41 protein-coding genes and 1 pseudogene are annotated in these 46,519 nt (G+C 72.1%); 21 read left to right on the top strand and 21 right to left on the bottom strand.

Annotated elements, in window-relative coordinates:
• Window positions 1-255 precede the first annotated feature (255 nt).
• The 10 genes from ACFV1W_RS25195 to ACFV1W_RS25240 all read left to right on the top strand — a co-directional run bounded on the left by ACFV1W_RS25195 (window position 256) and on the right by ACFV1W_RS25240 (window position 10,471).
• Window positions 256-1,152 (top strand): hypothetical protein, encoded by an 897-nt coding sequence (locus tag ACFV1W_RS25195; RefSeq protein ID WP_380419495.1) that lies wholly within the window; start codon window positions 256-258, stop codon window positions 1,150-1,152.
• Between the two features lie 135 nt (window positions 1,153-1,287).
• Window positions 1,288-1,590, top strand: coding sequence for a hypothetical protein (locus tag ACFV1W_RS25200; protein ID WP_380419496.1), 303 nt, complete (start codon window positions 1,288-1,290; stop codon window positions 1,588-1,590).
• A 220-nt stretch (window positions 1,591-1,810) separates the two neighbouring features.
• The gene (locus ACFV1W_RS25205) at window positions 1,811-2,509 is read left to right on the top strand and encodes a hypothetical protein (RefSeq protein WP_380419497.1); all 699 of its coding nucleotides are present in this window, start codon (window positions 1,811-1,813) and stop codon (window positions 2,507-2,509) included.
• A 217-nt stretch (window positions 2,510-2,726) separates the two neighbouring features.
• A complete protein-coding gene (locus ACFV1W_RS25210) occupies window positions 2,727-3,077 on the top strand; it encodes a hypothetical protein (protein ID WP_380419498.1) in 351 nt (116 codons plus the stop codon).
• Window positions 3,078-3,405: 328 nt separating this feature from the next.
• Window positions 3,406-3,570 carry a hypothetical protein gene (locus ACFV1W_RS25215; RefSeq protein WP_380419499.1) on the top strand — a complete coding sequence of 55 codons (165 nt, stop codon included), beginning with the start codon at window positions 3,406-3,408 and terminating at the stop codon, window positions 3,568-3,570.
• Between the two features lie 66 nt (window positions 3,571-3,636).
• Entirely contained in the window at window positions 3,637-5,679 is a 2,043-nt protein-coding gene (locus ACFV1W_RS25220; RefSeq protein WP_380419500.1) for a hypothetical protein, read from the top strand.
• A gap of 206 nt (window positions 5,680-5,885) precedes the next feature.
• Window positions 5,886-6,197 carry a DUF6211 family protein gene (locus ACFV1W_RS25225; protein WP_380419501.1) on the top strand — a complete coding sequence of 104 codons (312 nt, stop codon included), beginning with the start codon at window positions 5,886-5,888 and terminating at the stop codon, window positions 6,195-6,197.
• Window positions 6,185-7,078, top strand: a complete 894-nt coding sequence (locus ACFV1W_RS25230) for a hypothetical protein (protein ID WP_380419502.1) — start codon at window positions 6,185-6,187, stop codon at window positions 7,076-7,078. The genes ACFV1W_RS25225 and ACFV1W_RS25230 overlap by 13 nt, the downstream gene beginning before the upstream one ends.
• Before the next feature lie 397 nt (window positions 7,079-7,475).
• A complete protein-coding gene (locus ACFV1W_RS25235) occupies window positions 7,476-7,712 on the top strand; it encodes a hypothetical protein (RefSeq protein WP_380419503.1) in 237 nt (78 codons plus the stop codon).
• Window positions 7,713-8,026: 314 nt separating this feature from the next.
• Window positions 8,027-10,471, top strand: coding sequence for a winged helix-turn-helix domain-containing protein (locus ACFV1W_RS25240; RefSeq protein WP_380419504.1), 2,445 nt, complete (start codon window positions 8,027-8,029; stop codon window positions 10,469-10,471).
• Between the two features lie 44 nt (window positions 10,472-10,515).
• On the opposite strand, the gene ACFV1W_RS25245 is transcribed toward ACFV1W_RS25240, so the two are convergent.
• A complete protein-coding gene (locus tag ACFV1W_RS25245) occupies window positions 10,516-11,031 on the bottom strand; it encodes a DnaJ domain-containing protein (RefSeq protein WP_380419505.1) in 516 nt (171 codons plus the stop codon).
• 374 nt (window positions 11,032-11,405) lie between these two features.
• Between ACFV1W_RS25245 and ACFV1W_RS25250 the strand changes: the two genes are divergently transcribed.
• Window positions 11,406-12,887 carry a hypothetical protein gene (locus ACFV1W_RS25250; RefSeq protein ID WP_380419506.1) on the top strand — a complete coding sequence of 494 codons (1,482 nt, stop codon included), beginning with the start codon at window positions 11,406-11,408 and terminating at the stop codon, window positions 12,885-12,887.
• A gap of 1,229 nt (window positions 12,888-14,116) precedes the next feature.
• Here the strand turns inward: ACFV1W_RS25250 and ACFV1W_RS25255 are convergent.
• The 5 genes from ACFV1W_RS25255 to ACFV1W_RS25275 form a co-directional block, all read right to left on the bottom strand.
• Entirely contained in the window at window positions 14,117-15,400 is a 1,284-nt protein-coding gene (locus ACFV1W_RS25255; protein WP_380419507.1) for a hypothetical protein, read from the bottom strand.
• A 288-nt stretch (window positions 15,401-15,688) separates the two neighbouring features.
• On the bottom strand, window positions 15,689-15,898 hold the full coding sequence (locus ACFV1W_RS25260) for a hypothetical protein (RefSeq protein ID WP_380419508.1): 210 nt from the start codon (window positions 15,896-15,898) through the stop codon (window positions 15,689-15,691).
• The gene (locus ACFV1W_RS25265; RefSeq protein ID WP_380419509.1) at window positions 15,895-16,185 is read right to left on the bottom strand and encodes a hypothetical protein; all 291 of its coding nucleotides are present in this window, start codon (window positions 16,183-16,185) and stop codon (window positions 15,895-15,897) included. Before ACFV1W_RS25265 ends, ACFV1W_RS25260 begins: the two co-directional genes overlap by 4 nt.
• Window positions 16,182-16,796 (bottom strand): hypothetical protein, encoded by a 615-nt coding sequence (locus ACFV1W_RS25270; RefSeq protein WP_380419510.1) that lies wholly within the window; start codon window positions 16,794-16,796, stop codon window positions 16,182-16,184. Before ACFV1W_RS25270 ends, ACFV1W_RS25265 begins: the two co-directional genes overlap by 4 nt.
• Window positions 16,793-17,107: a hypothetical protein gene (locus ACFV1W_RS25275; protein WP_380419511.1), complete on the bottom strand. Its 315-nt coding sequence runs from the start codon at window positions 17,105-17,107 to the stop codon at window positions 16,793-16,795. Before ACFV1W_RS25275 ends, ACFV1W_RS25270 begins: the two co-directional genes overlap by 4 nt.
• Window positions 17,108-17,699: 592 nt before the next feature.
• Between ACFV1W_RS25275 and ACFV1W_RS25280 the strand changes: the two genes are divergently transcribed.
• Both ACFV1W_RS25280 and ACFV1W_RS25285 read left to right on the top strand, forming a co-directional pair.
• Entirely contained in the window at window positions 17,700-18,545 is an 846-nt protein-coding gene (locus ACFV1W_RS25280; protein WP_380419512.1) for a hypothetical protein, read from the top strand.
• Between the two features lie 53 nt (window positions 18,546-18,598).
• Window positions 18,599-19,177: a hypothetical protein gene (locus ACFV1W_RS25285; RefSeq protein ID WP_380419513.1), complete on the top strand. Its 579-nt coding sequence runs from the start codon at window positions 18,599-18,601 to the stop codon at window positions 19,175-19,177.
• A gap of 1,041 nt (window positions 19,178-20,218) precedes the next feature.
• On the opposite strand, the gene ACFV1W_RS25290 is transcribed toward ACFV1W_RS25285, so the two are convergent.
• The 3 genes from ACFV1W_RS25290 to ACFV1W_RS25300 all read right to left on the bottom strand — a co-directional run bounded on the left by ACFV1W_RS25290 (window position 20,219) and on the right by ACFV1W_RS25300 (window position 21,934).
• Window positions 20,219-20,710, bottom strand: a complete 492-nt coding sequence (locus tag ACFV1W_RS25290) for a hypothetical protein (protein WP_380419514.1) — start codon at window positions 20,708-20,710, stop codon at window positions 20,219-20,221.
• Between the two features lie 90 nt (window positions 20,711-20,800).
• A complete protein-coding gene (locus tag ACFV1W_RS25295) occupies window positions 20,801-21,331 on the bottom strand; it encodes an HNH endonuclease (protein ID WP_380419515.1) in 531 nt (176 codons plus the stop codon).
• 105 nt (window positions 21,332-21,436) lie between these two features.
• Window positions 21,437-21,934 (bottom strand): hypothetical protein, encoded by a 498-nt coding sequence (locus ACFV1W_RS25300; RefSeq protein ID WP_380419516.1) that lies wholly within the window; start codon window positions 21,932-21,934, stop codon window positions 21,437-21,439.
• Between the two features lie 613 nt (window positions 21,935-22,547).
• On the opposite strand from ACFV1W_RS25300, the gene mobF reads away from it, so the two are divergent.
• Window positions 22,548-27,104 carry a MobF family relaxase gene (gene mobF / locus ACFV1W_RS25305; protein WP_380419517.1) on the top strand — a complete coding sequence of 1,519 codons (4,557 nt, stop codon included), beginning with the start codon at window positions 22,548-22,550 and terminating at the stop codon, window positions 27,102-27,104.
• A gap of 23 nt (window positions 27,105-27,127) precedes the next feature.
• The gene (locus ACFV1W_RS25310) at window positions 27,128-28,471 is read left to right on the top strand and encodes a hypothetical protein (RefSeq protein WP_380419518.1); all 1,344 of its coding nucleotides are present in this window, start codon (window positions 27,128-27,130) and stop codon (window positions 28,469-28,471) included.
• 154 nt (window positions 28,472-28,625) lie between these two features.
• On the opposite strand, the gene ACFV1W_RS25315 is transcribed toward ACFV1W_RS25310, so the two are convergent.
• The 9 genes from ACFV1W_RS25315 to ACFV1W_RS25355 all read right to left on the bottom strand — a co-directional run bounded on the left by ACFV1W_RS25315 (window position 28,626) and on the right by ACFV1W_RS25355 (window position 38,474).
• Window positions 28,626-28,814: a hypothetical protein gene (locus ACFV1W_RS25315; RefSeq protein ID WP_380419519.1), complete on the bottom strand. Its 189-nt coding sequence runs from the start codon at window positions 28,812-28,814 to the stop codon at window positions 28,626-28,628.
• The gene (locus tag ACFV1W_RS25320) at window positions 28,814-29,638 is read right to left on the bottom strand and encodes a hypothetical protein (protein WP_380419520.1); all 825 of its coding nucleotides are present in this window, start codon (window positions 29,636-29,638) and stop codon (window positions 28,814-28,816) included. The genes ACFV1W_RS25315 and ACFV1W_RS25320 overlap by 1 nt, the downstream gene beginning before the upstream one ends.
• On the bottom strand, window positions 29,635-31,407 hold the full coding sequence (locus ACFV1W_RS25325) for a type IV secretory system conjugative DNA transfer family protein (protein WP_380419521.1): 1,773 nt from the start codon (window positions 31,405-31,407) through the stop codon (window positions 29,635-29,637). Before ACFV1W_RS25325 ends, ACFV1W_RS25320 begins: the two co-directional genes overlap by 4 nt.
• Window positions 31,408-31,463: 56 nt before the next feature.
• Window positions 31,464-33,128, bottom strand: coding sequence for a hypothetical protein (locus ACFV1W_RS25330; protein WP_380419522.1), 1,665 nt, complete (start codon window positions 33,126-33,128; stop codon window positions 31,464-31,466).
• Between the two features lie 86 nt (window positions 33,129-33,214).
• Window positions 33,215-34,738 carry an SCO6880 family protein gene (locus ACFV1W_RS25335; protein WP_380419523.1) on the bottom strand — a complete coding sequence of 508 codons (1,524 nt, stop codon included), beginning with the start codon at window positions 34,736-34,738 and terminating at the stop codon, window positions 33,215-33,217.
• Window positions 34,739-36,319, bottom strand: coding sequence for a hypothetical protein (locus ACFV1W_RS25340; RefSeq protein ID WP_380419524.1), 1,581 nt, complete (start codon window positions 36,317-36,319; stop codon window positions 34,739-34,741).
• A 31-nt stretch (window positions 36,320-36,350) separates the two neighbouring features.
• Window positions 36,351-37,124 (bottom strand): hypothetical protein, encoded by a 774-nt coding sequence (locus ACFV1W_RS25345; RefSeq protein ID WP_380419525.1) that lies wholly within the window; start codon window positions 37,122-37,124, stop codon window positions 36,351-36,353.
• 34 nt (window positions 37,125-37,158) lie between these two features.
• Entirely contained in the window at window positions 37,159-37,536 is a 378-nt protein-coding gene (locus ACFV1W_RS25350) for a DUF6112 family protein (protein ID WP_380419526.1), read from the bottom strand.
• A gap of 14 nt (window positions 37,537-37,550) precedes the next feature.
• Complete coding sequence (locus ACFV1W_RS25355; protein ID WP_380419527.1) at window positions 37,551-38,474, bottom strand: MinD/ParA family protein; 924 nt, start codon at window positions 38,472-38,474, stop codon at window positions 37,551-37,553.
• 636 nt (window positions 38,475-39,110) lie between these two features.
• On the opposite strand from ACFV1W_RS25355, the gene ACFV1W_RS25360 reads away from it, so the two are divergent.
• Genes ACFV1W_RS25360 through ACFV1W_RS25370 form a run of 3 tightly spaced genes read left to right on the top strand, consistent with a single transcriptional unit; the run spans window position 39,111 to window position 41,466 of the window.
• Window positions 39,111-39,593, top strand: coding sequence for a helix-turn-helix domain-containing protein (locus ACFV1W_RS25360; RefSeq protein ID WP_380419528.1), 483 nt, complete (start codon window positions 39,111-39,113; stop codon window positions 39,591-39,593).
• The gene (locus ACFV1W_RS25365; protein ID WP_380419529.1) at window positions 39,590-40,297 is read left to right on the top strand and encodes a hypothetical protein; all 708 of its coding nucleotides are present in this window, start codon (window positions 39,590-39,592) and stop codon (window positions 40,295-40,297) included. The genes ACFV1W_RS25360 and ACFV1W_RS25365 overlap by 4 nt, the downstream gene beginning before the upstream one ends.
• A 23-nt stretch (window positions 40,298-40,320) precedes the next feature.
• Window positions 40,321-41,466, top strand: a complete 1,146-nt coding sequence (locus tag ACFV1W_RS25370) for a C40 family peptidase (protein WP_380419530.1) — start codon at window positions 40,321-40,323, stop codon at window positions 41,464-41,466.
• 62 nt (window positions 41,467-41,528) lie between these two features.
• Here ACFV1W_RS25370 and ACFV1W_RS25375 read toward each other — a convergent pair whose 3' ends face one another.
• The 3 genes from ACFV1W_RS25375 to ACFV1W_RS25385 are packed head-to-tail and all read right to left on the bottom strand — an operon-like array spanning window position 41,529 to window position 42,224.
• Complete coding sequence (locus ACFV1W_RS25375) at window positions 41,529-41,771, bottom strand: hypothetical protein (RefSeq protein WP_380419531.1); 243 nt, start codon at window positions 41,769-41,771, stop codon at window positions 41,529-41,531.
• Window positions 41,761-42,024 carry a hypothetical protein gene (locus ACFV1W_RS25380; protein WP_380419532.1) on the bottom strand — a complete coding sequence of 88 codons (264 nt, stop codon included), beginning with the start codon at window positions 42,022-42,024 and terminating at the stop codon, window positions 41,761-41,763. Before ACFV1W_RS25380 ends, ACFV1W_RS25375 begins: the two co-directional genes overlap by 11 nt.
• Before the next feature lie 8 nt (window positions 42,025-42,032).
• Window positions 42,033-42,224, bottom strand: a complete 192-nt coding sequence (locus ACFV1W_RS25385) for a hypothetical protein (protein ID WP_380419533.1) — start codon at window positions 42,222-42,224, stop codon at window positions 42,033-42,035.
• 230 nt (window positions 42,225-42,454) lie between these two features.
• On the opposite strand from ACFV1W_RS25385, the gene ACFV1W_RS25390 reads away from it, so the two are divergent.
• The 3 genes and pseudogenes from ACFV1W_RS25390 to ACFV1W_RS25400 form a co-directional block, all read left to right on the top strand.
• The gene (locus ACFV1W_RS25390; RefSeq protein WP_380419534.1) at window positions 42,455-43,216 is read left to right on the top strand and encodes a ParA family protein; all 762 of its coding nucleotides are present in this window, start codon (window positions 42,455-42,457) and stop codon (window positions 43,214-43,216) included.
• Window positions 43,217-44,104: 888 nt separating this feature from the next.
• The gene (locus tag ACFV1W_RS25395; RefSeq protein WP_380419535.1) at window positions 44,105-45,730 is read left to right on the top strand and encodes a DUF2637 domain-containing protein; all 1,626 of its coding nucleotides are present in this window, start codon (window positions 44,105-44,107) and stop codon (window positions 45,728-45,730) included.
• A gap of 59 nt (window positions 45,731-45,789) precedes the next feature.
• Window positions 45,790-46,519 (top strand): annotated as a pseudogene (locus ACFV1W_RS25400) (hypothetical protein); the annotation flags it as partial.

A 46,519-nucleotide genomic window follows, 5' to 3' on the forward strand; every position in this document is an offset into this window, starting at 1 on the left:
GAGCCCACCGACCACCCGGCCCCTGTCCTGCCGGTGGCCCGAGGGGCCCCCGGCCGGACAGGGGCCCCGCGCCGTCCCGCGCCCCAACTCCCCTTCCACCAGCGGGAATCCGTCACGACACGCCACAAGATCAATTGGACTCCACCCCACAATCCATGGTTTAATTGATGTGTCAGGTCGGGGAGGGCAACCCCCGCCGGACACCCCGGGCCATCCGGCCAGGGACACACCACCAGCACCACCAAGGAGCAACCCGTGGCAACCACCCCCCAGACCGCCGACCGCATCACCCGCCTCGCCGAGGCCCACGGCTGGACCGTCACCCAGACCGGCTACACCATCAAGGGCCAGCGCACGCACCTGCTGCACGCCGAACACGGCACCGACGAGATCGCCATGTCGTGGACGCAGAAGCACACCAAGCGCGGCATGCGCTGGACCCCCGGCACCTACACCGCGTGCATCAGCGACCTCACCCAGGGCGCCACCCTCGCCGACATCAACGCGATCATCACCTCCGCCAAGCAGCCGGAGGCCGAGGGGGAGGTCGAGACTTCCCTTCCCACCGCCGCCGACCTCACCCCCGGCATGCTCGCCCAGGCCCGCCGGGACGCAGAGACCAGCGGAGTCGCCCAGACCGTATGGCCGTCCGTCTGGAACGGAGCCACCCGCGCGGTCGGCGAGCCCACGATCGTCAGCGCCTGGTACGGAGCGGACCGCCCCGAACACGCCCACCCCACCGCACAGCCCCTGATCACCGTGCTCCCCACCTGGTACTACCCGGCCCCGGCCCTGCCCGCCACCCCCACCGAGGTCGAGGACACCGCCGAGGTCGAGGACACCGCCGAGGTCGAGGACACCGCCGAGGTCGAGGTGAAGGAACCGCCGTACACCGTGCCCACCACCGCGCGCGTCGCCGCCGCGTGGTTCAAGGGTCTGTTCATGTACGCCCGAATCGGTCAGGGGGCGTGGGAGTACACCGCCAGGGGCGAGCTGTACACCGTCACCCACGAAGGGCCGTACCGCTACGTCGTCCGCCACGCCACCCGGGACGGCCTGCACGTCATCCCCACCAGTGAGGGATACGGCAGCCTGCACGCCGCTGTCCAGGCCGCCCGCCACCACGCCAAGCAGCTGACCACCGTCAGCTGACGCGCCGCCGGTCCCCGGGCCACCGCCCCGGGGACCGGCCACCGGCCTACCGCAGCACCCCACCCCGCCGCGCGGAGGGCAACCCGCACGGCACCGGCCCCGGCCGGACACCATCAGCACCGAGGAGTACCACCCATGACCACCGAACCCCCCGCCGAGGCCGCCCAGCTGATCGACATTGCCGGAGCCCTGAACTGGGAGGTCGTCACCTCCACCAGCACGCGCCCGGACGGCACCCTTCTGTTCACCCTGTACGCCTCCAACACCACCGGCGAATCCTGCACCACCGGCGCATGGATCGCAGCCGACTGGCAGACCGCCGACGGGTCATGGACCATCGGCGCGCGCAAGCCCTACCTGATGATCCAGGGCAACGGCGCCGTGGCCACGCTGTCCCAGCTCGCCGACGTCATCAGGCACCACCCCGCCCGGCACTGACCGGCCGCCGGTCCCCGGGCAGCACCACCCGGGGACCGGCCACCGGTCCGGCGCGGCAGGCCGGGTCCGGGCCGCATCGAGCGGCCCGGCCCCGGGGCTGACGCCACCTCGCCCGCACCCCCGGAACCTCCCGGACCACCCCCCCCAGACCCGCCGCGCGGAGGGCAACCCGCACGGCACCGGCCCCGGCCGGACACCACCAGCACCGAGGAGTAACACCATGGCCACCAACCTGCGCGTCGACGACCGCGTGTCCCACGACGCCGCCCCCGCCGACGCCCCCGACTACGGCACCATCCGGCTCATCACCGACGACGGCCCGACCATTCACGTCGAGTGGGACCGCCTCCAGGGCCGGAGCCAGGAATGCGGTCCGGCCGAGCTCAACCACGCCCCCCGCTTCGAGGCGGACCAGGCCGTCCCCGCCCTCGCCACCGGCGTCCGCGTCCAGCGCCTCATCACCCACCTGGACCCCGTTCCCGGAGCCAGGCCCCGCCAGATCATCGAGCGCGGCACCTACCTCGGCGCGCTGGACGGAGCGGACCACGTCGTCCAGTGGGACGGCACCGACACCCCGGAATTCAGCTACGGCATGCCCGACTTCCACGCCCTCCACCCCGGCCACCTCGCCGCCGAGCGCCACATGACCCGCTTCGCCATCGGCGACCGCATCGAACTGATCCACCGAGGCCAGATCCTCGGCGGCCGCGTGCTGGAGATCCGCCGCACCACCGGCCGCAACAGCATCCGCCAGGCCCGCATCCGCCTGTACAACCAGGCCGATACCCAGTGGCGCGACGTCCTCACCCTCCACCCCCTGCACGGCGCCCAGCTCGCCGCCGAGTACGCCCGCCGCTGCCACGCCGGACAGACCTACGAGCAGGCCGTCCAGGTCTACTACGGCGATTTCCGCCCCTGACCGGCCGCCGGTCCCCGGACGCCACCGCCCGGGGACCGGCCCCCCGCCCCGGGCGGCGGGCCGGGTCCGGGCCGCATCGAGCGGCCCGCACCCGGGGCTGACGCCACCGCACAAACCCCGCCCCACCTACCGCACCACCCCCGACCCCGCCGCGCGGAGGGCAACCCGCACGGCCACCGGCCCCAACCGGCCGGACACCACCACCAGAGGAACCGCCATGAACACCAATCACCGCCCGCTCACCAGCGCTGAGGATTTCGTAACTCTCGCCGCCACCATCACCGGGCCCGAGCTGTACACCCTGGCCCACGCGTGGACGGTCAACCTGCCCCCCGCCACCACGCAGCGCCGCGCATGGCGCCTCATCGAGGAAGAGGCTGCCTTCCACATCTGGGACACCATCGGGGACCAGGTCCTCAGCCGCGTCTACTGGACGGCGCCCATCAGTGACGGCCTCATGGCCATGCGCACGGCGGCTATCGCGGTCGCAGCCCGACAGGGGCTGACGGCGGACGAGTACGCCGCGCTGATCGGCCCGTGGGAGTCCCTCGCAGGCCCGATCGGCTGACCGGGCGCCGGTCCCGGGCTGCCCGCCCGGGACCGGCCCGGCCACCCGCGCCGGCCGAACCCGCAGCGGCCGGCCGGCGCCGCGGCCGCCAAAACGACGCCCCTCCGGGGCGGCCCCGCCACACTCCGGCGCGTTCACCGCCCGGGGCCGTGGCCGGCCCCGGCCGGGCGCCGGAGCCAGCACCATCCCGCCCAGCCCTGCCGACCTACCGCACCACCCGGCACAGGCCACACCCCCTCAGACCGCCCGCCCCGCAACCGCCGGACGGGCCCCGGGCGAGGCAACCGCCCGCACCCCACCACCAGCACCACACCGTCAGGAGACCCCCATGCCCGAGCACAGCCACGGCCCCGACGAGCCCGCCATCCCCCAGTTCACCGGCACCATCCCCGGCCAGCGCCGCGCCAGCGCCCCCACCGGCGGCGCCCGCCCGTTCGGCCCGCCGCCCGCCGACGACACCATCCCCGGCCAGGCCGACGGCACCACCCACTGACCCACCGCCACCCGACCACCGGCCGGGGCCCCACCAGGCCCCGGCCCCACCCCCAGGACCATCACCGTGTTCAACCTGCCGCCACTGTGCGCCGCCGTCGACCCCGACCAACCCCACCTCCTCACCGCCGCCCGCTGCACCGCCGACGCCACCCACCGCGTCATCGGCTACCGCCTCACCACCCCCGACCTCGCTGCCGGCCACCACGCCCTCGCCTGCCAGCCCCACGCCCAAGCCCTCGCCGACCACTGGACCCGCCGCGGCGTGCGCACCGCCCCCGGCCGCCGCCCCGACCCCGTCATCGCCCGCACCCACCCCTACCGCCCCGGCGCCCTCTACCCGACCACCCTCCAACCCACCTTCGACGCCCTCCCCTCCTACCAGCCGGTCCCCGCCGCCCCCGCCCCGCCGCCCCCGCCCCGGCGCCGCCGCACCCCACCACCCCGCCAGCCCGCCCTGTGGACCACCACCGCCGTCACCGCCCCCGAGCCCGGCACCCCCACCGACGGCGAAGACGCGGACCTGATCGTCCTGCCCGACTACGTCCGCGCCGTCCCCGCCGGCATCCGCTCCGACGGAGTCCAGGACCGGTGGCGCATCGAGTGCCGCCGCACCGGCCACGGCGACGGCGACTGCCACAGCCCCACCGCCGACGGCGGATGGCTCACCGTCCACACCCTCACCAGCGACCACGACACCGCCATTGACAGCGCGTTCAACCACGCCCAACAGCACCTGCCCGCCAACAACATGGTCACCGTCGCCCAGCTCGCCGCCGCCCGCACCGCCGCGTTCAGCACAGCGCAGGCCGACATCCTCAATGCCGCCCTACGCGGAGAGCTGCACGAGGACCTCAACGGCTACTACACCCCCGACGCCGGAAACTGGCAGCCCCGGGCATTCCTGGCCCGCAGGGTGCGGACCCTGCTCGCCCTCGGCCACCTCGCCTGGACCCCCGACAGCACCGGCTACCGCCGCACCCTGCCCCTCACCCCCACCGGCCACACCCTCTGGACGGCATGGGTGCACGCCCGCCGGTGCGAGCTCATCACCCCCGCCGACGAGGACGCCGAGCACGGCGTCACCGACCTGCAGCGCGATCAGTACCTCATGCTGCGCGACGAGTTCCCCGCCGAGCGCGAGGCCGCCAACCAGCGCGCCAAGCAGCCCCGGCCCGAGCCGCCGCCCACCGTCCGCGCAGACGGCCACTGGTACCGGCCCTACGCCGCCACCACCGACACCGAGCAGGAACGCGCCGTCCACTACGGCCCCCACCACTACCGCCTCCACCGCGCGGCCGAGGACCAGCCCATGACCCTGTTCCGCGCCGACGGCGGCCCCGCCCTCGCCACCGGTCTGCAGTCCTGGCACCAGGCCGAGCAGGCCGTCACCGCCCACGCCCAGGCCGGCGGCGAGCACGGCCGCGACGAGCTGGGCCCCCGCCCCGCCATCCCCTGGGGACTCGTCATCGACTGTCCCGTGACGCTCCACCAGGTCGGCTACCGGTGGCGCGACGTCGAATGCGCCGACTGCAACCGCTTCGCGCACCTCATCGAGCCGGCACCCGGACTCGGCGAGCACGACACCGAACCCGCCGCCATCCACGCCGCCACCGCCCACGCCCGCCACCACGAGACCGAGATCCGTACCGCCATGGCCAAGGCCCACCGCGAGGACGCCGCCCGCGCCCTCGCCCCCCACTTCACCGCCGAGCTCTACAACCTGCTCGCCGCCGCCGCCGAGCGCGCCGACGGCATCACCTACGACGGCCGCACCCGCTACCGCACCATCCCCGCCGGCACCCCCGCCAACAGCAAGCGCACCGGCCGCCCCGTCCGCCGCGAACTCGTCACCCTGCTCCAGCGCGCCGGATACCTCCACTACCGCCGACCCCGCAACCACGGCCCCGTCACCCTCACCCCCGACGGCCGCACCGCCCACCAGGCCCTCGCGGACACCACCCTTCCCGCCACCTGGACCACCCGCCGCCCGCCCGAGAAACTCCCGATCGTCCCCGACGGCTGGGCCGCCGCCCGCATCCGCGAACAGCAGCGCGAGCACTGGCGCCGCATCGAGGCCGAGCGCGCCCAACAGCGGCCCGCCGCCTAGAACACCCCACCCAAAACCGTGGTTTAATTAGCGCGAAGTCCCCGTCGTGGCCAGCCCCCCGACCGCGGGACAAAACGCGGAGGCCCGCCGCAAGCGGCGGGCCTCCGAGACGACGGGCGGACACAAGTGGGCAACCGGTCCGGCCCCGTCAACACCACCAGCAGAGACACCGCAGTCGAAACTGCAGAACTCCACCGGAGCCACCAATGCTATCCGACCAGGACCCCCGCGACGGACAGCCGTACGACGCACCGACGTACGGCGATCTCGTCACCCTCACGCCGGCGGCCGCCGCCGGTGCCCCCGCCGCCGACCACTACATGATCGTCGACCTCACCGACCACCCCGGCAGCGGCGTGCACACCATCGCCGACCCCGCGGACCGGCAGGTGATGTTCGTGCTCTGGCTCCCCGACGACCACCCCCGCCACCAGGACTGGGCGATGAGCGTCACCGCCGAGCAGATCGCCGGCATCGTGCGGCACACCGAGGACGGGGCCCAGACATGGCGACCCTGACCGCCGCCGGAACCCTGTTCCTCCCGGCGCAACGGGCCGCCTCCCCCGAGGAGACCCGCGTGACCCCCAGCCCCGCCGACGCCACCCGGCTCGACCAGGCCGTACAACTACTCGCCGAGCACCCCGACGCCGACACCACCGATCTCGCCCACACCGCCCACCAGCAGCACGGCGGGGCCGAATCGACATGGCGCCGCCTCATCACCCAGACCCGCGCCGAGCTGACCGACCGCCGCGGACTCATCGAGGCAACCGGCCTCAGCCCCAGCACCCTGGACCGCCTGTGGGCCGCCCGCGCTACCAACGGCCACCCCGCCCCCGTCATGGTCGGCGACGTGATGCACTGGCACCCCCAGCACTGGCAGGCCTGGCACACCGGCCTCACCCAGGCCCGCACCCGCCAGCACCAGGCCGACGCCGGCGGCGTCCACCGCGACGGCGACCCGAACGAACTCGTTCCCTGGCGCGAACTGGGCCACATCCTCGGCCACAAGGACGGCACCACCGTTGCCGGATGGCGTGCGGACCCGCCGGCCGGGCCGATCGGCGATTTCCTGCGCCACGAACAGCCCGACGGTGAAATCCTCTACCGCAACCAGCTGCAGCCGGCTTACCGGCGCCACCGGCTCTGGGACATCGCCGCCAAGGCGCCCACGCGCGGACGATCCGGCGCCAACCGCGGCGCCGGCCGCCGCACCGACTCCCCCGAGCGCGCCCAGGCCTACCGCGACACAGCCCGGCGCCTGCTCGCCGAACACCCCGACCGGACCACCGCCGACCTCATCCGCGCCGCCATCGAGCAGACCCCCGACGGCCCCGGGAAGAGCACATGGCGAAAGATCATCGACGCGGCCCGCGCCACGGAGACAGAGACCCCATAACCCTCCGGACACTGGCAACGATGGCTCAGCCCATGCCCGTTGCCCGATGCCTGACCAGGCGGACGGTAACAGTCCGTATCTGAGTACACATACTCATGACCCCCAGACAGGCACCAAGCAAGATGGCGGATGCCGATCAACTGCCCGTCCCGAGCCGCCGTCAACTAAGACCGGAGATCGCCGTTTGAGCGCGCGGAACCAGGCTCGTTGACGCGGCCGCCACGTCAACGAGCCTGGCCCGCCGGAGGAAACGGGTAGCTGTCACGACCAGCCCAATAGGACAAAAGGGAAAAAGCGGGGCGATCTGACAAGTCGTCAACCCGGGTTCTGGAAAAAAGATCGCGCCACGCCGGGAAAGTTGTGCGTCACAATGCCCCAACGCACTAGGATCTTGAGCATGCCAGCACCACGAGGACGTCAGCAGCGCGGACGGTCCGCGGAGTTTCCGCCGGACAAGGTGATCCGTGCTGCCGTCAACTTGGCCCCTGGCGACCCGCTGCGGGCCGATTTCGAGCACCTGGTCAAGACCATGGGCGTGTCCGGCGCGGAGGTGGTGCGAACTGCACTGCAGGCATTGGCAGAGCACCGCCGCCCGACCCGGCGCCACCGGGAGGAGGCGGCGGGCATGACGTAACGGTCCCAGCTCCGGACTCTTACCCACCGGCTTCCTAACCCGGCGGGTGGTCCACGGAGCCTCCCGGTGTCTCAGCCTCCCAGGTCACCACAACCCAGCTGAGATCACCCATCAATCACACAAGACGCTGTTCGGACGACGGTCTGGTTTCCTAGGCCAGTCGCCGCCCTTTTACGCCCTGGAGCCCTGCCATCGTAGCGCAGACCAGCGGTGGCGGTACCCCCATGCCCGAGTCCGGTGTGTCACCGGATTGTCGACTTGGCGACCCGCGCGCCGCTTTTGACGTGGACCCGACACGTGTTTTGACCGTGTTTGTGACGGAGCTGCACCCGTGCGCGCTGGTGCGTGTGGCGGCCGAGGACGGCCAGGGCGGGTACCTGAATTCCTACCCGTCCGGCGCGACGATGCCCGTGTCCGAGGCCGTTCGAGACCATCCGTCCCGCCCCGTGGTGTTCTACCTGACGCAGCGTCGGCGCGGCGTGGACCGATTCGTCTACGTGGTAGGGGAGTTCGACACCAAGGGGTGCGGCGCGGAGGCGACCAGGGAGCACGCCGCCGAGTACGCGTCGATCCTCGCGGAAGAGGGTGTTGCGCCGGTTCCGGCGCGGTCGGGCCCGTCCGGTGGCTGGCACGTGTGGTCGGGGTGCGCGGCCGGGTGTTCGGCGGAAACCGTGGCGCGGATCAACGCGGCGGGCAAGGCTTTGTGGCCGTCGTGGGACAGCAGCCCGCTCTCCAACCCCGCCACCGGCGCGGTTCGTCCGCCCGGTTCACCGCACCGGCACGGCGGGCACAGCCGGCTGACGGCCCACACGGTCGAACAGGCGGTTCGCCTGCTCGGTCCCGCCTCGGCCGGCCCGGAGGCCTATGCCCGGGTGGCGGAGCGGATGGAGGCCCTGGCCGCCGAGCGCGGCCGCGCGATCATGCTCCGGGCGGCCGCGGGCAGCCCGGCCGCCGGCGACGGGCCGAGCGTCCCGCCGTCCATCAAGCTGATTGACCCGCGCGACCCGGCCCGGGGTGAACGGCCGGTCGTGCGCCGCGTCGCTGCTGACGAGGACGGCCGTCCCTACATCGCGGATGTTCCGCGCCGCGAGCTGACCGGCCGTGCCGCGCGCCAGCTCACCCGGACGCTGAGCGACCAGCACGACCACAGTCACCAGTTCCACGCCCCGCTCGTCGCGATGGCCGTACGGGGATGGCGGTTCGAGCAGGTGGCCGCAGTGGCGCGGGACGCCGCCGCCTCTCCCGCGCTGGAGTGGCTGCGGACCGTCAAGGACGCCACCGGCGCCCGGATCAAGCGCACCAGCGACGACGCAGCCGACCGGCTGGAGAGGGCTTGGTGGCTGGCCGTCCAGGACGCCGCCCGGATGCCCCGCCGCCCGGAGGACAGCGACCGTTACGACGGCGCGGCGAGCGAGGCGGAAGACGCCGCCGTTCACCTCCGCAAGCGCATGGACGCAGCGGGGGAGGCCCGATGGGCCCGCGAGAGCGGCCCGGCGGACTTCCTGCTGCTGATTGTGCTGTCCTGGCTCATGGTCACCTCCGACAGCCTGGACATCTCCGCCGACGTCCGCCGCCTCGGCGTGCTGGCCGGCTACAGCCACACCGCCGCCGCTGACGCGTTGAACCGACTCATCAAGGATGGCTGGCTGGTCGTCACGAAGGAAGCCGTCCGGCGGAGAGGGGAGGCCCGCCGGGTCACCCTGGCCACCGGCCACGAGTGCACCGCCGACCACCGCCACCGCTGTGCCGTCTACGAGATTCCCAAGACACGCCAGGGGTCTGACAGAAGTGTCAACGCCGCCCCCCAGAAGGGTGGTGATGCGCACTCTCAGAACCTCCGGACCTCCCTGGAGACTCTGCTAGCCCACGCTCAGAGCGACGTATGGCACCGCCTTGGCCACCACGCGGCCCGCACACACCGGGTGATCCTGGAGTCCCGTCGAGGCCTGTCTCTGGTGACCCTGGCGAAGCGCACCGGCTACACCCTCCGCACGACCCACAGGCACGTGCGCCGCCTTGAGGAACTGGGGTTGGTCACCACGGTGCAGGGAGCCCAGGGACAGGCTGTGAAGGCCGTCAAGGGGGCGTCGTTGTGGCAGGCGGCCCGTCAGTGCGGAACCGATGGCCGGATCGCCCGTCTCGCCGTACGGGCACGGGTGGAGCAGGAACGGCACCGGTGGTGGCTGGACGAGGAGGCGTGGTCGGCCCTGACGAGGGAGGAGAAGCGGGCCCAGGGGCGGCGCCGGGAGGCCGACGAGCTGGTGTTGCCGGGGATGGACCCGGGCCGGCGCAAGTACCCCAGGTTCGAGGACAAGAGCCCCGACCACGCCAGGGCCTACCGGATCGAAGCAGAGCGGATCCAGGCGCCGGGCTTGCTCGTCCACGCGCTGCAGCTCGCTGCGGACGGGCAGTTGGTGGACCCGCCCCGGCTGGTGCCCACCGAGGCCGTGAAGGCCGCGCCGGAGCCGGGCGCGCGACGCCGGCGACGTCGGCCGCGGCCCGCCGGAGTGCGGCCCCGCCCCCGGGGCGGCGCCGTACAGGTGGCGTTGCCAGGCCTGGCCGACGGGCCCGCCGCCGACGAGCCGTCGGTCATGGCCCTGGCCCTGCAGCTGAGCTGCCCGCACTGTGATGCCCGCTCCGGGCAGCCGTGCAGGCGGTTGGACGGGCAGTCGGCCGCCCGTCCGCACAAGGGCCGCCTGACCAAGGCCCGGCAGCTCCGAGAGCGGCAGCGTGCCGCCCGGCACCGGCACGGCGCGTGAACCAGGCCGGGGGGCTTCCCGGCCTGGCCAGGACGACACGACAGCTACAACAGGCCTGCATCTTTCAGCACGGCGGCGGCCTCCGAGAGCCGTTTGAACGCGGCGTCACCCTTGCCGTGGTGGTGGTCGGGGTGGTGCAGCCGGGCAGCCGTGCGGTACGCGGTTTTCAGCGTGGTCACCCCGTCGTCCCGCAAGTTGGCCAGGTCGAAGAGGACCGCCCGCGCCTCGGCCGTCGACAGCCGGCCACGGCGGAAGCCGGACGAGGAGGAGCCGGCGCGCCGCCGCCGTTCCTCCTCCGCCCGCCGTCGCTCCTCCTCCGCCCGCGCCTCTTCCTCTTGCGCCCGTTCCTCCTCCTCTTGCGCCCGTTCCTCCTCCGCCCGCCGTCGCTCGTACTCGGCCTCCCAGCGCTCCCGTTCTTCCTGCAGCCGTTCCCACGCGGCTTGCTGGGCGCGTTCCTCCTCCGCCTGGCGTTCCTTCTCGGCAGCCGCCGCCTTGGCCTCTCGGTACCCACGCGCCTTGCAGGCGTCAGAACACCACCGCGGCGGCCGCCCGCTTTGCACAGGACGCGTCCAGGAGAACCCGCAGCCCTCACACCACAGACGCTCAGTCCGTGGCGGCCTCGGCGGAGGCACCCGCCGTTCCCTGACGTTCCGTGCCATAGCACCCATCCCATCGCGGATTCTGAGGCTCCCTCACCCGAGAGCCCGTCACGTTTCAAATCGTAACGGTCCTTGGTCTGTGTCACGTTTCAAATCGTGACGCGCCGCCGCGCCCCAGTGTCACGATTTGAAACGTGACAACGGCCGGTCGTCCATGACCCTTGAGTTAAGTTCCGTTCCGTTCTTAAACGAAACGGAACGGAACAATAAATCGTTTTGTTCCGTTCTTAAACGGAACGCTGGAAATTGCGAACGAAACGGAGGAGCATGGGTGTATGACCGATGATGTGGCGCTCGGCGCCGTCGAATCCGGGGCCGAGGAGGCCGAAACGCGGTGCGGCCGCCCGGGGTGCCCGCACACCTTCCGCCAGCCGCAGACGGGCCGCCGTCGCATCTACTGCTCGTACGAGTGCCGACGGGCCATGTTCGACGCTGGACGGGAGGTGAAGAACGCCGAGGCGCCTGGGGGCGCCCGGGACGCTATCCCGCCGCAGGACCTGACCGCGGAACTGGTGAGCTTGGTCGCCGGCCTTACGCAGGTGGCCGGCGCGTTGCACCGTGAGCGGGCGGAGTTGGACCCCGCGTCGGTGCGCTCCAAGGTGGCCAGGGCCGAAGCCGAAGCCGCCAGCGCCGCGGCCGAAGCCGAAGCCGCCACGGCCAGAGCCGAGGGGCTACGGGTCAGTGTGGAGGCCGCGGCCGAGGCCATGGCGGAGGCCGCCGAGGAGGTCAAGGAGATCCAGGCCCGGGCCGACGAGGAGGCCCAGGAGGCTGCCCGCGTGATCGCCGAGCTCACCGCGGAGCGCGACCACTACCGCGACACCGCGGCTGCCGAGGCCAACCACGCCAGCGCGGCACTGGAGATGCAACAGGCCGCCCTCGACCACGCCGGCCGCCTCGGGCTCAGGACCCAGGAGAGCGAGGACCTGGCCGAAGCGGCGCGCGCCCGTGCCGCGCAGTTGGAGGCGGAGTTTCAGGCGTTGGCCGAGAAGACCGCGGCGGCGGAGGCTACCGCCAGGGCCGCCGTCGACCAGGCCGCAGCGGAGAAGGCCCGCGCCGACCGGGAGGAGGCGAAGGCGACAGCAGCGCGGGACGCCGCCGAGAAGGCCGTCCGCGCGAAGGAGGCCGCCGAGCTCAAGCAGAGGAACGCCGAGGACCGCGCCACCAAGGCCGAGAAGGAGAAGGCCGCCGCAGTGGAGGCCCAGCGCGTCGCCGAGGGGCTGCAGAAGGACGCCGAGCAGAAGACCGCGGCGGCGGAGGCTACCGCCAGGGCCGCCGTCGACCAGGCCGCAGCGGAGAAGGCCCGCGCCGACCGGGAGGAGGCGAAGGCGACAGCAGCGCGGGACGCCGCCGAGAAGGCCGTCCGCGCGAAGGAGGCCGCCGAGCTCAAGCAGAGGAACGCCGAGGACCGCGCCACCAAGGCCGAGAAGGAGAAGGCCGCCGCAGTGGAGGCCCAGCGCGTCGCCGAGGGGCTGCAGAAGGACGCCGAGCAGAAGACCGCGGCGGCGGAGGCTACCGCCAGGGCCGCCGTCGACCAGGCCGCAGCGGAGAAGGCCCGCGCCGACCAGATCGAGGACCGGTTGGCCTCCCTTGCCGTCGGCCCCCTGTCGGCGGCCGGGTCGGCCAAGGCCGCCTCGGCCGCTACCACCGCCCCGACCAAGACCAAGCGGGCGAAGAAGGACGAAGGCCCCAAGCCCATTCCCCCCGTCCCCGGGCAGAAGGAGTTCGGGGAACCGGAGGACCAGGAGTCGGCCGAATAGAGACAGGAAACGGCGACCGGCCCCCGCGCGGATCGAATCCGCACGGGGGCCGCACTGTCTCCGTCGCGTGGCGCCTGCGCCGGCCATCTCGTGAGCGCTGTCCGAGGTAGCCCGCAGGGCTCAGGCAGGTCCCGGCCCCAGCGCGCGAGGTGCGGTGACGGCGTCGAGCTCCGACCGGCGAGGCGGGCGCTCCAGTTCTGCGGTTTGCGGCGCGGACGGCAGCGCGGGCGCCACCGGTGCAGGCTCGACGGCGGGCCGGGTCGCACTGCGGTCCAGCGCCCGTTGCCGCCAAGCCGCCCGGCCGTCCGGCAGTTCCCTCCGGCGCCCACCGCTATCAACGGCGGGTCGGGCCGCGGCGGAGTCCACCGGTGGTGTCCGCCCACCACCGCCCTTGCCACTGTCCTTGCCACCGCCACCGTTGCCACCGCCCTTGCCACTGCCACCACCACCGGGCGGGCCGGCCGGGCCGCCGAAGCCCGACGCAGCCGACCGCGGCCGCGCCGTACGGGTCTGCGCCCGTTCCCGCCAGGCTCCCCGCCCCGCAGGCTCGCCGTCCCCTACCGTCGGCCGGCTGGCCGGCACCTCCGTCACCGTGACCGAGCGCGCCGACCGGGGCGCCAGGCTTCCCGGCCGCGGAGCCGGGGCAGGGCTCACAACACCGCTGCCGGGCACGGCGATGGCGCCAGCCGATTGGTCGACGGCCGCCGCCAGGACGTCCGCTCCGACGAGTGGCACCACCACGTCAGTGATCACCGCGGGGACTCCGCCATCGCGGAGCCGACCGGGCGGCCGCAGTCCATCTTTCACCAGGAACTCCTACAGCGGTCGATCGAGTGGAATCCTGCCGGCCGGTAATGGGCTGGCGGGGGCAAGCTCAGCGGTTTTCCGCCGGGTGGTCGGATGCGCGCCAGCGGGCGCGAGAGTCGAGGCCCCGGGCCAGGTCTGTGCAGGCCATCACAATAAGGTTGATCCACCACCCGGCCGCGAAGCCGCAAGTGCCCGCGCGTGAGCATCCTGTGACAACCAACGAGGAGGCAGCCCATCGGTAACCGTCCATCGTGATCAGCCGATTGGGACCCCGAGGCCCACACCATCTGTCAGACCACTGACCCGATGCCCGGAGACGACGAGGCCACGTCGCAGCCGCCTCGCAGGTCCTGCCGGGGATACGTGAATCTGGCAGAACCCGGAAGGCCCGGGAGGGTCCAGGGCGGATCAGCCGGGGCAGGCTACAGCCGTACCAGGGCGGTGGGGTTGTTCGCCCAGTCGGGGAGGTCGGACAGGTATCGGTCGAGTGCGCGGGAGCCGGGCCGGTACCGGGCGTGCTGCTCGATCACCGTCCGTACCACGCCCCGGCGCTGCATCTCCCGGATCAGCCCGCGGCGCATGCTGTGCCCGGTGTAACGGGCGCGGGAGCGCCGCAGGGCCCGGCGCTCGGCCCGCAGCCGGGCCCGGAAGGCGTCCCGGTCGGCGGCGGGCAGCGCGGCCAGGTCGGCCGCCTCGGCGGCTGTGCTGAGGATGCGCCGCTGCTCGGGTGTCCACGCCTCCACCAAGTCGGCCGCCTCGGCGGCCGCCGCGATGATGCCGCGCACCGTCCGGGCGCTGATCCCGTACGAGCGAGTGGCGTCCGCCGTCGGGCGCCCGGCCGGTCGACGGCCGCCGGCGCCGCCGACCCGGCCGTTCCGGTCGACCCGTCGCAACAGTGGCCCCGGCCCCGCCCGCTGCTCGTCCAAGACACGTACCCACTCCCGGTGCGCGAGGACCGGGCAGAGCTCCGGGGTGTCCTGCGCGAGGATCCGAACCCGGTGGTCGAGCCTGCCGTGCGGGTTGATCTTGTCGGTGGGCACGGTGACCAGCAGCGCGGGGCGCGCGACCGGCCGCCCGGTGGCGGCGTCGAGGTAGCGGGCAGTCAACTCCGTCACGTGGACGCGGTCGAGCCCGGCCGGCTCCGAGCACCGGCCCGCCATGTACCAGTCCAGCAGCAGGGTGTAGGCGTCCCGCAGGCCCCGCACCGTCGTGCGGTCGCAGGTGGCGACCATCGCCGCCAGGTCCTGCGGCGTGACCGGGGTCGCCTGCAAGGCGCCGGCGGCCGCGGTGCCCTCGCGCGCCTCGGCCGCTGACCGGTGGGCGATCACCGCGTGGGCCAGGCGCCGGTCCTCCCCGTCCAGCGGATGCCGGGCGAGCTCCAGCCAGGTGGACAGGGTGCCCAGGTGGGCGTCAAGGGTGGCGGCTGGGTGGGCGAGATCGGCGAGGTGGGTCACGTAGTCGGGCAGCGTGCCGGGGTCGGTGGGCACCCGGCCGCGTTCCGCGCACCAGGTGGTGTAGCCGCGTACCCGCGAGCGGCGGGCGGCCCGGGTGCCTGCCGGCACCGAGTTGGCCGCCCGCCAGGCGGTACGCGCGGAGATGACGCGGCCAGAGGAGGTGACTACCTGTTCCCCCGCCCCCGGGTAGGCCGTCCCTTCGGCGGCCATCAGGGCGCCTCCGGCGAGCTGTGCGGCGACGTCGACGCTCATTGCGACGCCTCCGCCGTGGCACGTGGGACGGGGCGACCTATCGCCGTCACCGGCTCGACACTCCGGTAGGCCAGACCAACAGGGACTCCACCGGCACCGGCCATCCGGCGGGCGGGACGAGTGTCTCCCCGCCCGCCTGGCGTACGGCTTCGTCCTGGCAGCAGATGCCGCAGATTGGGATGGAACGGCCCGGCGTGCTCCGGGAGCGGCCCCCGGCGTCGCCGTCGAACAGCGCGAGGGGGCCGTGGCAGCGCGGGCACTGCCGCGGATCGGTCGAGTCGCCGGTGGTCATTTCGATGCTCCGTTCTTGGCCGGGCGCGTCCGCGTGGCGGGCACGAGGCGCCGCAGCAGCCATCCGGCGAGCGCGCCCCACACCGCCCCGCAGGCGCCCAGGTAGGTGATGGTGGGTGCGTCGGTGGCACCGGACTGGGCGCACAGCGTCCCGGCGACGAGCACCGCGACGGCCAGGCCGAGCGCGAGCGGCAGGCGGCGGGTCACCGCTCCGTCCCCACCAGGGCCCGCGCTGCGGTGTCCTGGCGGCGGGCCAGGTGCAGTAGGACCAGCCGCGCCAGCAGGAAGATCAGGCCGGCGCCGCCGGTCCAGGCGAGGCCTTGGGCGGCCCCGTCGGCGGCGGCCCGGCTAGCTCCGCCGTGCAGCAGGCCGAACAGCGTGCCGGCCCAGAACGCGGTGCCTACGGTGAGCCCCACCGCCATGACGCCCATGTGCCGGGCGGTGCTGCGGTGGGTAAGCGCCGCCATCTCCGCCCTGTCCCGGGGGTTGGTCACGAGGGCTCCTCTCCGTGTGGCCCGTCGGCCACGATGTCATGCGTGCGCGGGCGGCCGGTGCCCGGCAGCGGCGCCGGCCCCAGCCACAGGAACCGGGACCGGTCGGCGACGTCGCCGTGGTCGAGGACGTAGCAGCCGGACGGCCACCACGTCCCGTTGTACGAGCCGCCGTCCAGGGCGACCGCCGCCGGTTCGGTCCGTCGCCACTCCACCGTCCGGCCGTCGAAAGGCCCGCCGACGTAGAGCAGTTCCGTCGGTGTACGGAGCCCGGGCAGTCCGTCCCAGACCCGCCGGGAACCCTCATCGGCGCACCCGTGGCCGGTCAGCGCGTCCCACACCGCCCAGGCGGCCCAATCCGGTTCGGCCCAGGTGGCCAGCTCTAGCCGTTCCCTGTCGGTCACCGAGCCGTCCGGCCGGAGCCCGGCGAGCACCCAACCGGACAACGGGGTCCAGGTGATTTCGACTTCATTCCCCTCCCATACCTCCGGGTTGACGTACGGGTTGTCCGGGTTCCACCGCCACGCACACGCCGCCGACGACTGCTCGCGATTGTCCGGCTGGTTGTCGCCGAGTTCGGCCCGGACCGCCTCCAGGTACCCAGTTGCCGTCACCGCTGGCCGTCCCCGGCGCCGTCGATATCGACGGCGTGCACCGGCACCGGCCGGGCCCGGGCCCGATCCAGATCCCGGCACCACAGCGTGAGGCCCCCGCAGTAGGCGACGACCCCGGTCCCGGCCGCCCACATCGCTGGTCCGGTCAGGTGCAGCCCCCGATGCAGCAGCATCAGCCCCATGTAGCTGCTGGTCGTGAAGAGCCCCAGGGTGGCTACCGCCTCCACCCACCAGCGCCAGGGCCGTCCGCCGGCGGTGTGCACCGACTTGCCCGGCCCACCGTGTTCGGCGTGCACCACGAGGTGTTTCAACGAGGCCTCCCCACGACCGGAGCCGACGTCACGTCATGTCACGTAAGTTCGACTACCTGTGATTACCGATAAGGGCAGCATATCGGCAATCACCCACCGTCACGGATGAGTTGGGTTGGAGCCGAGTGACGGCTGTGGTCGGCGCAGTGTGTCCTGTCGGGTCGTTGCGGTGGCCGCGGGGCGGCTCCGGATGTCGGGGAACCGTCGCGCCGTTGAAGCCAGCCGACAGGACCGTGTCCCGCCGCGCTCCAGACGTGGCGGGACACCAGGGTCATGCGGCTGCCCGCGAACGCGGGTTCAACGTGCGCGTGAAACAGGGCCATGAGCCATCCCCGCGAACGCGGAGCCAAGATTTGTCGCACCCCCGCATCGGCGGGGAGGGGCTGGCAGTCGGAATGAACGCTGCATCACCCTGCGGTACACCCCCGCGGCGGCGGGCACAGGGCGACTCTACCGCGATGGCCGACGGGCCGTCAGCGGATCGGGAGCGCCCGGCGGCGATCTCGTCGAGCTGCCAGTGGTCACGGTTGGCAGCGCATCGAACTTCCCGGTTGTGTACAGGACTGTACGTTCCATGTGTATAGTGGTGTACATGATTCTCGTTGAGATGGCGGCGGACTCCGCGCCGACCCGGGACCTGGTGGACGAACTCGCCCGGCAACTGCCCGGCGAGAGCACCGGCAGCGGCAGTGCCGCGACCCGATGGGCCGTGGAGTCGCGCACGCCGGTTCTGCGGGTGGTGCCCCACCCGGACGACGACGCCTGCGGGTACGACCCGCCCACCACTCACGCGGCCTACTCCGTCCGCTGGTCGCTGCCGGTGCTCTGCCAGTACCGGGAGAGCGGGTACGCCCCCGGCTGCGAGGCCTGCGCGAGCATCCGGGAGTGGGAGTACCTGACGAAAGACGGCATCACCCCGCCCGCGCCGGCGGACGAACTCGTGCACACCTGGTGGGAGGACATCGCCGAGGTGACCACGCTGCGGGCGAAGATCGTTCCGGCGGAGCAGCGGCTCGCCGATCTGCCCGAGCCGGACCTGTCGCACCTGAGCCCCGGGCAGATCCGACTCCTCGGCGGCGAGGAGAAAGCCGCCCAGTGGGCGCACCGCCAGCAAGTCGTGAACGTCGAACACGACAGGAGCGCCACCCGCTACGACTGGCCCAGGCTCGCCGCCGCGCTCGTGGAACTCCGCACCACCCTCAGCGCCCCTCGGCTGACCCCCCTCCAGCGGGTCGCGGTCGCCGGCGTGCGGGTGCACCTGATCGAGCAGGACCTCACCAACGCCCGCAAGAGCCTCGCGCAGCTCACCCGCAACGCGCGCGCGGCCACCGACCCCGCCACCGGCAAGCCGACCGCGAAGAAGACCATCGCCCGCTACGGCGGCATCACCCGCGTCACCCTCGACGCCTACCTCAGCAGCAGCGACACCGACGACTGACCGAACCGCCAGGCCGGCCCCGGTTGTCCGGCCGAAACCCGAAAGGCCCGCACATGCCGCAGATCCGCGTCATCACGCTCGACAACGGCCGCATTGCGCTCGTGTCGCCCTACGACCCCGACGTCCCGGCCGCCGCGAGGAAGATCGGCGGCCGGTGGGACAGCACCGCCAAGTACTGGCACTTCGACGGCCGTGACGAGGAGCGCGTGCGTGAACTCGCCCTCGAAATCTTCGGCACCGACGGCACCCCGGAGGCCGAGGCCGACACCGTCACCATCCGATGGGACATCAGCGGCGCCAACACCGAGGAGCTGCGGTACAGCGGGCGCCTGGTTGCCCGCCGAAGGAGCCGGGACGAACGGCCCCAGCTCGGGCAGGGGGTCATCCTGATCTCCGGCGGCTTCCCGGCCCGCGGCGGCAGCGAGAAGTACCCGAAGCTGGACGCCAAGGCCGGCACCGTGGTGGAGATCCGCGATCTCCCCCGGGCCGCCGTCGACGCCGACGACCCGGACGTGACGATCGTTGACGAGCGGGTGGACGTCGAGGCCCTGCAGGCCGAGCGGGAGCGCATCGTGGCCCGGCTCGCCGAGATCGATGCCGTGCTCGCCGCCCACGGAGCCCCCGCCCCGTAGAACTGTCCACCCCAAAGGAATGCTGGCGGACCGCTACGGCGAGCCGCCAGCAACCGGCCACACCACCACCGCGCACGACACCAGGGCGCGACCGGTCGATCTAACGGAACCTCCCAGGCGCGGGTCACTCACCGGGGCCGAGCGGATGCAGCCACCGCGCCGGAACGGTCAGCGGCGTGGTGGTCGGAGCTCCACCCGATGGTTCTCCATGTCGTACAGGCTGCCGCTCACCCTCGGGACTCGCACGGTGTACGTCTCGCCCACTTGCACGTCCTCGATTCGCATCGTCAGCCCCCGTACGCCGAGTGGCAGAGCTGGACGAGGTGGGCGGGCAGTTGGCCGGCCTGTTGAGCCGCCGCGCATACCCCGCCGCGGCCGCCTCCAGGGAGGGGAACCTGCGGCTCGCTGCCGGGCGCCAGCACTCCCGACGAGGAAGGGCGTGCGGGGGGTGCGGAGGGTGCCGGCGGGGCCGGACGACCGCCACCGCCAACCAGACGGGCCGGCCGAGAAGTCGGGGCCCGCTTCGCCATGCCGCCCTCAGGTTCCGGGGGTTGAGCCTCGGCCGTCGACTCGCCATCGTTGCCGCCGTCCGGCCCCGTTGACGCGGTGGCCGGAGGTGGGGCCGTAACCGGTACGGCCGTAACCATGGTGGACGGCGGCGCGGCTTCAGCTGCGATGACCACGAGCGGCGGCCACAAGCCTGCCGGTGCCGCCCGCAGCGTCGGCGGGACGGGGTGCCGGATCTCGCCCGCGCCGGTGGTCACCAGGAGCACCAGAGGTACGGCGGCAACCGGCCCGAGGGCGAGCAGGCCGACCCGCCGCCGGCGGGCCACTCCGACCGGCCGTGACTGGCCGACAGTACTTCGGTTACGGGCGGGGGCCGGCACCCCGATCGGTACCGCCCCGAACGGGGTGCCGGCCGGGGCGGTCGGGCCGCCGCCCGTCCCGATCGGGGCGCCGCCGAAGACGGGCGGCGCGGGGGGCTGGTTGGTGCTCAAGGACGTGCCTCACAGGTGGCGCGGAGGAGGACCGTCAGCGGCCCTACAGGACGGGCGGGATTACGTCTCCCTCGGGTATTTGCCGCCCGACGTCCACCAGGAGCTCGCCGGGGACGCCGTTGCGCAGCCAGTCCGCGCACAGGGCGGTGCCGTACGCCAGCAGCGGGCCCCTGTTCTCCCACATCAGCCGGGCCGCGGCGTCCGCCCGCACCGGGAGCCCGAGGTAGGCCAGGCCGGGCCGCTCCCAGGTCGGATCGAGCACCGTGCCGTCCCGATCGGCACACCACGCGTGTTCGAGCGGGTAGAGGCCGGTCCAGGTGACGCCTTCCACGTAGGCCAGGCCGTCCGGGGACTCCGAGGCCCAGAGCACGGAGTCCACGTAGCAGGCGCCCGGTTTGCCCGGCGGCGGGCCCCCGCCGGGCCAGGGCCGGGGGGTGAAGAGCCGGCCGACGTCGGCCAGGAGCCCGAGGACGTTGACGTACCGATGCCCAGGCCGGGTGGGCATCAGCGAGGAGGTGCCGCGAAGGTCGTGCACCAGGTGGCGTTCAGCATCCGTTAGACGGCCGATTGACGGCTGGTCGGAACTCACAGTGCCTGCGCTTTCAGGGGTAGCGACCCGGCGGGCTCAGAACAGCCTGCCTTGAGTCGAGAACGGGTCGCCTCGGGCGATGACGTCCGCCAGGATCTCCGCCAGGCGGTCGGGGTCTTGCTCGCCGTCGCGGACCGCCGTGAGGAGGGCGGTCCGGATGGCGACCGACTGCCGGTGCTGGCCGCGGAGGTCTGCCCGGCCAAGCCGGGCCCCGTTGGTGATCCGGTCACGGTCCGCGGCCATCTGGAGATTGGCAGATTGGGTGCCGTCGATGAGGTGTTGAACGGTCGGTTCGTAGCGGCAGCAGGAAGGGGTATCGCAGTCGTGGAGAATGACGTGGGACGCCCGGATGGGACCGTTGTAGGCCGACCATATCCAGCGGCTGACACGGACCGTTGACGAGGCGGAGTCGAGGAGCTGGTGCGAGGCGTCGTGAAACATGCCGTAGCCGTCACTGAGGGCTCCCGTCCACAGCCAGCACGTCGACGTCCGGATCACTTTTGCGGTGAACCGCCGCCAGGTGTCCGGAGTGGTGAACGGCGGACGCTCCCACGGCGGCAGGGTCATCGCACACCACCCCGTGACGACGGGCCGAGGAGGGCACCACGTCCGGGGGCGGCGCGCAGGCCCGCGCGCCGCCCCCGAGTGCCCTTGTCGAGGCCAGGCACGGGGTCAGCTAACGGAAGCTGCCGACTGGTCGGCAGCGGCCACCGGTCCGGTGGAAACCTGCCCCGGCACGCTCGCCCCGCCGACCTTGCTGCCGTCCTCCCCCGTGGTGTCGCCGGAGGCGGCCGGGGGCGCGTCGCCGGAGTCGGCGGACGGCTTGGGGGTGCGGCGCCGGGAACTCCCGGCGGCCACCTTGGCCTCGGCCTTGGTCTGCAGCTCTTCCTGTAGGGCCTTGACCCGCTTGGCGGGCACGACCTTGACGGCCCGCTCGACTTCGGACAGCGGGAGGCCGGTCAGGTTTGCCGCGGCCTTTGCCGAGCCGTGGACCTTGGCGGCCAGGGCCAGCGTTTCATCGGCCGCGGTTTCGGCGGTGGTCAGCGCCGTGGCCGCCTCGGCGGCCGCCTTCCGGGTGTTCACCAGCAGGACGTCCAGCGCATCCTTAACGCGACCGTCTACCGCTGCCAGCTCGCGCCGGCGCCGGCGCATCTCAGCGACCGTCAGCACTTCGTTTGTGTCTGCCATGGGCCCGATGGTAGCCCGCGTACAGGCGCCTGTGGCGGAACAATCAGCACCCGGGGCGGTGAACTGACCTCCGGGCAAGGCTGCCGTCCCGCTGCCATCTGCAGGCGAGACGGCAGCCACCTGCCCAGGAGGGTGGCCAGCCCACCGTTTCTAACGGTTCCTATCGGCAGAGTCCACCAGCTGCTGAGCTCTGTCACTACCACGCGCCTTCGGCACGTTGCCGCCCTTCCCCCGGCACCCTCCCTAGGGGGCTCTGCCCCCGCACCCCTGTAACCGCGAGAAAAGACCAAGATCATCTACAGTGCTAAGGTATCGTCACTGTCGTGACGATACGCTGCGCTAGTTGATCATGGTTACTGGATAGCCCGGATCGAGGCAGGGAGGAGGGTCCGGCATGGCTTGGGTTACCGCCATCGGGCCCTCGGATGAGCAGGTGGAATACCGCCTGACAGGCCGCCACGGGTGCGCGACTGCAGACGCTTCGCTGGTCGTCGCTGCCCCCGCTGTCGAGGCGATTCGGGCGCACGCTGCCGCCGCGGGTGTCGACCCGGCGGAGCTGTTTGGCTCCGACCGGCAGCGCGAAATCTGGGGCCGGGTGTCGCGCCAGGCCGACGCCCGGGGCGAGGCCTACCGGATCAAGGCGTCCACCGTGCAGGGGCTGTTCAAGGCCGCCGGGGTCGAGCTTCCTGCCGAGCTGTACGGCGAGGAGCTGGAGGCCGCGGCCGCCGCCGAGGCCGACCACGCGATTGCGTACCGCATGGACGTGAACGAGCGCCCGTTGATGTGGATCGGGTCGGGCCTGGCCGAGTTCGGCATCACGTCGGGCAGCGAGCTGACGGCAGCGCAGTTCGACGCCGCACGAGCCATGATGAAGGGCGTTGACCCGCGCACCGGGGAACAGCTGGTCGAGCCCAAAATGGCGGTCGACCCGCGCGGGAAGCTCGCCGCCCGGCCGCTGGTCGAGGCGATCCAGGCGCTCGCCGCCGAGCGCGGCGTGGCCCCCGAGGCACTGCTGACTTCCGACCGCAAGCGCGACGCCTACGGCCGGATGGTGCGAGGCGTCCACCGCCTCGGGGACGCTCACCGGGTGCGGGTCGGCGACGTCGCGAAGCTCGCCGACGCGCTCATGATCGACACCATCGCGCTGTACGGCGAGGCCGCGATGGAGAAGGCCTTGCAGTACGAGAGCCAGCGTGTCCAGGTGGGCAACCGCGGGTTCGATCTGACGATCAACTTGCCCAAGGCGTTCTCCGTCGCCCTGGCGTTCGCGCCAGACGATTTCGCCCGCGAGCTGGAAGAAGTCTTCGTTGCCGCGCTCACCGAAGCGGTGTCGGCGACGGAGCGTTGGACGGCCTACGGGATGCGCGGCCACCATGGTGACGGCCAGTCCGCCGAGACCGTGGCAACGTCCGGTCTCATGGGATGGGTGAACTTTCACAGGGCCGCCCGACCGGTGGGTGACGCGCCGTACGGCGACCCGCACATGCACGGCCACGTCACGCTCGCCAACATGGCGCGCGGTGAAGACGGCCAGTGGTCGACGATCGCCGCCGGCGGCCGCGACCTGTACCGGCACGCGCACGCGATCGACGGCCTGATGCAGGCCCGCGTTCGCGCCGTCACACACGAGCGGTGGGGCATCGAGTGGGAGCGCGATGCCGAGTCCGGCGTGTGGCAGATCGTGGGCATCCCGCCGGAGACGATCCAGCTGTTCAGCAAGCGCAACGCCGAGATCCGGCAGTTGTTCGCGGCCCTTGGAATCGCCTACACCGAGACCACCACCGAGCAGCAGAAGGCCGCCGCGGCCACACTTGCCGGCCGCAAGGACGAGCGCGCCACCGCCGCCTCGGACGCCACGCTGCGGGCCTACTGGCAGGCCGAGGCGGAGGCCGCCGGCCAGGACCCGGCCGCCATCATCGGCGCCGTCCTGGCCCCCGAGACGATGACCGCCGACGCCGCCACCAGGGCACGGACTCCGCGCGACCCGTACGACGTCGACGCGGTGGCCCGATGGGTGTTCCGGGTCGACGAAGGGCTGACCTCACACCGCAAGGACTTCACGAGGGCGGAGGCCTTGGCAGCCGTCGCCGATGCCGTCGCGCACGGCGTGCTCGGCGTCGACCAGGTCGAGCAGCTGACGGACCGGGTGCTGCTGCACCGAGGCATGGCGGTGCGGCTCGACACCCGGTTGCCGGGGCACCTGCGCAACACCGAGCGGTTCACGACCGCCGACATCGTGGCGGCCGAGCGCAGGATTCTCGCCGAGACCCGCGGCCGCTTCAACGGCGGGTTCGCCGTCGTCGACGAGGCCACGTTCGAGATGACGGTGTCCACCTACACGGCCATCCAGCGGGCGACCAACCCCGGGTTCGAGCTGTCCGCCGAGCAGCTTGGAGTCCTGCGCCGAATCCTGGTCGAGGGTCACGGCGTCGACGCCGTGGTGGGCATCGCCGGCGCCGGTAAAACGACGATCATGGAAGCCGCGCGCATGGCGTGGGCGGCTCAGGGCCAGGTGGTCATGGGCGCGTCCACGGCCGCCGTCGCCGCCCAGAACCTGCGTGCAGAAGCGGGCATCGAGTCGTCCACGCTCGCGATGCTGCTGCAGCGCATCCGCACGAGCAACGGCGCGCGCGGCCTGCACGGCGTGGACGTGCTGGTGGTCGACGAGGGCGCCATGGTGGACGATCGCCAGCTCGCCGAGTTGCTCGCCCACGCGGGGCTCACCGGAACGAAAATCGTGGGCATCGGCGACCCCAAGCAGCTGCAGAGCCCGGGTGTCGGGGGTGGGTTCGCCGCGATCCACGAAGTCGTCGGCGGCCACACCCTTTACACCAACTACCGGCAGCGCGATGCCGTCGAGCGGCGCGCGCTGCAGATGTGGCGCGACGACCAGCGCCGGGAGGCTCTGCGGGCCTACGCGGACCACGGGCGGGTGCACGTCACCGAGACCCGGCAGGAGGCCATGGCGGCCATGCTGGTTGCCTGGCAGGATGTCCGCGACGTCGGCCAGCAGCTGCACGACCAGATTGCCAACACCCTGATCCTGGCCGCCCGCAACCGCGACGTGGACGAGCTCAACGCCGCCGCGCGTGCGATCCGGCGCGAGCTTGGCGAGCTCACCGGCCGAGAGGCCGAGTACCGGTTGCCCGGCGGTGAAACCCTCGCCCTGGCGGCCGGTGACATCGTGCTGATTCGCCGCAACGACTACAGGTCCCGCACCGGCGGCGAAGACGTGTACAACGGCACCCGCGGCGTGGTGGTCGAGCTGGACGACCAGGACCGCGCGCTGGTCGAGTGGCGAGAGAAAATCGAGGGCGGCCAGCACCGCATCGTGCGCGAGTGGCTGGAGGCCGAGTACATCGCGGCCGGAGGCCTCAGCTACGGCATCGCGATGACCGTGCACAAGGCCCAGGGCTTGAGTGTGTTGGACGCGCTGGTGTACGGCCCCGGATTGGCGGCTAACGGCGCCTACACCGCGCTGTCGCGTGACAAGCGCAGCGTTCACCTGTTCATTCCGCGAGCCGAGGTCGAGGACGAGGAGAGGCGCGTCACCCTCGGGGAGCCGGCCACCGAGGCCGAGGCGATGGACCGGGTACTGGCCGGATTCGCCGAGCAATTGGAGACCAACGACGGCCAGGAGTACATGGTTGTCACCGAACTTGGCGAGACGCTGGAACCGCTCACCGCTCCCCCGCCGGCGCCGACCCGCGAGCCGGCCGCCGAGCGCGACGGCGGCCGCGAAGCCGAGCCGCACCGGGCTGCCGCGCCGCTGTTCGCCGATGCCGTCCGCGACGGACTCACCGGCCTTGGGCTGGACGCGGACGCGGTGCTGGCTGACGCGTCGTACGAGGCGCTGGAGGAGGCCCTGGCCGCGGCCGCCGCGGCTGGAGTGGACCCGGCCGAGGTACTGCACCGCGTGGTGGCCGAGCGCCCGATCACCGACGCCGAGTCCATCCCCCGGCTACTCGCGTGGCGGGTCCGTACCGAGCTCGCCGCGGGCATGGAAGAGCCGTCGCAGGAGGCGGGCGAGCAGGCCGAGGAGATCGGCGCGGAGCTCGCCGAGGACCAGGCCGCCGCCGTCGACGCGGCCGCGGTCGAGGCCGCCGAGCCGGACCAGGCACGCCGTCCCGGGTGGCGCGAGCGCGCCCACGGCGAGCTCACCGACGCCGAGTTGCAGCAGGCGCACACCCTGGCCGTCGCCGCGGGTGCGGAGGAGCCGGCGCTGGAGGTGGACGGGCAGGCCGAGGAGATCGGCGCGGAGCTCGCCGAGGACCAGGCCGCCGCCGTCGACGCGGCTGCGGTCGAGGCCGCCGAGCCGGACCAGGCACGCCGTCCCGGGTGGCGCGAGCGCGCCCACGGCGAGCTCACCGACGCCGAGTTGGAACAGGCGCACACCCTGGCCGTCGCCGCCGTCGAGCAGGTCACGGCGAGCGCGGCCGCGGCCGCCGTCCAGGCCGAGCAGAAGCAGGCCGCCGCCGAGGCCGGCGACGGCGCCGCCGTCCAGGCCGTCCAGGCCCAGGCCGCCGCGCTGCAGCAGCGCGCCGAGGCCGTGGCCGCCCTGGCCGAGCTCGCCCCCGCCTACGAGGAGGCCGGGGTGGCGACCGTCGAGCTCCGGGGCCGGCTCGCCGACGCCGAGGAGGCCATGGAGTCGACCCGCCGCCGCGGCCAGCGCGAGCGCGCCGCGGCCGAAGTCGCCGCGCTGCGCGAGCAGCTGCACACCGCGAACCGGCGGCTGGTCGAACTCGACATCCGGCGCGAGAATCTGGAGCGGCAGGCCGGTCCGGCCGCGGCCCGCGCCGGCGCCGTCCAGCAGTGGCAGACCATCGCCCAGACCCTGCCGCAGGTGCTGGAGTCGGCGCGCACCAGCGATCTGCAGGACGCCGCCCTGGCCGCCGCGACCGCCAGGGCCCTGCAGCAGCGCGCCGACGAACAGCGCGCCCTTGTCGGAGCCCTCACCAACGAACAGCGCATCCGGGCCGGGCTGCCGCCCGAGACCGCGCTCAGCGAGGCGGTGGACCGGGCGACCGCGAGGCTCACGGCACCGCGGCCGGCCACGGTCGACGCCGAGCGCGACGCGGCATACGACTACGACCAGACAGCAGAACTCGACAGGGACCGCGACGCCGACGAGGAGCGCGGCCGAGGCCGATAGGACCACCACACGAGGGGTACACCGTGGCCGAAGACGATGATCCGTACGAGCAGTACCACCAGGTAGTCAGGGCCGTGCTCGGCCCGCGCACCGAACAGGTTCTCCGTGACAAGGCGTGGGCCGCCCTCGGTGCGACGCTGTCCCGTGTCGAGCGAGCCGGCTACGACCCGGTGACCGTCCTCGGCCGCGCTGTCGAGCAGGGGTCGATGGTCAACGCGCGATCGGCGGCCCAGCTGTTGACGTGGCGCATCAACCGCGAACTCCCCCGCCCCGAACGCGCCCCCGGCGCCGCGGCCCCGGGTGGCGCCGCGGCCGCTGCCACCGTGCCTACCCAGGCACGCCCGGCGGGTGCCGGCGCGACGTCGCCGAGCGCCGCCGCAGCCACGAGCCCACCGCCGCCGACCACCGCGGCGGCGACGCCGGCCGGTGCGACCCGGACCGGCGAACCGGTCATCAGCGTGCCCGGCGACGGCGTACCCGGTTGGCGCGAGCGGCCGTTGGGGGCGATGGGGGACGCCGACCTGCAGACCCGCCTCAGCACGGTCCGTGCCGAGGCGACACAGGCCGCCGTCGTCGCCCGGCACGCCCGGGAGTCGGCCACCACAGCCATGGAGGTTGCCCGCTCCCGCCGAGGCCCCGCGCACACCGCCGTGGCCGAGCGTCACGCCGAGCTCAGCGCCCGGGTACAGGCGATCGACGCCCTGGCGCGGCTGGACGCCGAGTACCGGCAGGTGCGGCAGGTGGGAGGGTTCGGCAACCAGACCCCGGACGAGCTGAGGGCCCGGCTCGCCGTCGGCGAGGCCCGCCTGAAAGAGCGCGCATTCTTCGGCTTGGTCCACGCCGTCCGCGGTGCGGACCGCCGCGAGCTGACCGAACGGGTCACCGCCTTGCGGGACTACATCGAGAACACCGGGCCCCGGCTCGCCGAGCTGGACGCCCAGCGCGCCGGACTGGAGAGGGCCGCAGGCCTCGGGGCCACCCGCGAGGCCGCGTACCGGGAATGGCTGGTGACGGACCGGGAACTGCCGCAGCAACTGGACGCCGCCCGCGCCAGCGACATCGAGGCCGCCCACCAGGCGCACCGCGAGGCCGACCGGTTGAGCGCGTGGGCCCAGGAACGAGGCGAGGAGCACGACCAGTTGCAGACCGAGGCGGCCACCCGGCGAGGTCTGCCCACAGAGCGCGCGGAGGCGGAGCAGGGCGAGCGCACCGAGGCCGCCGCGGCGTTGGTGGCCGCCGCCGCCGTGGCGACGGCCGCCGCTGCCGCAGCCGGCGCGGTCGTCGTCGGCGAGGTCGTGGAGAGCGTGGTGGAGGAGGTCGTGGAGGCGGTGGCCGAGGTGGAGACCAGCCGCGGCCGGAGCGCGTGAGCGCGGCCGAACGGCCGAGAAGGTGACGCGCACGGCCGCCGACGACCGGGCCAGGACCACCAGCGGCCCGCCGCCGGCCCCGACGCAGTGACCACACAAAAGTGCTCCCCTTGGTCGAACTCGACCAAGGGGAGCACCCGTTGCGGAAACTCGGTCACCACCTCCGGTGACCGCCGCGCAGGATCGGGACGAACGCCGAGACGGCGGCCACCACCATGAGGACCAGGACCAGGACGACGGCTAGCAGCAGCCACCCGGCCGCCTTCACGGTGAACAGCAGCACCCCCACGGCCCAGTGCTGGCGGGGCGACGGCGCCCAGGCGGGGAACGGGGGAACTGTCATCAGGCGCGCGGGACCAGGCGGGCGTCCAGGTCACGGATGACCGGCAGGTGCTCGGCCACCTCCGGCTGCAGCCGCAGCCAGGCGCCGCCGTCGCCCGACCGCACCCACCAGCACGCCAGGTGCCGCACAGCCGATCCAACGACCTCAGCCGTCCCCGCAGTGATCAGCCGGTCCATGTCGGCGGAGCTCAGCGAGGTGGGCCGGTAGGTGTCCAGCGGCGAGACCGGGCCCATGGCCGGCGACCCGGCCGCAGCCGCCGCCGGTGGGGCGGGCGCCGCCGCGGTGGGGCGGGCCGCGGGCGCCGGCGCCAGCTTCGGCGCACCCGCCGGTTGCTGCTGGCCCTTGGGGCGGAGCTTGTAGAAGGGGGCCGGGTGGAACGGGTCGGTGGTCATCTCCGGGGCCGAGGGGAGCCACGCCAGGTACGGCTCCGATTCCCAGGGCTCGCGCTCGGTGTGTGGCTCCACATGAGTGCCGGCTTCCAGGCACCCCACCGGGAACTGCAGCCGCTTGACGACCCGTTCCAGTGCGTCATCCCACGCGACCAACGCGAGCTCGCCCTGATTCTCGCCCGGTTCGACGTAGACGCGCACCCACGCGACGTACAGCGCGATCAACTTGTTCCAGCCCCCGCGGTGCCGGTACCAGCACCGCGGGATGACGGCCTGCAGCTGCATCTCCGGGTACTCGTTCACCAGCCAGTCCACCCACGGCGACATCCGGTCGAGCAGCTGTCGCCGCTCGCCGGGCGACATCGCCGAGAGCACCCAGCGGCAGTCTTGGCGGGTGTCCACCAGGTCGACGGCGGGAGCGTCCAGGTCCGTCATGCCACGTTCTCCAGTTCGTCGGTCGAGGTCTTCGGCCGGGGCACGGTCAGGGCCAGCAGCCGGGGGTCCTTCTCCGCGTTCCGCATCCGGACGCGGATCGGGGGGAGGTTGTTGTACTGCACGATGGCGTGACCGAATTCAAGCTGCTGAATCTGCCACGGCGCGATCAGCGGAGTTTCGTGGTCGTTGGTGGTCGAGGAACCCCGGCCGTCGGACCCGACCGTGACGGAGGTCCGGTATTCCACGGTCTTGCCGAATCCCTCGGAGAAGTAGGACAGCGTGCGGTCGTCCGCCAGGCCCGGCAGGATAACGCGTGCCTTGCACTGAGAGATGATCGTCCGGGCGTCGTTCTCGCCGTACATCGAGATCAGCTGTGACATGTCGTGGAAGATCGCGAACAGCTGAATGCCGATACCGCGGCCGGTTGATGAAAGCTTCGCCAGGTCCGGGTATTTGAAAACGTTTCCGGCCTCATCCAGGTCCAGCAGCAGCCGGTCCTTGAGGGGGCGGGGCGGGATCATGCGCGTCCGGGACGGCAGCAGGCCCCACCAGCGCTTCACCGTCTCCTGACGCTGGCGGCCGGCGTTGATCCGCTCGTACTCGCGCTCAGCGGCATAGACGATGCTGGACAGCAGGGCCGTGCAGACCGGCCCGAGCGCCTTGGACTCCGAAGGCGGGGAGATGATGAACAGCGTGCCCTTTTTCGTCACGATGTCATCGGCCGTGAAATCCGACCCCGCCGCAGACTTGCGGATCTCCGGGTTCAAGTAGGGATCGATGATGGTGTTCGTGGTGAACATCACCGACCCGATGCCTTCCTCATGCAGGTTCGCCCACACGCCCGTGTACTGGCGGGCGAATTCCTGGGCACCGGCCTTACGGAGAACGTCCCGCACTTCTTCCTGGGCTTGCTTGCCGCGCTGCACGAAATCCAACAGGGCTTCAATTCCCGAGCGGCCGGGGCGGTCGCTGAGGTGAGCGGCAAGCAGCAGCGGGCCGAGAAACTGCCTGGCCTGCGTCATCCACGGCCGGCTACTCGGGTCATCGATGCCGACCGCTTCGACCAGCCAGCGGGCCATCCGCGCGGCCGCCGCTTCGTCGGCGGCGTAGGCGACCGGAGACCAGCGGGAGAGCACGAAGCCGGGCGGGTTGGTCGGCGCGAAGATGTGCACGGGCCCGACGTTGCGCCGGGCCTGCAGCATGTACTCCACATCCGGCGCCTTCACCACGGAGATGAGGGCGGGCCCGGCCCACTCGTTCGCGTTCGCGACGACGTAGGAGACCGTTTTGCCGCTCCCGTTAGGGCCGAAGACGATGGCGCTCACACAGTCGGCCGCGGCCAGAAGCCGGCCGGTGAGCTCGCTCCAGCCAGCGACGAGCCGCCACCGGCGCGACGTGTGGTCCTCCGGGGCGACCATCGGCTTTTCCTGGTCGCGGCGGGCCCACTGAGCGCCGCGGGAGCCGCGCTTACGGGCCCGGTACCGGCTCATCAACCAGAAGACGGGAACGATCAGCAGCGCGAGCAGCAGCACCGCCAGGACCCAGAACAGCCACACCGGGCCGAGCTCGCCGGCGCCCTCGGCATGGTGCCAGGAACCGGCGACGTCGCCGCGGCTGATGAACAGCTGCCACGCGAAGGTCAGGACGGACCCCGGGGTGGCGCCGGCCGGCCAGCCGCCGCCGGCCAAGGCGGCGTCCAGCGCCGCCGCCAGCCACAGCGCGCCGGACAGCGCGAAAACGACGACGAGCAGGCCGGCGAGCAGGTACACCGGTTCGGACGTCCCCGAGGGCGAGCCGCCCGCCGGTTCGGACGAGTTGGACCACATCAGGCGTACACCCCGTCCTCGGCCGGGCCGGCCGTCTCCGGCACCGTCGGCCCCGGCCAGGCGTCCGGGGCCCGGTAGGCCGGGGCGTCGTCCGCCTCGGCCGGCTCGCCGCCGCCGGCGTCCTTGTCGAGGTCCACGGAGGCCTCGGCCGGGGCGTTCGCCTCCCCCAGTTCATCCAGCGGGACCGGATCGGTGTTCGTGAACGTCGCCTCAACCGACGAGCGGACGTGCTGCACGACGAACGAACGGTCGTGCCCGGCCCACCACAGGGCCTGGCCCGGCTGCACCCGGGTGAGCCACGCCAGCTGACTGTCCGTGAGCCCGAACATCTCCCGGCACAGCGCCAGTTGGTCCGGCTTTTGCCTGTAGAAGATGGCCACCCCGGCATCCGCGATCAGGCTCGCCGCCACGCGGTCGAGCTCGCTGCCGGCGCCGCCGGCGGTGTGAATGTCACCCGGCTTGTGGAATACCAAACCATTTGAAAGCCGGTATTGCCGCGCCAATTTGAACATGCTCTGATACCAGCGCAGGGTCCCCGGGTTCATATCCGCCCACGCTTCGTCAGAAATGTGGTATCGCCGCATCAGGTGCGACGTCATGGCGGACTGCAGCCACGCGGACGCGCAGATCCGCACCAGCGGCAGAGCGTCCCGGCGTTCGGCGAGGACCGAGGACAGATTGACGACCAGGAATTTGGTTTTCGGATCGACATCGACGGTGGTCGGGCCGTCGAACATTCCGCGCAGGTCACCGTCCACCAGACGCTGAAACGCCATGATGAGGTCAGCGGTTTTCTCCCGCAATTCGTCCGCGCTCAGGGGGAGTTCCGACAGGGCCGACTTGCGCGGGTGCTGCATCGCCTCCACGACCTCCGGCAGGGTGGGCACGCGCGGCCGGTCCGCCGCCGTGGCCGCCACCGTGCGGGTGCCGTCCGTGCTGATCACACGCTCCACACCGCCGCCGGTCAGGTCCGCGACGGCGATGCGGCACAGGGTCCGCTCGGCCTCGGTCAGGTCCCGCCGCAGCACGCCGGCGGCCAGGGCCTGCAGCATGTTCAATTGCCGGATCATGGCGTCCACGGGACTTTCGTTCCCGCCGGGCCCCATGTCGAATGGATTCAGCCGGTCGGACCGGCCGGGGCCGATAAAAATCGGCTCGTGGCCAAGATATGACGCCACGTCGTTGTATTCCGACTTGACGTCAGTCAAGAAGGTCCCGCGGCCAAATTCGTACGCGCGGGCAACTCGCGTCTTGACTTCGGTGGACTTTCGGCTACCGATTTCACCGAACGTGATCCAGTTGGGATTCGTCAGCAAACCGGCGTCATACCAGTCCCAGGGATCGAAACAAAAACTCCCGCCGCCGAGGATGTTGTGGCCGACAAACGGCCCGAGGGCGCCCACACCCGCATCCGCCTGCCACGGGTACAGCGCCTGCAACTGCGTAGTGGCCTCACGGTGGGGAGCGAGGCGAAGACGTCGGAGGGTCCGGCCGGACGCCGGCCGCACCATCCCGTCCCCGAGCATCGCCAGGCCCCGCGGCGGCTTGGTCTCAGGAGCGGCAGCGCGCCGCCGGCCTGCTTTGGCCGGGCGGGGGACGGCGGCCGCGGCGGCCGCCACGGTGATCTGCTTCTCCGGATCGATCTTCTGTCGACGTCCGAACACGTTCTCTCCCCGAGGTCGTGGTGGTGCTGTCCGGTCGGATACGGCGCCGGCCCCACGGTGGTGGAGCCGGCACCGAAAGCGGCCGGTCAGGCGAGGTCGGAGATCACGCCGAAGCGCAACCCCCGAGCGAACGGCAACGTGGCCGGAAAGGCGGAGTCCTGTTCGCCGTAGAGCCGCCGCAGCTGCAGTACGTTGGCGCGCGCTTCGATCTCTGCGCACGCCTGGTCGAGCTCCTCCAGGGACGGCGCCGAAATCCGGATCAGGCCCACGAAGCGGTACAGGGTGTTGCCGTCGGCCAGCGCGGCGTCCTGTGCCGCGATCGACTCCGCCTCGCGCGCGTCGCGCGCGGAGGTCCGGAACCCGCTTCGGCGCTTCACGTCCAGGTTGGCCGACTTCGCGGCGTCCGAGCGCGACACCTCATCGGCCGCCTTGCGCGGGTTGAGCGGCTGCAGGGTGATCGACACCGTCCGCTCACATGCGGACTGCAGGATCAGGCCTTCAAGGAAGGTCCCGGGCACCGGCTTTCGGGGCCACTCGCTCACCCAGTACACCGCGTGGTAGGTGTCATCGGTGCGGTAGTAGCTCCAGTGGTCTTCGGCGGCCATCGGGCCGGCCTCGGCCGGAGCGGCGCCGCCGGAGTCGTCCGTCACCGGCCCCCGGGCGTCGAGCTTCCAGCGGGCACCGGGCTCGTACGCGCACCGGATGACCATTCCGAGCTTGCGAGGGGGCAGTGCTCCCTCCACCGCCACCCCGGCGTTCACCAAAGAGTCCTCAATCTGCGCGCACCGCTGCAGCAGATACGCGCAGGCGCCGGTGTCCCCGCCCCCGAGGGTCTTGATCTGCCGTCGCGCCTTGCGCGGGTCGAGCATCACCACGAGGTAGTTTTCGTGGCTCTGCGTCACCGGCCGGGCCTCATCCAACAAGGTCTCGTAGTTGCTGGCGGTCGCGGCGTTGCCCTGCAGCCCCTTGGTGGCCCACTCCCGGGCCAGGGCGTCCCCGGAGTCAGGAACGGTGATGTCGAGCAGCTGCAGGCGCACGATGCCGCCGCCGCTGTAGGCCACGCTGTTGAGCACTTCGGCCCACATGGCCAGCCGGCCGTCCTGTTCCTGCGTGGTCATCAGGCGGAACGCGGTCCCGCGGGTCTTGATCACCGCGCAGTACGTCCGTCGCTTGGTGTCCTTGATGACACCGATCCGCCCGACCGCGGTCGGCACGGTCAGCACTTCGGTGCCCGCCAGCTCGCCCGGCAGGTCCATCGGATCCACTCCCTCTTGACGGGGGGTCGGCCGGGCGAGCTCCGCCGCCGGCCCTCCCCGGAAAACGTGCCAGCCCAGCGCCCGGCGGATAGCGAACAGAACGACGATCGGGGCCCATTGCCCGGCCGTCCGGTCGGCGATCGGCACCCACACCGCGGCCGCCGTCACCAGGACGAGGGCGACGCCGACGAGAACACCACCGACGCCGTACGAGAGCAGGCGCACGAGCAGGAAGGCGGACACGAAGAGCGCGACCAGGGCACTCATGCTGAGCCCCAACACGATCCCATCGGTCTCGCGCGGACCGAACATGAACATCTGCCGCTGCTGCGGCTGCGGTTGCTGCTGAGACACCTACGACCTCCCGGGCGTGCGGGCCGGCATCGAGTGCACCGGCGGGTTGGGACGGACGGGCGCCGTCAGGGCGTACCGGTTGGAGCCCCCGCCGGAGCGGCCGGCAGGACCGCCGGCCGGGGCCGCAGGAGCTCCGCCCCCGTTGCCCGCGGCAGGAGCGGCACCGCCCCCGCCGCCGCTTCCACCGCCCGGCGGAAGGGCCGGCGCCCCGCCCCCGCCGGTGCCGCCGCCGGTGCCACCGCCACCGGAACCCGGCGGCAGCGCGGGCCGGTTGGAGCTTCCGGTCAGCTGCCCGGGGATGACCCCCGCGCTCAGCGCCTGAGAGCCACCACCGCCACCGCCCGGAAGCTGCCCGGCGTTGGCCCCCGCCATGTTGCGGCCGGCCTGCAGCATCGGGCGTGCCGACGTCTGCAGAGCAGCCAGCCCGGCCGCGAACGCCGCCCCTTGCGGCCCGGTGGCGGCCGCGGCCTGGCCGGCCGCGCTCGGGGTCTTGGTGCTGCCGCCGCGCGCAGGGCCCCCGCCCCCGCCGCCCAGCTTCGACGCGGCGCCGGTCAGGGCTGCGACCCCCGCAGCCATTCCGGCGACGCCGCCGAATCCTGCCTGCCGCATGCCGCCGGTGGTGCCGCCGGGGTTGGCCGCACCCCCGATAACGCCGATCATCTGCATCACGATGTAAGGAGCAAATGCAGCCACAGCATAAAGGCCGCACGCCAAAACGAGATCGGCAGGCGAATGGGCATTCTTGAGGGTATCGCTCGCCAACCGCAGCATGATGACGATGACCGGCTTTGCCAGCTCCACGACGAGCAGAGTGTCAATCAGCCGCTGCTGCCACTGCCGGGACTTCTTCCAGATGCTGCCGGAAACGGCCAGTGGCCAGAAGGCCACGCAGATGTCAACGGCCATCCGGCGAATCAGCATCTCGCACCAGATCACGCCGAGGCAGATGATGATCAGCAGGCCCAGGAAGATGACGACGATCGAGGGGAGGAGCGTCACCGTCGGGTCGGGGTTGTGACTGGCCGAGACGTTCATGGTGTGGGCCACGGCCCTGAGAGCGTCGGTGATGCTGCTCCAGCCGTCCGCGCCCAATGCGACATCACATGCGTAGTCCATAAACGAGTTGGCCATCGTGACGAGAGCCCCGATAATCCCACACGAAACCCCGGCCGTGAGTACCTGGGCGAAACTGCGGCCGATCTCCCTGCCGTCACGGGTCAGTGCCGCGTAAATCGACGAGCACAGGAGGGCGATAAGCGCGAACATCGCGCCGATACTGCGCGTCGCCGTAAACGTGTCGGTGAACCAGGCTTTCTGAACATCCGGGGCGCCGGACGTCTTGAGCGAGTCGCCGACAGCACCGGAAATCCACTCGACACCATCCACGATCGAGCCCGTGATGTCATCCAGAACGGACGCTTTCGCGGCGGCGATCTCCCCCTTGGCGCTGTAGCTGAGCGCCTTCCCGGTGCAGTCGAGCGGGTGCATGGCGGCCTCAGCGAGGCTTGTGCACACGTCCGGCGGTTTGGGGTCCGCGGCCACCGGCACGGTGCCGACGGCCAGCAGTACGGCCGTCAGCACGCCGGCGAGGCCGGCCCGCCGTGTCCACTTGCTACGGGATGACATAGGCCGGCACCGTCCCCTCGGTCAGCGTGCGCCGGAAACCCGCGCTCACGTCGTAGAGCGAGCTGCCGTCGACCGGGAGCCACCCCGTCGACGGCGAGTAGAAGTTGGTCGGCACCGGCCCGGTGGTGGAGATGGCGGTGTATCCGGTGAGCCTCCAGTCGCCGCCGGTCCAGGACAGCCGGACCGTGGCCTGGCCGTAGCCGCCGGCCGCTGTCGCGGTCGAGGAGGCCACGTACGTGACGGCGTACACCTGCACCGTGGCGGTGTCGCCCGGCTCGCCGGGGCCGTCGAGCTTGAGCGCGATCGGGATCGAGGCCAGCCCGAACGGGATCTTGCCTGCCTGGTCGGTGCGGAGCTGGTCGAAGGTGGCGCCGGAGGCGGACTTGTCGAGCTGTTGGCTGATTGCCGCCGCGGCGTCGGGCGCCGCGATGGCGGAGACGATCCCGGCCCGGCCCTCAGGGGTGAGCACCCGGGGCGAGCCAATGGCCGACGCGTAGTTCGCGGCCGCGCTCAGCGCGCCGCCGCGGTCGTGCCGGTAGCCCACCGGGACGCCCGACACCACCCGGGCCGGGCCCAGGCCGGCCGTCGCGGCCGGTGCGGAAGCGCCGTCCATGGCGGGTGCCGGAGCGGGCGGCGCCTGGGTGGCCGAGCGCGACGGCGTGTCGCTGGTCGAGTGCCCGAGCGCGACGCCCCCGCCGAAGAGCCCGAGCGCGAGCGCGACGCCCAGAACCTGCCGAGCGCGCTTCTGGTCAAGCTGCATGGGTGGGTCTCCCCCTTCCGAAAGTGACGGACCGTCAGATGCTGGCGCCGAGGTTGAACGCCCAGTTGATCAAGGCGGACCCGCCGCCGACGACGACCGTGGCGGCCATGCTCGCGAACATCCCGACGCGCCCGCCGGTGCTCGCGTGGTGGTTGCCCAGGTACTTGCCCAAGCCAAAGGCAATCGCGCCGAGGATCAGGCCGGCGAGCCCGGCCAACAGGCCGTAGAACATGAGGGCGCCCACGATCGTGGTGAAGGCCGAGGCGCCCGGGGCGGTGTTGTCCACCTTGACGTCCGGCAGGTGGCCGCCCCCAGGGCCGGCCGTCGGGCTCGGTCCGGCGAGGATCACGCTGTGGGCGTCGGCCCAGCCGGAGGCGAGGGTGTGGTGCGCGAGGTCGAGCAGCTGCGACACGAGGTGTCTCCCCTTTACTTCTGTCGGGCGAGCGCGGCCACGGCGGCCGCGCCGAGAGTGAGGTATGCGGTACGAGTGGCCGGCTCCAGCGCGGCCGCGTCGATCGGCTGTCCGGCCGCCAGGTGCCGGTCCCACGGAATCGTCACCGCGGCGCCCGCCTTGGCGGCGAAGAACTTCGACAGCGTCTCGGCGGGCACGCCGGGGTCGCCGGTGCGGACCGCGTTGAGGACCACCAGGGCCCGGCGGGCGATACGCCCGTAGCCCTGGCGGTGCATCCACACCAGCGCGTCGTGCGCCAGCGACGCCGACTCGGCGCCGGTCGTGGTGGTGAGCACCACCAGGTCCGCGGTCGACAGGACGGCGGACATCAGCGAGTCCGACAGCCCGGCGGGCGTGTCGGTGACCACGATGCCGTAGTGGCGCGGCAGCAGCTGGTCCGACAGCCACCGGTAGCCGTCGGCGCCCAGGACGTACCGGGCGTCCGGGCGGTGCTCGGAGGCGATCACCGCCAGTCCCGACGGCCGGCGGTACGACGGCGGGGCCGGAGAGTTGTACGCGGCGTAGGTCTCGTGGGCGGCCAGCAGGTCCATCACGCTGGCGGCCGACCGGCCGCCAGAGAGGGGGGCCAGGCTCCCGCGCAGGGGCACCGCGTCCAGCGCGGCCACCGGCTCCCGGCGGTACCCGGCCAGGACGTCGCCCAGGCCGAGCGCCGTCGAGGTCCGCCCGCTGCCGCCCTTGAGGGACACCACCGCGATACGGACGTGCTGCTGCGGCAGGTCCACCGTCAGCCGCCGCCGCAGCACGCCGTCCCGTACGCGGTCGCCGACCGTCGGAAGAGTCGGCCGCACCGGCGCCTCGGCCAGCTGCACCGGACGGCGCCGACGCAGGAACCCGAGCCCCCGCCGGGGCGGCAGTTCCACCAGCGGTTCGGGCTCCACCACCGTGACGGTGGAGGCCTCGGCCGACGGAGGCGAAACAGCATCAACGCACGGCGCGAGCGGAGCGGCCGCGGGCGGTGCCGCCTCGGCCAGCGGGGTGACCCGCCCCAGGACCAGCGTCTGCGGCCGGTCCGCCACCATCGTGACGGCCGGGACATCCTCGGTCGGCCGCCCTAATTCACCGGCAACCGCTACAGCCTCGGCAGCAGCGGGAAGAGCCTGCGACGCCGGTTCGGGAGCGGAAGAAATCGGCCCGGTGGCCTGAAACCGCTTGTGCGGCCGGGTAGATGAGTGTGATGGTTCCGGTACGGGCGTGCGCCCCCCGTGCGCCGGGCGAGCTTCTGTCAGCGCCCCCCGTGGCTCCACTCCCTGTCCAGCCGTCAGCAGGCCCCGCAGGCTCACCGGTTGTTCTCGGTCGAATTCGTCAGCCTCGGCCACAGCACACCCCCCGCGCGCTTGATCCGTACATCAGGAGCCTACCCTTTTTCTCGGTACTGGGGGCGTTTTTAGAGTAGCGTACCGACTACCCGCAGTGCATCTGTGTTCAACGGATCGTTGTGGGAGTCGGACACTCTCCCCGGTGGTCGGGGGCGACGGAGGACAGACCGGTGACACGGCGTGCGATACAAACGGGCAGTGGACACGGACAACTCGATGCCGACTCGCAGGGGCCGGCCCCGCCGGGGCGGCTCGACTGCAGATCGGCTGGACCCGGCCGGGCCGGTGCTGACCAGCGAAATGGCGGCCGCCCGGCTCGCGCTCAACCCCAGAACGATCATGAAACGGGCGCGCTCCGGTGCCCTGCCCGCTGCCAAGCTGGGCGGCGACTGGCGGTTCTGCGCGCCGGCGCTGGACGCCGCCGTGCAAGGGCGGTCGTGGTCCGACATCCAGTTCCGTGACGCGGTGTTGACGACGGCTCAGGTCTCCGAGCTTCTGGGCATGGGCCCGGACAAGGTCGGCCGGCTCGCCCGGGGTGGTCAGCTGCCGCACTGGGGCGAGGCCCGTTGCCGGCGCTTCTCGCGCGCGGCGGTTCTGCAGACGCTGTGCCCGCCGAGCGGCGGACCGGCCGGTGACGACCACGATGCACCATCCCCGATCAGGGAGGACAGGAAATCATGAGGGTCCGACAGCACCACCTCGGCGCCGTCGCCCTGGCCGCCGCCGTCGCCATCCTGGCCGTCGGCTGCAGCAGCTCGCCGGCACACGTCGACGGCCCGCACGCCGCGGCCGCAGACCAGGCAGCTCCGCCTCCACCCGCCGCGGCGCCTTCGACGACGGCCGCCGCCGGCGCGACGGCGACAGCCGGCTCACCCACGGCCACCAGCTCCGGCCCGGCGAGCGCGGCGAACCTGCCGTCCACCACCGGGCCGGCGAATTCCACGGCCGCGGCCGGCACGCCGGGTACCACCGCGCCCTCGGCCGTGCCGTCCGGCACCGGCGGCGCCGATCCGGTCGACGCTGCGGCCCGCTTCACCCAGGCCTACTACACCTACGACTGGCAGCAGGCCAGCACGCTCGACCCCGTGGAGCGGGCCCGGCCGTACGCCACGGAGGCGTATCTGGTGACGCTCCGCCCCACCCAGACCAACTATGCAGCCCGCATGACCGCAGCTCAGGAGACGTCGACGGCCACCATCCGTACCGCGGCGGTGTCCCCGGACGCTCCGCCCGCCACCGACACCGAAGCGTTCGTCACCGTCTCCTACAGCCAGCACCTCACGGACCGCGGAGCTCCGACCGACAACCAGTCGAGTTGGAACCTGCACGTGGTGAAGACGGCGGCCGGCGGGTGGCGCGTCGACGCGGTGGTGGGCAAGGGCTGACCACAACGAAGGGGGACAACTACGTGAAGGCGAAGGGCTTTGCCCTGGCCGCCGCCGGCCTCATGGCCGTGCCGCTGATCCTGATTGTCGGAGGGAGCGGGCACGCACAATCCGGGAAGTACTGTTCGGTCTCGGTCAGCGTCGGCGACCAGGGCGGGGGCACGCCCGGACCGGTCACCGCCGCGGGCGTCCAGCTGGACGCCGAGCAGACCGGCAACGCGCAGACCATCGCGCGAGTGGCGAGGGAGAAAGGCCTTCCGACCAGGGCGGCCGCCATTGCGCTGATGACGGCAATGCAGGAGTCCAGCCTGCGACGCCTTCCGCCCACCGCCGGGCACGACGCCGCAGGCCTCTTTCAGCAGCGGTCGGTGGTCGGCTGGGGCACCCCGGAACAGGTGCTGGACCCGATCTACTCCGCGAACGCCTTCTACTTCGGCGTGCCGTCCCAGCACATCCCCGGCCTCACGTCGGTGGTCGGTTGGGAGCGGATGGACATGGCCGACGCCGCCGAAACCGTGCAGGTCAGCGGGGTCGGCTACCAATATCGCAAATGGGCTGATTTCGGCACGGCGTTGGCGCAGTCGCTCAGCGGCGGCGACACCAACAAGGCCGTGACGTGCACAGACGCCACGCCTGCAGCCCTGGCCGGGCCGGCGGTGAACAACGTGATCAACAGGGCGATGTCCCAGCTGGGAGTCCCGTACGTGTGGGGTGGCGGCGAGCCCACCGGCCCCACCACCGGGTTCTGCGGCGACAACACCGGTTGGCTGAACGGAAGTTGCTTCGCCTCCAGCCACGCCGGCTTCGACTGCAGCTCGCTCGTGCAGTACGCGTGGTGGCCGTATGTCCACCTGCCCCGCGTCACCACCCAGCAGTACGAAGCCGGACAGCACATCCCGATCGGCGCCACGCTGCCCGGCGACCTCGTGTTCTGGCAGTCCGGCCCCGAAGGCATCTACCACGTGGCCATGGTGTTGGTGAACGATGCCGGGAAGATCCAGATTGTTGAAGCGCCAAGGACCGGGCTCAGCGTTCGCGTCCGGGACCTCCCGCTCACTGAGTCCCACCTGATGAGCACCGCTGTACGGCTGTCCGCCCCCGACGTCCCGGGGACGGTGCCCGGAGGCGGCGGCGCCGGAGGAACCCCGACGGCGGCCAAGGCCCCGTAGGGCGACGACGAAGGCGGGCCCGGAGAGTACCCCTCTCCGGGCCCGCCTTCACTGTGCGGGTGTCAGGCCAACGAGCTGTTCGTGGCCGCCCAGTAGTCGGTGAAGAACACCGGGGTGTTGTCATCCGGCGCGTTCAGCGCGGCCAGCCGCTCCGTCCACTCGTCGCCAGCCACCGCGGCCGCCCTGGCGACTTCGCGGCGGGGAACCCGCAGCCAGTCCGTCAGCCGGCGCGGGCCGGTGGCAGCCCCGGGCAGCAGCCCGCGCAGGCTCACCGGCCGCATGCCGTCGTCCAGTTCAGCGGCCATCAGTCGAGTACCCCCAATCGCGACGGGACAGGCGGTGGCCAGCCGAGTGCCGAAGCGCCAGAGCCCCGCGGATGACGACCGCTAGCGGCCACACGACCAGCAGCACCGACCAGAGCACGACGGCCGCCGCGATCTCGCGCCCGAGCGGAGGGCGCGACTGGTCCGCCTGCAGATCCAACACAGCGTCGGTCGGCGACGTCCAGCCCCACCCGAGGTAGGCCAGGACGCCGAGCGCCAGGTACACGATCACCACGACCGCGCTCACTCGCCCGGCCGGACGATGAGCACGCCGAGGATGCTGGCAACCGCCACCAGGTCGTCAACCGGGGGCCGCGGCGCCGAAACCGGCGCCGCCTTCCCGCGCGTACCCGTCCAGCGGCCGACCGCGATCCGCACGGGCCCGGTGCTGCGGCACGGCTTCACCACCAGCTCGCGGTCACCCGCGGTGGGCATCTCTACTACGCTGACCACAAGATCCTCCCAACAGGATCAAGGCCCCCACCGTGTCCGCGGTGACAGGGCCGACCGAGGAAGGCCGGGCCGCTGCAGGCCCGGCCTTCCTGCGTTCTGACGTGCAGATAGCTAGTTCTACACGCATAACGTTATGCATGCATAAATATAGGCCACGTGTTGGGTCGACGGACAGAGGTGGCGCGAGGATTTATACGCGCATAATGGTGTACATGCGTAACGAACTGTCACTAGACAGGGCCGCGGAGTGGGCGCGCGGCACCGACAGGCCGCCCATCATCGCTTCCGCCGCGTGGAAGGGCGGAGACGGCAAGTCGACGCTTGCCTACGAAACTGCCTTCCAGCTTGGCGCGGTGCTCGGTGATTTCGACTGGGACAAGGGTGGGTGCACCCGATCCTGGGGGTACCGGGTTGAGGACCGCGTTCGGGCGCCGCTACTGGACGCATTCGAGAAGGGGCGCACCCCCGCACCGGTCACCGGCCGGCGCAAGCCGGACCTGATCCCCTGCCACCCGGACTTCGGTCTCAACCAGCCCGACCCCGACGCGGTGGCCGACGCTCTGGAGAAGTGGGCCGTTGCCCTCGGCCGCCCCCTGATGGTTGACACGCACCCCGGCGGGTGCGATTCGACGTACGGCGCGCTCAAGGCCGCGGACGTCGTGTTGGTGCCGGCCGTGCTGGCCGAGAAGTCGCTCAACGCGCTTGAGGGCATGTTGGACGAGTTGACGGACTACCCGTTGCTGGTCATCCCCCACATGGTCCAGAACCCTCCCAGCACCATGTTCCGGAAGTTCAAGCGGATCACCAGCCAGTACGGCGTGCCGGTGGGTCCGGTCGTGGACTACTACAAGTGGATTCCCTCGCGGACGCTGCGGGTCGCGATCTGCTCTGAGCCCGTGTCCAAGAGGGCCCTGCCGTACGTTCGCCAGATCGACCGGGTTGCCGAGGCGGTGATCAACTATGGACGGGCTTGAGGAGCTGGAGAACCGGACTGCCCGTCGACGCAGGGCCGCGGGCGGGTCCAGGAACCCCCGTGCCGGAGGTCCGGGCGGGGATGGCGTTGTGCCTCCCCCGTCCGCTGCTGAGGCTGCGGCACAGGCCCGGCGACGGCGTGAGGAGGAAGAGACCCGGCGGCGTGCCGAGGAAGAGGCACAGCAGCGTGCCGCACAAGAAGGGCAACGGCCGGCCCCGGAAGTGGCACACCAGGCGGAGCCAGAGCCGGAGCCGACCAAGAAGCGCACTCGCCCGAAGGCGACACCGGTTTACCTCGATCCCGACATCGAAGACTGGCTGTGGGAGATCAAGGAGGTTGCGGCACGGCTCCAGGTCGATGTGCCCGTAACCGCGGTGGCACGCCGGGCGTTCCGGCAGCTGATGGCAACCAGCACCCCGGCACAGATCGTCGCTGACGTCCAAAGGTCGGCCGAGCCACCGAGCAACACGAGCAGGAGGCCGGGACGCCCACGCCGCTGACGCAGGCACAGGATTGAGTCCCCCGGGCCGACGTTGAAGGCGAAGTTAGGCACACACGCCCGCGTGTGTGCCTAACTTCTTGCCTTTATGCGTGTATAACTGCAAGCATGTACAACGATGTGTCATGCCGTCAGATGTGCGGAAGCAGGGCATGGCACAGCTAGCATGACCCCTCAGGAGTTGTGCGTGCTAAAGCGTGTGTCATTAGACAGTTATGCACGTAGAACGTCAAAAAGTTAGCCCCGGGCACAGAGCTTGCGACGGCAGAGGACCCGGGGCCACCCACACGGAAGGAACCCCGTGCACTACCAAGGTAAGGCCCCGGCCGTCGTGCTGGAGACCATGGCACATGGCACGGCCGGAACTCGCTCCCGGGCGGGGGCACGCTGATGAACAACCCGATCGTCCAGAACGTCCTGTTGGTCGTGGTGGCCCTGGCATGCCTCGGCCTGGCTGCCGCCCTCGGCATCCGGGTGGCCCGGTACGTGTTGGAGCAGTGGCGGGCGATGCGGCCCGCCGGGGCCGACACGGTGGCAGCTGGCAAGGCCCGGGTTAACGCCCGCGGCAAGATCATGAACTTGGCCTTCCTGTTCGCCTTCGCCGCCGTCCCGGCGTCGCTGTCGTACGCGCACCTGATCGGCTATGCGCAAACTGCGCTCGGCCTGCACGGGGGCATGGAGTACCTGGTGCCCCTGGCCTTGGACGAGGCCGCGATGTACCTAATGATGCTGTCGTTTCAGGACGTTGACCGCGAGGAGTCTGCGGCTGGAAACCGGCTGCTGGTGTGGGTGTTCGCCCTGGCCTCGGCGTGGTTCAACTGGATTCAGGCCCCCCGGGGCGCCGAGCACCACGGCGCCCCGGAGTTCTTCGCCGGCGTCTCCATTGCCGCAGGTGTCCTGTTCGAACGCGGACTGGTCAGTGTTCGCCGTGCCGCCAACAAGGCGAGCGGGCACACCCGGCGGCCGCTGCCCAAGGTCGGCGTACTGCGGTGGCTCAGCGCCCCGGTGGAGACCGCTGCCATGATGCGCATGGCCATCGAGGAGCCGACCATCAGCACCGAGGCCGAAGCCCTGGCCGCCGTGCGCACCCGCCGAGCGATCCGCCGCCAGGAGCGCACGGCTAACCGCACCGCGAAGGCCACCGCGAAGGCCGACACACCGGCCGGTTGGTGGCAGGTCCGCCGTGTCGTCGTCACCACCGCCGAGCCCACCCTGACCGTAGACGGGCACACCCCCGTGCCCGCTACCGCCGTCGCGGCCGTCCTGGCGCCCTACGTGCAGGCCAAGATGGCAGACCGCCAGCGCAACACGACCGGGCCTCAGCTCGCCCTCGGGCACGTGCTGCACACGGCAGCACACCAGGAGACGCGCACCGCCGAGACCGTGGAGGCCGAGCTGACCGCGCTGGAGAAGCGGGCCGAACTGGTCGAGGCACAAGCCGACGAGGCCGAGGACGCGGTGGTGGACCGGTTCATGGCACAGCTCGCGGGCCCCATCCCGGCGCCGCGGACCCAGGCAGAGCCGGCCGAGCCGGCCACCGTCGCACACGAGACGGACACCGAGGCACACGAGGTGCCGGTGGTTGCCGAGGACGAGGCCGCCGAGTGCATCGAGACCACTGACGAGAACGAAGTGGACGAGGAGCCGGCACCGCCGGCCCGCAAGGCCGCCGCTGCCCAGCGCGGTGACACAACGGGCCCCCGGGTCAGCGCCCGCGTGCCGAAGGTGCACGGAGACGACGCGGATGGGCACGACACGGTGAGCGAGATCGCCGCGCGTGCCACGAAGCGGAAGCAGTTTGCGGAGCTGTTCGCCGAGTACATCCGTCCCGGCGACACTCGGTCGAACAACGCGATCGTGACTCAGCTCAACGCGGTGATGACCGACCGGTACGGCTACACCTACGACCGTTCCCCCGCGGGCAAGCTGGTGAAGGTGCTACGGAAGGAACTCGACAGCGGCACGGGCCAGCAGGGGCCTGACGAGGACACCGACCCGCAGCAGCGCGGGGCCTGACAGCCAGGTTCGCCCGGGGCACACACGCGTGGGCCCCGGGCCTCACCCGAAGGGGAGAGATGACCGAGAACGACAGCACCGTGGACCTGTTGCCGGCCGCCCGCACCGCCCACACACCGGTCCCCGTCCCGCCAGCACGCGCGGCACAGCTCAGCGAGCGACTGACCACCGCGGAGGCGCGCGTGCACCGTGCCCGACAGGTGGACTACGTGCTGAGGGTGGCCGGCGAGCGAGTCGCGGAACTCCACCAGCAACTCGCCGACGAGAGGGCCGCGGCGGCGGAGGCGCACGGCGAGGCCGGGCGGGCGCGCCAGCACCTTGCCGACGTCCAGGCGGAGTTCAGCGCCGCCGAGGAGGCACACCGTCGGCGGCTCGCCGAGGTCGAGGAAGCCGGTGCCGCGGCCGTCGCCGAGCACCAGGCCGCCGCCGCCCGCGCACAGCGGCAGGCCGCCGAGGCCCGCGAGGCACACGGCCGTGCGGAGGGGGAGCGTGCCGCAGCGGTTCGGCTCGCCGAGCAGGCACAGGCCGCAGCGGCGGAGGCGCACGGCGAGGCCGGGCGGGCGCGCCAGCACCTTGCCGACGTCCAGGCGGAGTTCAGCGCCGCCGAGGAGGCACACCGCCGGCGGCTCGCCGAGGTCGAGGAAGCCGGTGCCGCGGCCGTCGCCGAGCACCAGGCCGCCGCCGCCCGCGCCCAGCGGCAGGCCGCCGAGGCCCGCGAGGCACACGGCCGTGCGGAGGGGGAGCGTGCCGCAGCGGTTCGGCTCGCCGAGCAGGCACAGGCCGCAGCAG

Source organism: Kitasatospora sp. NPDC059648 (assembly GCF_042734825.1).
Classification (GTDB): Bacteria; Actinomycetota; Actinomycetes; order Streptomycetales; family Streptomycetaceae; genus Kitasatospora.

Excerpts from the sequence above, each read along its gene's own strand:
- ACFV1W_RS25235 (WP_380419503.1), top strand. The coding sequence starts at position 7,476 with ATGCCAGCACCACGAGGACGTCAGCAGCGCGGACGGTCCGCGGAGTTT.
- ACFV1W_RS25280 (WP_380419512.1), top strand. The coding sequence starts at position 17,700 with ATGATTCTCGTTGAGATGGCGGCGGACTCCGCGCCGACCCGGGACCTG.
- ACFV1W_RS25215 (WP_380419499.1), top strand. The coding sequence starts at position 3,406 with ATGCCCGAGCACAGCCACGGCCCCGACGAGCCCGCCATCCCCCAGTTC.
- ACFV1W_RS25200 (WP_380419496.1), top strand. The coding sequence starts at position 1,288 with ATGACCACCGAACCCCCCGCCGAGGCCGCCCAGCTGATCGACATTGCC.
- ACFV1W_RS25375 (WP_380419531.1), bottom strand. The coding sequence starts at position 41,771 with ATGGCCGCTGAACTGGACGACGGCATGCGGCCGGTGAGCCTGCGCGGG.
- ACFV1W_RS25225 (WP_380419501.1), top strand. The coding sequence starts at position 5,886 with ATGCTATCCGACCAGGACCCCCGCGACGGACAGCCGTACGACGCACCG.
- ACFV1W_RS25345 (WP_380419525.1), bottom strand. The coding sequence starts at position 37,124 with ATGCAGCTTGACCAGAAGCGCGCTCGGCAGGTTCTGGGCGTCGCGCTC.
- ACFV1W_RS25250 (WP_380419506.1), top strand. The coding sequence starts at position 11,406 with ATGACCGATGATGTGGCGCTCGGCGCCGTCGAATCCGGGGCCGAGGAG.
- ACFV1W_RS25255 (WP_380419507.1), bottom strand. The coding sequence starts at position 15,400 with ATGAGCGTCGACGTCGCCGCACAGCTCGCCGGAGGCGCCCTGATGGCC.
- ACFV1W_RS25315 (WP_380419519.1), bottom strand. The coding sequence starts at position 28,814 with ATGACAGTTCCCCCGTTCCCCGCCTGGGCGCCGTCGCCCCGCCAGCAC.
- ACFV1W_RS25285 (WP_380419513.1), top strand. The coding sequence starts at position 18,599 with ATGCCGCAGATCCGCGTCATCACGCTCGACAACGGCCGCATTGCGCTC.
- ACFV1W_RS25205 (WP_380419497.1), top strand. The coding sequence starts at position 1,811 with ATGGCCACCAACCTGCGCGTCGACGACCGCGTGTCCCACGACGCCGCC.
- ACFV1W_RS25390 (WP_380419534.1), top strand. The coding sequence starts at position 42,455 with ATGCGTAACGAACTGTCACTAGACAGGGCCGCGGAGTGGGCGCGCGGC.
- ACFV1W_RS25320 (WP_380419520.1), bottom strand. The coding sequence starts at position 29,638 with ATGACGGACCTGGACGCTCCCGCCGTCGACCTGGTGGACACCCGCCAA.
- ACFV1W_RS25385 (WP_380419533.1), bottom strand. The coding sequence starts at position 42,224 with ATGCCCACCGCGGGTGACCGCGAGCTGGTGGTGAAGCCGTGCCGCAGC.
- ACFV1W_RS25395 (WP_380419535.1), top strand. The coding sequence starts at position 44,105 with ATGAACAACCCGATCGTCCAGAACGTCCTGTTGGTCGTGGTGGCCCTG.
- ACFV1W_RS25230 (WP_380419502.1), top strand. The coding sequence starts at position 6,185 with ATGGCGACCCTGACCGCCGCCGGAACCCTGTTCCTCCCGGCGCAACGG.
- ACFV1W_RS25295 (WP_380419515.1), bottom strand. The coding sequence starts at position 21,331 with ATGACCCTGCCGCCGTGGGAGCGTCCGCCGTTCACCACTCCGGACACC.
- ACFV1W_RS25210 (WP_380419498.1), top strand. The coding sequence starts at position 2,727 with ATGAACACCAATCACCGCCCGCTCACCAGCGCTGAGGATTTCGTAACT.
- ACFV1W_RS25365 (WP_380419529.1), top strand. The coding sequence starts at position 39,590 with ATGAGGGTCCGACAGCACCACCTCGGCGCCGTCGCCCTGGCCGCCGCC.